Source organism: Streptomyces fructofermentans (assembly GCF_014651055.1).
Taxonomy (GTDB): Bacteria; Actinomycetota; Actinomycetes; order Streptomycetales; family Streptomycetaceae; genus Streptomyces; species Streptomyces fructofermentans.
This window is the reverse complement of sequence record NZ_BMWD01000042.1, coordinates 1-53559: the sequence shown is the minus strand read 5'-3', so window position 1 is coordinate 53559 and position 53559 is coordinate 1. Positions and strand designations below refer to the sequence as shown.

Sequence of the window (53559 nt, the reverse complement as noted above, 5' to 3'; positions counted from 1 at the left end):
GCACCGGAAACGGTGCACATTCCTCCGTACGAGGTGGCGCACGATCACTTGTACGCCGACACCATGTGGCGTGTGTGCCTGGGGGGACGAGCCAGATGAGCCACTGTCGTTCGGGGTCTTCGATCACCGGACTGCAGGCGTCGGGCCGGTGGCCGGGAAGGTGCTGGATCTCGTCGAGCAGTTCGACGACGGCGCGGCCTTCGGGGCCGGAGGCGGTGACCACAGCGTCGAAGAACCGGCCGCCCAACGGTAATAGGAGTGAACAGCCGTGCTGGAGGTTCATGAGATTCCGCACGCGTTCGGCCAGTCTGCTCATGTCCGGCGCGACCTCGTCGGGCGCGATGCGCTCGCTGCGTTCGAGGAAGTCGACGACGCCGGCTTGGGCGGGGCCGTGGGGGGTGCCTGCCCGGTGGGGCAGCGGGGCGTGTGTCATGCGGAGCCGTCCCAGGTCGCGGGGAGTAGTGCCTGCACGGTCTTGCCGACGATCTGGCCGTCGTCGTCCTGCCTGGTGTCCCAGCACAGCTGGCCCCGGTAGTGGGCCACCCACCACAGTCCCTTCGGCTGCCCGTGCACCTCACCGCTCTGAGCGGCGGCCTCCTCGAATCCGGGGAACTCGGGGAGCGCGTCGTCCACCTGGATGATCAGCTCGTCGGTCTCGGGGAGGCCGAACACCCGCAGGTGCACGTAGCTCCCGGGGAGAGGCCTGCCGTGTAGTACGGCGTTGTCGACAAGTTTGTCGGCGACCCTCGACGCCTGGTCGATGTTGCCGTGCCAGCGCGCGAGGGTGAGCCACGGGCGCATCCGCAGCCGCGCGTTGGGGCCCGCGCTCGGAGTGAAGGCGAGCGGCCAGAACTGTTCGAACAGACGCGGTGAGTTTGTGTATGGCAGGAGCACGGCCGCACTTGCAGGTGTGGGCGCGGGCGCCACTCCTGCGAGGAGGGCCGGTCGCTGTGGCGGCGGTTCCACGGGGTCTCCCTGTTTCATTGGGTCGGTAATGCGAGGCTGCACCACGTCTGGTCACCGGTTTCGCTGGTTCCCCACTCACCGCCGTGGGCCTTCACCAAGGCCTGGACGAGGAGGAGACCGCGCCCCGACTCCGCGTTCGCTGCGGGTTCTCGGGGGGTTGCGGCGCCGATCTGGCCGTCAGTGACGGTGATGTGCAGGTAGCCCTCGCTGTCGGTGATGTGGAGGCCGATCTCGTCCGCGCCGCTGTGCAGCAGGGCGTTCGTCAGCATTTCGGAGACGAGCACCATCACTTCGTCGATCAGCGCGTCGAGACCGCGGTGCCTCAATCGGGCAGCGGCGATCCGTCTCATCACACCCACCTTGTGCGCATCCTCGGGGCGAGGGGGCTCGCCGCAGCGGTGGCGAGCGACCTTGAAGCTCTCGGCCATCACGTGGTCGGCCCGGCGGCCGGCCACGTGAGACGTCCTTACAGCTGTCGTCGTCATCACGTCCTCTGTGGGAGTGCCGGACCACCGACAGGCTGTCGGCGGGGGAAGTAGGCACGGCGCTGGGCTTCGCAAAGCTGGAGCGCTGACGCTTCTGTCACGCTGCGCCGTGGCTCAACTACTGTCTTGCATGGCAGAGTTGACATGCAACAGAGCATGCAATTTTCACGCGCAATGGCATATGCAGTAGGCGGAGCTCTTAGCTGTGCAAGGAGAACTGGGGGTGGCACACTCTCAACTCGGGCACGGCCAAGGGGCACTGGGGGAGGCGTGGACCGGACTCCGGGAGGATTTAACCGGGTTCCGGGGCGGGCGAACCCGACTCGATCGTGCGTGCTTCGGCACGACAGAAGGGATGACCAGTGGCCGCACCGAAGGGGCCGACCAGCAGGCGAGTGCACTTGGGCAAGGTCCTTCAGAGGATGCGGGAGGGCCACGGGATGAGACGCGAAGACGTCGCCTCCAGCCTTGGCTTTTCCTCCGAAAAGCTATGGCGCGTCGAGAGGGGCAGGACCAGCCTCCCGAACCCCACCGACCTGAAGAACCTCCTCGGCCACTATCGGGTGGACGACCCCGAGGTGGTGGATAGCCTGCTCGTCATTCACCGTGAATCTCTGCAAGAGGGTTGGTGGGTGCCGTACTCGGTGCACCTGCCGAAAGGCATGCGCGAGTACGTCGGCATGGAGACGGACGCGGAAAGCGTTTCGGCCTGGCAGCCGTCTCTCGTCTTCGGTCTCCTGCAGACGGACCGCTATGCCCGCGAACTGCTGCTGTCGGCCAAGGCCGTGGACGAGACGACCACGGAGTTCATCGACGCCAACGTCGAGATGCGCATGGCACGCAAGAACCTCCTCACCAAAGAGGAGCCGCGGGAACTGTGGGTCATCATGGGCGAGGACGCTGTGCGCAGCACAATCGGCAACCGAGAAGTGATGGCCGAACAGTACGAGGAGATCAAACGCCTCGCGTCGCTGGACAGCGTCACCATCCAGATACTGCCGTCGGCATCCACCGGATACCGCGCCAGCCAGAACTTTGCCCTGCTGGATATGGGCGAGCCGCTGGGGAAGATCGTCCAAGCTGACCAGCCCGGCGGCCAGGCCAGCATTACCGACAAGAAGTCGGACGTGGGCAAATACTCCCGCCGCTTCGAAGCGCTGCGGGCTGCGGCGCTCGCTCCCAACGAGACGCCGATGTTCATTGACGAAGTCCACAGGGACCTGAAACGAAAGTTGGCATCGTGAAGCAGACCCGCAAGTCCACGGACCTGGCGCCTGAAAGCGCCTGGTTCAAATCCTCGTACAGCAGTGGCGCGGAGGGGAACTGCGTCGAGGCCGCGGACATCGCGCCCGAGGTCGGCATCCGCGACTCGAAGAACAAGGCCGGCGCCCCCCTTGTCTTCCGTCGCTCGTCATGGACCGCCTTCGTAGCCAGCGTCAGCGCGGGCGCGCTCGACGCCAGCGCCTAACTGCATCCGGCGCAGCAGCAACGGAGACGGCGGCCCCTTTCAGGCGCAGTGAGAGGGGCCGCCTTTGCCCTCCGCCCGTCTTCGCGAACGACGTAGAGCCAGGTCCGCTGATGCCGGCTAGGGCATCACTCGGCACAGCGTGTCCAGAGCGCCTGCCCATGTGCTGTCCGAGGGTGCCGCGTAGTTGACCACCATGGCGTCCCGCTCGGGCAATCGCCACCCGGAGGCGGCTGTTTCGTAGGCGAATTGCGACAGGCCGCTGACCTCCAGCCCTTGCCGGGCGGCGGCCTGGACCACCGAGTTCTCGGTGCCGCGGGGGAGGTCGATCACCGTCTGCAGTCCCGCGGCCATGCCAGCCACCTGAATGCCGGGGGCGCTGTGGTGCAGGGCCTCCACCAGTTGGTCGCGGCGACGCCGGTAGTGCTGTCGCATCGCGCGCAGATGACGGTCGTACGCGCCCGAAGCGATGAATTCCGCCAGGGTCAGCTGCTCCAAGGCGCTCGTCATGTAGTCGCCGTGCCCTTTGGCTGTCACGATCTCCGGGATGAATTCCTCCGGTAGCACCATCCATCCGAGCCGTACCCCTGGAGCCAGGGACTTGCTCACGGAGCCGAAGTACGCCACCCGCTGCGGATCGAGGCCCTGGAGGGCGCCCACAGGCTGGCGGTCGTACCGGAATTCTCCGTCGTAGTCGTCCTCCAGGACGAGGCCGCCGGTGGAGCGTGCCCAGTCGACGGCGGCTATGCGCCGCTCCGGGCTGAGCGCGACACCCGTCGGGTACTGGTGCGCTGGCGTTATCAGCACCGCATCCACACCATGCAGTCGCGCCAGGTCGTCGGTGCGCGCGCCGTGTTCGTCGACGTAGAGCGGCGGGATCTGCAGGCCGGGGTTCGTCAGCAGGTCGCGGTACAAGTCGAGGCCGTAAGCCTCGACGGCTGTCGCCCGCACCTGCCGTGCCCTGAGCGCCTGGGCCATCAGCGCCAGGCCGTGATGGAATCCGGAACAGATGACGATCCGCTCGGGCTCGGCGTGCACCCCGCGGGCCCGCGCAAGGTAGTCAGCGAGTGCGGTGCGCAACTCCACGCGACCGCGGGCGTCGCCGTAGTCGAAAGCGTCGTTCGGTGCGGCGGCCAGAGTTTGGCGAGCCGCGGTGAGCCACTTCGTGCGGGGGAAGTGTGAGACGTTCGGCGAGCCCGTCAGCAGGCCATAGCGAGGGCGGCGCGTGCCTGGCCTCGCGCGGGAAGCGTCCGGCGCGGTCCTGTGCGGCTCAACCCGTGAGGCGACTCGGGTCGCGGAGCCCTGCGCGCCCGCCGTCGGTGACCACCTCGAAGCGATCGGCGCCGTCCTGAAGCTCGGACGCACCCTGACCGTCTGCCAGCTTGAGGTCTACGGCGTCCAGGCCGACGGCGCCCGGAAACTCGTCGCGAACGGTCAGCAGACTCTGATCCGCATGAACAGACCCGCCGCCTGAGCCCTCAGCGGTCGACGCTCTCCCTGCCGTCCTGACGGATGGGGCCGAGTACCTGGACGACCCCGGAAGCAACGGGGGCGGGAGGTCGCGCAACGGCCCTGACAACCCGACAGGCGCGGGCGGATGGACGAGAGCCCGGCACACCGCGGTTGATGACGGGACGCGGGGTCGCCACCCCGGTCGGAGGGTGATGGTGCCGCGGATGTGGCTGGCGGCAGCCCCGCTGACCAGACGGTGCCGCCCACGTCGGCGGTGATCTCGATGGTCCCGGACCGGCCCACGCGCGTGCCCTGAGAAACCCGGTAGGTGGCAGGCGCGCCGCCGGTGGAGGTGAACCACTGCCCGACCGAGGCGTTCATGCTGCCGCACACAGGGTCCTCGGCCACGCCGCAGCCCGGGGCGAAGGTGCACATCTCGAAGGCGTGCTCGGACCCGTCGGGGCGACGATCCAGGTGAGGAACTCCTCGTCGAGCGCGCCGTCGCGGACAAGCGCAGGGGCTGCGAAGGACAGGTGCCCATCCACGTGGCGCACGGTCACCAGGCCGGCAGTGCACTCCTGCACGATCCTCTCGGTGTGTTGCGGCGTGCCTCCGTTGTCCAGCCAGGCGCTTGAGGAGCCGGGGCGGCTGGACGGGGTGCCCGGCGAACGGCAGTTCGCCTCTGGGGGAGAAGATCCGGAGCCGGTAGTCCGCTTCCAGCGCGCCGGAGCGGTGGGCGGCGCGGCGATCGACCGCACGTCCGCCGCGGTGACGGGCGCGCGCATCCGGGCGGGAGGCGCGGGCCGGTGTCTTACGGGCCGGTGACGTGCCGGGCGCGGTCGTCCCCGGCACCGGCGGGGCGGCCTAGCGTGGGCGGCATGCGTGTACTGGTCACCGGCGGTGCCGGGTTCATCGGGTCCCATGTCGTGGAGGCGCTCACGGCGCTTGGGCACGAGGCGGTGGTGTTCGACCTGCTGGACGGCCACGACGTGCGGGACGCCGAGGCGGTCGCGGCCTCGCTGCCAGGGGTGGACGCCGTGTGCCACCAGGCGGCGATGGTCGGTCTGGGCGCCGGTTTCACGGACGCGGTCGAGTACGTGTCCCGCAACGACCTCGGTACCGCGGTGCTGCTCACCGCCATGGCCGACGCCGGGATCCGGCGACTGGTGCTCGCCGGTTCGATGGTCGTGTACGGGGAGGGGCGGTACGCGTGCGGGACGCACGGCGTGGTGCGGCCGGGCCCCCGGTCCGCCGCCGACCTGGACGCCGGCCGGTTCGAGCCGCGGTGCCCCCTGTGCGGTGCGGAGTTGGAGCCAGGGCTGGTCGGCGAGGACGCTCCCGCCGACCCGCGCAACGTGTACGCGACGACCAAGCTCGCCCAGGAGCACCTGGCCGCGGCGTGGGCCCGCGCGACGGGGGGTTCGGCGGTGTCGCTGCGCTACCACAACGTGTACGGCCCCGGGATGCCGCGCGACACCCCGTACGCGGGCGTCGCCGCCTTCTTCTGCTCGGCGCTGGCCCGGGGCGAGGCCCCGCGGGTCTTCGAGGACGGGGCGCAGCGTCGGGACTTCGTGCATGTACGGGATGTGGCGGCGGCCAACGCCGCGGCCCTGGGGGCCGAACCCCGGGAGGGGGCGCTGACCACGTACAACACCGGGAGCGGGGAGCCTCGTACGGTCGGCGCGATGGCACGGGCCCTGTCCGACGCGTACGGCGGACCCGAGCCCGTGGTGACCGGGGAGTACCGGCTCGGCGACGTCCGGCACATCACCGCCGACTCGTCGCGGCTGCGGACCGAACTGGGCTGGCGGGCCCGGGTCGGGTTCGCGGAGGGGATGAGGGAGTTCGCGCGCGCCCGGCCCGGCGGCGGGGCGTAGGGCGGGCCGCCGCTTCCGGACTCAGCCGGCCGCCACCGGCAGCGTGACCTCGAAGCGGCAGCCGCCGGGGACGTTGTGCACGGCGGCCCGGCCCTGGTGGGCCTCCACGATGCCGCGGACGATGGCGAGCCCCAGACCGGCCCCGGCCGGCGGGGTACGGGCGTGCGTGCCGCGCCAGCCCGTGTCGAAGACGCGCGGGAGATCCTCCTCCGGGATGCCCCCGCAGCCGTCGGTGACGGACAGGACGACACCGCCCGGGGAGCGTTCGGCGGCGACCGCCACCGTGCCGTCGGCGGGTGTGCGCCGGATCGCGTTGATGAGGAGGTTGCCGAGGACGCGGCTCATCTCCCTGCCGTCCACGTCGACGGGGACCGCCTCGACCCGGTCGCCGACGAGGCGTACGCCGTGTTCGCGGGCGAGCGGGTCCGCTCCCGCGAGGGCGTCGCCGACCAGGTCGTAGACGGACATCCGGGACGGCGAGAGGGCGAGGGCGCCCGCGTGGATGCGGGAGAGTTCGAAGAGGTCGCCGACCATGCCGTTGAGCCGTTCGACCTCGGTGCGCATCCGGCGGAGGTAGCGGTCGGGGTCGGCGGCGACACCGTCCTCCAGCGCCTCGGACATCGCGCGCAGCCCGGCGAGCGGGGTGCGCAGGTCGTGCGAGATCCACGCGACGAGTTCGCGGCGGGACGCCTCCAGCGCGCGTTCGCGGTCGCGGGACTCGGCGAGGCGGGCGCTGGTCGCCGCCAGTTCGCGGCTGAGCGCGTCCAGTTCGGCGGTCGCTGGTCCGTCCGGGGCCGCGAAGTCGCCGCCGTCGCCGAAGGAACGGGCGGCGAGGGTGAGCGCCCGGCTGCGGCCGACGACCCAGCGGCCCAGCAGCAGCGCGGTCGCCAGGGAGACCACCGCGGCCATCGCGACGACCATCGTGACGACCGTCAGGTCGTGCGGGGACAGGAACATCGCCCAGGCCACGGCCAGCGTCCCGGCGAGCATCGCGGTCACGGCGACCGCGGCGACCACGGCGAGCGACGCGGTCAGCGAGCGGCGTCGGATGAGCCAGAGCACGCCCGCGCCGAGCAGCCCGGCCGCGGCGGCACCGAGGAACGCGAAGAGGGCGATCAGAAGCATGGCGCCCACGGTCAGACCGCCTCTTCCGGACGTTCGCGGCCGGCCGCGTCGAAGCGGTAGCCGACGCCCCACACCGTCTGGACGAGCCGAGGCCTCGCCGGGTCGTCCTCCACCTTGCCGCGCAGTCGGCGCACATGGACCGTGACCGTCGACAGGTCGCCGAAGTCCCAGCCCCACACCTCACGCATCAGCTCCTCGCGGCTGTACGCGCGCCCGGGGTTGCGCAGGAAGAACACCAGGAGGTCGAACTCGCGGGCGGTCAGGGCGAGTTCCGTGCCGTCCTTGGTGACGCGACGGGCCACCGGGTCGACCTGGACGCCGGGTGCGTACAGGGGGTGCTCGGTGGCCGCGGGGCGGGTCCTGCGCAGCACCGACTCGACCCGCAGCACCAGTTCGCGCGGGCTGAAGGGCTTCGTGACGTAGTCGTCCGCGCCCACCTCCAGGCCGAGGATGCGGTCGTCCTCGTCGCCGCGCGCGGTGAGCATGATGACCGGCACCGGCCCCCGGCCCCGTATCCGGCGGCACACCTCCAGGCCGTCCATGCCCGGCAGCATCAGGTCCAGGACCACCAGGTCGGGCCGGTGCGCGGCGGCGCGGGCGAGTGCGGAGGGCCCGTCCTCGGCGCGGTCCACGGTGTATCCGGCGCGGGTGAGGTAGCCGGCGACGACCTCGGCGACGGTGGGGTCGTCGTCCACGACGAGGACGTGTGTCCCGCCGTCAGGGCCCCGCCTCAGTGGCCCGGCCCCACCTGGTGATGCGTACGGCTGCTGCATGGACCCACCTTCCCACCGGCCCGGGGCGGGGGGAGGGCGGGTGCTCCGACGTCCGCGTTTCGTAAGGAGACGTCGTCCCATTTGCACCTTTCGTGTCCGTAGGGTGATCCGGGTGACGACCTCTCCCACTCCGCCGCCCGAACGCCCTGCGGGACACCGGACGCGGCCTGAGACGCAACACACCGCGCCGTCCCGGGCAGCCCTTCCACCGGGCACTCCGCCGGGTCCGGTCGACGTGGTCCTGCCCTGTCTGGACGAGGCCGCGGCGCTGCCCTGGGTGCTGGCCCGCATCCCGCGCGGCTGGCGCGCGATCGTCGTGGACAACGGCTCCACGGACGGCTCCCCCGACCTCGCCCGCGAACTGGGCGCGACCGTCGTGCGCGAGGAGCGGCGCGGCTTCGGTGCCGCCTGCCACGCCGGACTGACCGCCGCCACCGCGGACATCGTCTGCTTCTGCGACTGCGACGCCTCGCTCGACCCGACGGACCTGCTGCCCTTCGTGCGCGAGGTGCACGAAGGCGAGGCCGACCTGGTGCTGGGCCGCCGCCGCCCGCGCGGCCGCGACGCCTGGCCGGCGCACGCACGGGCCGGGAACCTCGCGCTCGCGCGGATGCTGCGCCGCCGCACCGGACTGCGGCTGCACGACCTCGGACCGCTGCGCGCCGCCCGCCGCGAACCGCTGCTCGCCCTCGGCCTCAGCGACCGGCGCAGCGGCTATCCGCTCCAGATGGTCGTCCGGGCGGCCGACGCCGGCTGGCGCGTCACCGAGCACGACGTCCCCTATCTGCCGCGCGCGGGCGCCTCGAAGGTGACAGGCACCTGGCGCGGCACCTGGCAGGCAGTCCGGGACATGAGCCGGGTCCTTGCCGAACCACCGGCCCCCACCCCCGCCCCCACCCCTGGAGGAACCACTCCGTGACCACGCTGCTCGTCATCGCCAAGGAACCGCGCCCGGGGCGGGTGAAGACCCGCCTCACCCCGCCGTTCACGCCCCAGGAGGCGGCGGCCCTCGCGGAGGCCGCCCTGACGGACACCCTGCGTGCCGTGGCGGCGACCCCCGCCCGACGGCGCGTGCTGGTCCTCGACGGGACGCCCGGCCCCTGGCTGCCGCCCGGCTTCGACGTCGTACCGCAGGCAACCGGCGACCTGGACGAGCGCCTGGCCGACGCGTTCGCGAATTGCGACGGACCCGCCCTGCTCGTCGGCATGGACACCCCGCAAGTGACGCCCGCGCTGCTGTCGGTGGACTTCGAGGGCTGCGACGCGTACTTCGGGCCCGCCGAGGACGGGGGGTTCTGGGCGCTGGGACTCGCGACACCCGATCCCGGTCTGCTGAGGGGCGTGCCCATGTCCACGCCCCGTACGGGCGCCGTGCAGCGTGCCCGGCTGGTCGCGGCGGGGCTGCGGGTGCGCGAACTGCCGCCGCTGCGGGACGTCGACACCGCGCAGGACGCGGAGGCGGTGGCAGCGGCGGCGCCGGGCAGCCGCTTCGCCGCCGAGCTGCGGCGCCTGACTCCGGTCGGCCGACGATGAGCACGGCCCCCGAAGTGACGCCGGGCGGTGCCGCAGGCTCCGGGCGGCCCGCCCCCCGAATGGTCTCCGCCGTGCCGCGGACCCGGCCGGGCGACCGGCCCTGGTCGGCCGACCCCTACTCCCACGCCGTGCTCTCCGGGCGCGGGCCGCTCTTCCTGCGGCGCGCCGACGGCTGGCTGCTGCCGCTGGAGGTGGAGCGATGGTGCGCGGACGCCGACGCGGTCGACCGAGAGGTCCTCGCACGCTGCGAGGGCGCCGTGCTGGACGTGGGGTGCGGGCCCGGGCGCCTCGTCGCGGCGCTGGCGGCACGCGGCGGGACGGCCCTCGGCATCGACGTCAGCGAGGCGGCCGTCGCGCACACGACCCGCCTCGGCGGGCAGGCCCTGCAGAGGTCGGTCTTCGAACCGCTGCCGGGCGAGGGCCGCTGGGGCACCGCGCTGCTCGTCGACGGCAACATCGGCATCGGCGGCGACCCGGCGGCACTGCTGCGCAGGCTGTCCCGCCTGCTCGCGCCCGGTGGCCTGCTCATTGCGGAGACGGTCCCGGACGCGGACGTCGACGAACGTGTCAGTGTCCGCATCGTCCGTATCCCCGGCACCCCCGACGGCACCGAGGACCATGACGGCGGTCCCGGTGCCGCAGGACCCAGCTTCCCCTGGGCCCGGCTCGGCACCCCGGCCCTGCTGCGGCACGCGGCGCGCGCGGGCTGGCGGCCGCAGGGTCAGTGGACGGCCGGCGGCCGAGCCTTCGCGACCCTGCGCAACCGCAGGGCCAGCAGCAGCGCCGACCCCGCGAACAGCCCCGCCGTCAGCAGCAGCCAGCGGCCGAGGAACACATCGCCCGGCATGCCCGTCGCGGACTCGTAGCGCTCCGCGACCCGCCCGCTGATCAGCGGGAACCACACCAGCAACAGCAGCCCGGACAGGGCCGCCGGGACGCGGACGTACATCGTCCACTTCCGGCGGCCGCCCGCGTCGAGCACCCCCGTGACGGCCCTGTCCGCGAGGGCGTACAGCGGCAGCAGGACGAAGTCATGGACCACCGCGGCCCCCACGAACCACAGCGCGACACCGAACCAGTCGCCGGCGAGCAGCCGCACGCCCGCGTATCCGGTCAGCGCGAACGAGCAGGCGAACAGCAGGATCCGCAGCGCGCCGCCCGGCGCGGGCCGCCCCGCCGTCCACGGCCTCGACGTGTGCCGCCGCACCGCGCGCCGCCTCATGCCAGGTCTCCGAAGGTCATACGGGCCACCCACTTGGTATTCAGCACGCCGGGTGCCGCAGGCACGATGATCCGGGCCGGCCAGCCGTGATCGGGGAGCAAGGGCTCGCCGTTGACGTCCAGCGCGAGCAGGGAACGCGGGTCGCGCACCTGGTTGGCACGCAGCGCGGCCCTGCGGAACGCCCCGTGCCGCTGGAGGGACTCCACCATGACGTCGGGCACCTCGCCCTGCTCGTGGCCTGCCAGCGTCGCCAGGTCCCGCAACCGCACGCCGCGCCACCACTGGTCGGACGTCGACCAGCCCTCCACGCACGCGATGGGCAGATCGGCGTCGTGCTGCGGCAGCCGGAGCAGGTCGGCGCGGCTCAACCGGACCGTCCCGGCGCGCCCCCGGACGACCAGCCGCCAGACTTCCTCACTCGTCTCGGCCGCGCTGATACCGCGTGAGGCCGCCGTCTTGTTGATCTGGAATCCGCCGGGGCCGTCACCGGGCTCGGGGCCGCCGTGCGGGGCGAGCAGGGCGGTCCCGCGCACGGGCCCGTCGAAGCTCTGCCCCGCCGTCGTGGCGAACAGGAGCAGCGAGCCCCCGCCGACGAACGCCAGCGCCCCGCGCCGGGAGACGGTGGGTTCGGCAGGGTCGGGCGCCACCAGCTCCTCCAGGCCGTCGGACCCCGCCAAGTCCTGCTGGTCCCCGGGACCGTCGCCGTCCACCGAACCCTGCCGGCCCGCCGGGACGCGCCCGTCGGCCGCGGCCCGGTCGTCCCGACCCTCGGTCCGCCGGGACCCGCCCGAGCCCTCGGCCGCCCGGCGCTCGCGCACCACGCGCACCGCGGCCGGCACCCGCAGCGCCGCGTGGGTCAGGAACGCGGCGAAGAACACCCACGCGCCGTAGAAGTGCAGCGGGTAGAAGGAGCCGGGGAACAGGTAGTCGAGCTGCACGTTGAGCACGCCGGTCGTGAACTCGAACAGGGCACCGCCCACCAGCAGGAGGAGCGAGATCCGCTCCAGCGCATGCGCGACCGAGCGGACGGGCGGCAGCACGAACAGCTTCGGCACGACCGACCACAGCTTGGCGAGCAGGACGGGGATCAGAGTGATGCCGAGCGTGACGTGGACGCCCTGCGTGAGCCGGTACAGCCAGGGCGGATCGGTTGGCCACGGGAACAGGTAGAAGCCGAGGACGCCCTTGTCCGGGGTCTTGTCGTTCACCGGGGACACGTCGGGGTTGTAGGCGGCGTAGGACAGCAGTCCCGTCACGAACAACGTGGTGATCCCGGCGAGGAGCACGAGCCCCAGCACGGAGGTGAACCACGGGCCACGCAGCGGGCTGCGCCAGAAGGCGGGGGAGAAGGGAGACGAGGCGGGGAAACGGACCATGTGCCGACCGTAGGCAGCCGGGACCCGCCGAAGGGGGTTGTGAACCATGACGAAAGGCTGACGTCGGCCCGGGCGGAGGCCGCTGAGGACGGCCGCGGACCTAGCGTTCCGCTCGTGAACCGCGAACTCCGCCGCGACCTGGCCGCAGTACTGGCCGCCGCCCTCCTCGTCACGGCCGCCGTCCTGGTCGGCACCGCCATCGAGCGCGCCGACGGGTCCCTCCACGTCAACTGGCCCCCGCTGTACGCACGGTGGCTTCCCCACCTCGGCCCGGGAACCGTGCTCGCGCCGGTCGTCGGCGTCCTCGTCACCGCGTACGGCCCGCCCGTCGCCGCGCGCCTGCCGTGGCGCGCGCTGCTGCTCGCGGTCTGGGGGGCGGGCACGGCCTGGACGTTCTCGCTCGCCCTGGTCGACGGCTGGCAGCGCGGTGTGGCCCTGCGGCTCACCACTCGGTACGAATACCTCCAGGTCATCGACCGCTTCGACGACATCCCCGGCGCCCTGCGGGACTTCACCGAGCACATCCTGCTCGGCTCCCCGGACCACTGGCCCCCGCACGTCGCCGGACATCCGCCCGGAGCCACCCTCACCTTCGTCCTCCTCGACCGGATCGGGCTCGGCGGCGGCGCCTGGGCGGGGGTCTGGTGCGTCGTCGTGGGCGCGACGGCCCCGATGGCGGTCCTGGTCACCGTACGGGCCCTGTGCGCAGGCGCCGGACGGGCCGAGGGCACGCCGGGCGAGACGCTGGCCCGGCGCGCCGCGCCCTTCCTCGTCCTGGCTCCGGCAGCCGTGTGGATGGGCACCTCGGCGGACGGCTACTTCGCGGCCGTCGCCGCATGGACGCTCGCCCTGCTCGCCCTCGCGGTCACCGGGCGCCGGCCGCGGACGGCGGGCCTCTGCGCGGGGCTGCTGTTCGGCCTCACCTGCGGCCTCTCATACGGACTGACCCTGATCGCGGTGATCGCGGGCGCCGTGCTGCTGCTCGGCTCCCAGCGGCTGCGCCCACTGCCGTACGTCCTGGTCGGCGCCTCGGTCGTCCCGCTGGCCCTCGCCCTCGCCGGGTTCTACTGGTGGGAGGCCTACCCGCTGCTCGTCGAGCGCTACTACCAGGGGGCGGGCGGCATCCGGCCGTACGGCTACTGGGTGTGGGCGAACGCGGCGTGCACGGTACTGATGGTGGGCCCCGCGACGGTGGCGGGCCTGCGGCGGGCCGGCACGGCACTCGTACGGGCGGTTCCAGGCCCGCCGGGCGTGCCCGACGCGGCACCCCGCACCCGGCTCGCCGTCCTGCTGCTCGGCACGCTGCTGGCCCTCCTCGCCGCGGACCTGTCCGGCATGAGCAAGGCGGAGACGGAACGCATCTGGCTGCCGTTCGCGCTGTGGCTGCTCGCGGCGGGCGCGTTCCTGCCGCGCCCCCGTGCCTGGCTCGCCGCGCAGGCCGTGCTCGCCCTGCTCCTCAACCACCTCCTGCTCACCGGCTGGTGAGAGGCCCCGCCGGGGCACCTGACTTGCACGTGCGTATGGCCTCTCGCGTGCGCGGTACGAACCGAGGGGAGGGTTCCGAGGGCGGAGGCCGTACGACCCCGTTACTAGCTGCTCCCCGCACTTGCGGGGATGGTGCCTACCGCGGGTCACTCGCGCCGCGCCAACTACTGCTCCGCGCGCCCGCGGGGATGGCCCCCGAACCCAGTGGCGGGACCATATCTACGTTCTTCGTCGAGGAACCTCCTTCGTCCTGTGCTGTCGGGATGGAATGGGTTGGCCAGGCGGGGTGACCAGCACGTCCACCACCCCGATCCTCAAGACGCTGCGCCACCTGGCGAAATACACCGCGCAACCCGCCGTCACCGTGTTCATGGCCTACTTGCCGACCACGGTCGCCGCCGGCATCTCCGCCCCGGACGACGGCCGCCGTGCGCGGCTCACGGACACGCCACGGCCCGGCCACCGCGGCACGTTCGCTGCCGAACCGTGGACTACCTGTGGAGGCCTTGTTCTCGTCCACTGCTGCGACCATGTGGGTTCGCCGGATTGCTTGTAGCGAGGGCGTGGGTGCCGGTGCTTGCCGTGCCACGATGTTGGGATGCAGGTGCCGGATGCTCTCGTCGATCTTCAGCTGTCGGTCTATCAGGAGCGGAGTGCTCTGGGCGAATTCGTCAGGTCCAGCGGCCCTGGCAAGGACTGGAGTACTGGCGTTCTGGAGGAGGCCGCGAGGCGCCAGCGTTCCCTCGAAGAGTCGGAGCGCGTATTGGAGTGCGGCGTACGGGACCAGGCGCGCACGGAGGACCAGGTGCGAGAGTTGCGGCGCGTTCTGAGGCGACAGGCGTTGATCAGCCTCGCAACGCAGGATGCACGCCAGCCCCGTGGTAGGGCTAGGGCATGATCTGATCACGCGACGAGGGTTGGTCGCCCGCCCCAGCGGACGCCCTTCTCGCTGCGGACGCGAGCACGCTCCTTCCTCAGGGCGGCGAGCTCCCGGCATGTCCTCCAGTGCTGACACTCCGTCTGGATGGCGGCGGGTGTTGGCGCGTACCGTGATGCCAGGACCCCTCTGGAGGAACCCGTGAGTGCCCAGTCCGACTGCGCTCTCGTCCCGCCGGCTCCGCTCGCGCCGGGGGCGGCCGCGCAACTGCCGGCCCAGCTGCGGGTCAGCCCCCGCTCCGACACTTGGGTGCCGGCGTTCGAGCAGCACTGGGCCAGGGCCCTGGAAGACAACAGCGTCTCATCAGGTGTGTCCCGTGTTCCGCCACCCTGCGGCCGCACCTTCGACGGTGGGATCAGCGGTTCCGCGATCTCCCCCAGCCCGTCCGGAACAATCCAACTCCACGTACCCCGCCCCTTGACCAAGCCCAACGGCCCAGCCCCACACAGGACACGGTCTCAGTCGAGTGGCCAATTCGTCAGTTTCAGCGGATTAAGCATCAACCACACGTTCGTGACACATTCAGCACTGACGTCGAAGGTGGCCATCCCATATCGACGCTCCTCATTCCTCAGTATGTATCCGAGACCGTCAGCTGTGTCTCGTCGCTCAAAACGGAGAGCGGGTTGCTTACGCATCACTCCCATGAGCCACCGCGCTACATGATCCGAACCGCGGATAACCTGAGGTGCGGCATTGACGAATCCGCCGCCATCTACTCGCAGTTCGACATCTGGGGCCAATACGCGCAACAGGTCTTCAATATTCCCTCCAACCGTTGCGTCGCGGAATGTCCGAACAACTTCATCATGCTGTTGAGGGGAAACTTGTGCTCGTCTTTCTTCTCGAACATGCCGACGTGCGGACGTCGCCAATTGCCTTACGGCTCCCGGTGAACGGCCTACCACACTGGCAATCTCGCCAAACGGCACGCCGAATACATCATGCAGTACGAACGTCACTCGCTCAGCTGGGGTCATAGACTCGAGGACCGTCAACAAAGCCATGCTGACCGAATCATCGAGGGAAACGCGATCGAGCGGATCGGCGGCGATATGACTGGAGCTCGTTGGCTCCATCGCTGCGTCCGCAAAGAGGTCAGATGGGACTGGCTCCGGTAGCCATTGTCCGACGTACGTCTCCCGTCGTGCCCGCGCGGAGCCCAGCATGTCCAGTGAAATACGGCTCGCAACTCGCATCAACCACGCAGCGGGCGTGGCAATCGCTTCGCGTTCCTCGGCGTCAAGGCGGTACCATCTGACATACGTTTCTTGCACAACATCTTCAGCATCGGCAAGGGTGCCCGTCATGCGAAAGGCTAGCGATATCAAACGACGTCGCTCGCCCGCGACGGAATCGAGAATTCGCGATTCATTACGCTCGGCTCCCCCAAACCCTACGGATTCGGCAGAAAAATCTTCCGACATTGGGCACCCTTTCCAATCTGAGTGCGGTACGCCTCAACCATCATCTGACAGTCGAGCGTTCCATCGTCCTCTTATTTTGGTTTCAGGCGAGGGGGATTCCTGAAATGGGGTACCTCACAGTCCCTACCCGGTGAGCGCCACGTGGAACCATGGCATCGGTTGCCCCTTCCGCGTTCACGGTAACAACCTCGCGGTCGTCTCCGCGATCGGCCAGCGTGGCGCGGAAGAGGTCATCGTGGTAGAAGCGGTCGGGTCCAGCGATCTCGACCTCGCCTCCCGGCTTCAGTGTCGTGGCAGCCTCGGCGAGCAGCTCGATGACCTCGTCCAGCTCGACTGGCTGGATGAACGACCTGGGAGCGAAAACCTTTCCGTCCACAGTGTGCTGGTCAATGAGGATGGGAATGTAGCTCTGGAACTGAGTGGCTCGGATGATGGTTGCGGGAATCGAACCGGATCGGGCGGCCTTCTCTTGCGCTACCTTGCCGAGGTAGTACCCAATCTCAGACGCGTCTCCTTGTCCGACGCCGACGATGGAGAGCAGGACGTGATGACGCGCACCTGCCCGCTTGCCCTCCGCATTCAGATTGTTGATCGCTCCCTCGAAGAACGAAATGGCCCCCTCCGCATCAAAACGGGGGGTGTTCAGGACGTTCACGATGGTGTCGACTCCGACGAGGGCCTCGGCGAGCCCCTTGCCAGAGATCACGTCGATCCCGTCATCAAGTCCTCCCGAGACCACCTCGATGCCCCTGGTCTCCAGCTTGTCAGCAAGGGGGGAGCCGACACGGCCGCGCCCACCAGCGATGAAAACCTTCATTTTTCACTCCGTTCCGGGCCGCCGGTCGCTGCCCTCACCGATATGACGACGCAGGCCAGGAAAATGTCAGGCCCCGCGGCAGATCTTTTCTCAGGGGCCCCTCGGCCGCTGCGACCGGCGGGGCAACTGGGGGCGGACCTCACCGGCGAATGCGGGCCGTAGGAAGGGCTACGGCGCGCGCGTTGCAGGACAAGGCGTACGCCAGCCAACACGAAGCGAAGGTGTGCGGAGCCCGGTCTCGGCGTGATCGGCATCACCTGACTCCCGTTCGCGCCTCTCACGACGGGGGAATGGCTTCGTAGGTGACAACCGACTCCAGTTGTAGTTCTTTTCTGACTCCACCTAAGGTGTCTCGATTGGCCCGGTCATGGGCTTGCCGGAGGTGTGTTTCTCCCGTTCTATGCGGCGTCCGTGTCGCGGACTGTTTGGTCGGGTGAACATGGGGCTCGTGAAGGGGCAGCCAGCTTGATGCTGTGCGTCGGAGCCGGAGCGAGCCCGCGGCGCTATGTCAGCCGCTTGTTCAGCAGGCAGCCGGCACGCCAAGATCACCGCTGACTGCGAGCACTCGCAGAGCTGGAGCCGAAGCCAATTGGATGCGGGCGAGTTCGCTCCTTGAGCCGCCGATGCACCGAATGCATCACCTGACGTGCCCCTGTTCGCGGGCCCGGGTGATATCGGCGGCATGTCCGAGTCTTCACATGCCTTCCGAGGGAATCTTCTTATGGACTTCGATGTGCAAAACCATGCGCGCACTCGCGCCCTGCCTTCCGACGCATGTACGGAGCGGCCGGTTGTGGTGCGCTATGACCGGAACTGGCCGAGCCCGTTCGCCGACTACGCGATCCCGGATGACGAGGTCGTGCCGACCGCGAGCGAGGTCAGGGCCCTTATCAGCACGTTGCGCACGCTCGATCGGGTACCGCGTCTGGAGTACCTGCCCTCGTGCGCGCCGCAGGCCGAGCCGGTCCTGCTCGCGGCGCTCAGCCGGGTCCCCCGACGGCCGCTGGTGCGAGCGCGCGCCTCGCACCAGCAGCACGGTCAGATCCGCACCGCCGCCGCGTCCACCTCGCCCATCACCGTGGCGATGAACAGGGTGTTGGCGTAACCCAGCCCCGAGGCCGACAACGGGAACGGCTCGGCGGAGACGTCACCCAGCAGCAGGCGCAGCGACCGGGCGATCGACGCGAACGTCGGCTCGGTCAGGTCCAGTTCACTCGCCTGGGAATGCGCGCCGACTGTCGGATCCCGCAGCGGCTCGTTGATCTTCTCGCTGACCTTGACCACGTCCGGGTCCGCAGCACCTTCTTCAGCTGAGTGCCGATCCGTTCCACGAAGGCGTCCGCGTGCTCGTCATCGCCCAGCAGCCCGCGAAGGATCATCCGCACCCGATCCCCGCCTGCAGAGGCCAGCTCCCGCTCGGCACCGCGCAGCGCCGGCAGATAGACATGCGGCACACTGCCCCGCGCCGGAGGGGCACCCGTGACCGGAAGGCCCGCGCCCTGCGCCCAGACGGTGCCCCCACGCCGCCCGCCCGTTTGCGGCGGCGTCCAGGACGCCTGCCGCCGGGCGGTACGGCGGAGGGGGCCGTGCCGGCTCCGTCCGGCATGGCCCTGGACCGAATCCAGCCCTTCCCGTGCCTGGTGGAGGTCGATTCTGCTGTGGCCTGCCGTGGTCGGCTCTGTGGTCGGCTCCGTGGTTGGGCGCTCGGCGGGTGATGGTCGGGTGTGTGGTCGGGCCGTACAGCCGGCCAGACGGTCGGAGTGTCCGGTTGGCTGGGATGGCAGCGTGCCCCTGGGTATCCGCGCGGACTCCGGGGGGGGGCAGGCGTGCGCGTATCCCACAGCAGGAACGGAGGTACGCGTCCGGCTCAACGACGGCCGGTGCTCCCCGTTACTCCTTGCCGGCGGTGGGGTCAGTCGTGGCCGCTTCGCGCGGGCGTGTCTGGCGGGTGGTGGCGTCCCTGAACCAGGAACTGGTCCGCAGCGGGGTGGTGTCGGGCCAGGGGCGGTGTCCGGCGTGCGGGTTGACGGTGTCCGGTAAGACTGTTGCGACAGGCCTCACGGCGTGACGCCTGCCCATTGTCCGCTGACATCGAACCTGGACCGCTTGTCACCGAAGTTGAACCATTGGGACACCCAAGGATCGGCGCGGGTCGTACTGGATGTCCTCAAAGGGCCCGGATCGATCTGCTGGCCCCCAAGCTTCCGCGCTGTGGCCACGACCCGGACCATGCAGCTAACTTACGGGGATGGTCACCAGCAGCAGGGCCCAACCTGCCCAGGTCTCGACCCTCAACGGGATCGGTGCGCTGCTCATGAAAGGCGTAGCAGCCCTGGTGGTCCCTTGCGGGCCGACCGTACTCGCTGTCGCGGTGCTCCTTCCCGATCCTCACCGGATCGTTCTGCTCGTCGGCACGCTCACCACAGCTGTGAGCGTTCCTGGGGGTGTCGCGCTGTGGCGTCTGGCCGGTCGCAACCGCGCGGGAACCCGACGCCTCGAAGCCGTTGGCGTCCGAGCGACCGCGGAGGTCCTCACCTCTACCCTCACAGCGTCGGACGAAGGGCACACCTACGAGGTTGTGATGCGGGTCAGCGGTTTCGGCTTCGAGCCCTTCGAAGTGACTCAGAGCCGAACCGGCAGCGCCGGCCTGTCCGCAGGCGCACGTCTGCAAGCCCTGGTCAACCCCCATGACTGTTCCTACGCGATCCTCGACTGAACCACGACCACAAGATCAAGTCGCCACAGCAGCGGATGCCTCGTTCGTCGGTTGAGGATCTCACCCGCCGACGCGGGCCGTGCGGCGCCTGGCCGGCGGCGCCGGAACCGTCGACATCCTGGTCAACAACGCGCGTGTGATGACGTTCTCCCCAACCCCCGGCCAGGACCTCGCGAGTTACGACGCCGCCTTCGCCGTCAACGTGCGCGCACCGTTCCTGCTCACCGCGCTGTTCGCGGAGAGGATGGCCGCGGGCTGCGGCGGCAGCATCGTCAACATCAGCTCCACCGCGGCCGGCCTGGGCACGCCCGGCATGGCTGTCCACGGCGCCACCAAGTCTGCGCTCGAATCGTTGACCCGCACCTGGGCGGCGGAGTTCGCCGAGTCGCACGTGCGGGTCAACGCCGTGGCCCCAGGGACGATGCGCAGTTCCAAGGTGGTCGCTGCAATGGGCCCGGACATGGGCGGCATGGGTCTGACCACCGCGCTCAAGCGCACGTCGGACCCGGCCGAAGTGGCCCTGGCGGTCGCATTGGGTGGGGACTGCCTCGCGGATGGCCAGCCACCGCCACTACGTACGATCACGTGGAGCAGTGGCTCCGCTCGCGCTACTGCACGATCGTCTGGCACCGCACCCGCGCGTCGGGCACGCTCGTCGACCTGGTCGCCGCCGATCCGATGCCGTGCCCGGCCGGCGTCGCGCTCTGCCGGACGGGCCCGGGACGCGTCGCGCGCCCGGGCCCGTCCCGTATCGGTGCAGGTCAGCGGACCTGGACGGATGCGACCAGAGTGTTCAGGTCCGGCCAGAGCTTCTTGTTCGTCTCCGGCAGTACGACCCACAGCACCGAGGGGCGGGCCCGCCCGGTGTCGACCACGAGGACCGCATTCAGGTCCATCGTGGACGGCACCCCGCGTTTGTGGAAGTGGATCTCGCTGACCAGTAGCCAGGCGTCATGTCCGTCGACCTTCAGCGGCTTCGAGGCGACGTCGACCAGGATCGCCTGGTCGCGGGGGTACTCATAGCGCCGCCGCTCGTCCATCACCGCGCCCGCCACGCCCCGCAGCTCGCCGGTGCCGCCGGCCGCGGCCATGATGTCCTCATCGACCTGCGTGGACTTCACGAGTGCGCGCTGGCGCCCCTCCTGCTTGCGGGTGAAGCCATCGAAGACCGGATCCAGCGTCTTGCTCCGGTCCCACGTGCCGCCCAGCTCCGCGTACTCCAGGGAGGAGTCCGTGACGGTGCCGATGACCGGCGAGCCCTCGCCCGGGTAGTCCGGCACCTTGACGGTCCCGGTGAGCCGCCGCTCCTCGGGCAGCGGGGAGACGCCGGGGGTGAGAGTGGGCACGGGGATGCCCCGCTGCGGGGCGTCCGCGGTGCTGCCCGCGCAGGTGGCGGACGGGGAGTCCGGTGTGCTGTGCGCCTGCCGGACCACCTTGCCGCCGACCAGCACGGTGCACGTGAGAGTGCCCCCTTCCTGGTCCTCGCGGCTGCTGACGTCCAGATGGAAGTCGGCGCCCGCCGCCAGCTCGACGGTCTTGCGGTACGGCAGGATGACGATCTCGTGGGGCTCTTGGCCGCCGTTCGCCTCCCCGACGGTGAGGTTCACCGAGGGGTGGTCGCCCGTCGCGATGTAGGTGACCTCGACCCGCCGGGATTCCTTGTCCGGGGATGCCCCGTTGTCGCTCGGGTCGCCGACGGCCAGGGTCAGGCCCACCGCGCCGAGCGTGACCACCTCGAAGAGGATCACCAGGGCGCCGACCAGGTAGAACCCGCCCGGGATCCGGTCGAAGGTCTTCTTGCCGCGGCCGGAGTGGAACTCGCGTCTCGGCTGGGATGTCTGCGTCATGTCGTCCTCCCCCTCACGCCCGGCCGCTGTCGCCGGACCGGCGGTCGGCCGGCTCGTCGGCGAACTGCGTGGCCAGCATCCCCGCTTCCCGCGCCTCGTCCAGCATCCGGTGCAGGTCCTGGAGTCGGGACCGGTCGGCGAGCCCCTCGATCTCGGCGACGGCCAGCTCGTCCCGCACCGTGTTCACCACCAGCTCGTGCATGTCCTCGCCGAGTTGCTCCAGCTCTCGTACGGCCTCCCACTCGCGGTACGCCGCGTCCGCCGCGCGGGTGTTCTCGGCGTACCGCTCCAGCGCCTCCACCCGCTCCTCCAGCGCGCTCGACGACAGCCGCAGCGCCTGCCGCTGAGTCCGCAGCACCTCCTCCACCCGCGAGCCGGAGGCGTCCCCGGCAACAGTGCGCACCTTCCGCGCCAGCCGGGTCAGCTCGGCCAGGCGCTGGGCGATCTCGTACTGTTGGGCCGGCAGTGTCACGTCGTTGGCGATGTCGTCCAGCAGCCCGTCCCGGTCGACCTGCGACTGGAGTACCGCCGTCACGGCGGCCTGGGCGCGCTCCATCCGGCGCAGCGGCGAGTGGCCCAGCAGGTCGCGCAGGGAGTCGTTGCCGAAGTCCTCGGCCAGGTAGTAGCGGCCGTGGCGCAGCCGGGCCACCCGCTGCCGCTCGTCGGTCCCGCAGCCGACGACGACGATCAGCAGCCAGGCCAGCAGGTGCACGCCCACGACGGTCAGGATGAAGGCCTCGAACCCGAACTGGACCCCGACCCAGATCAGCGCCGCCTGCGCCGCGAGCCCGACGGCCAGGCCGGGCCACACGCCGATCAGCGCCCACAGGATCGTCACCGGCAGTAGCGCGCACACCGCGGAGACCCCCAGGGCCGTCCAGATGTCCGCCTTGGTACGGCCGCCCAGCCCCGGCTCCTCCGGCAGCGGCAGTGTGGCTGGGAAGAGTCCGTCGGCGGACTTCTCCAGCAGCGCGCGCTCCGCGTCCTCGAGGGCCGGATCCACCACCGGCCGCAGCGCAATGTCCTGCGCCATTCAGCAACACCCCCCACAGGTTGGGGAGATCGTGGCACACGCCGCAGGGGCTGCCCACGCCACCCCTGTTCCCGGCCGCCGACCGAGACGGCGCGAACCCGAAGACGAAATGTTCTCCACCCTTGGCCTGATGCCGCTGAGGCCGACGGGGTGCGACGCGCAGTCAGAGGCGCCTGTGTCCGGTAGCCGGCACCCTCAGTCCTGGGCCCGGTGACCCCTGTCCGGGCGCTGGCAATTGCCGCTTCACGATTGACTGGTGGAAGCCCATCCGGGCTGCCGCGGCGCGGCGTCGAGTTCGGCGTCCTGCGTACCTGAACGAGCGCGAGGCGCAGATTCTGTCCTGCATGCCGCAAGCACGGGCTGTGACCGAGTTCGTTGTTGAGGTCACGCCAGATCGCGTGGACATGCTGGCCCGCGGCGACCGCGTTGTCGGCCTCGACGAGCAGATCATGCGTGGAAATGCGGTAGTAGTGGGCGGTGTTTGCCTCGCGTCCGCCTGCCCAAGCGACGGTCGAAGCGCGGGCCGCAGAGGGCGTGAGACCGGCCGCGCACCATGGGCCGCGTGTTTCGGCGAGCTCATAGGGACCATCCCCGAGGTCGGATCACCGAATGAGGTTGGGTGCCGAGGCCATCGCTGCGAGTGCGGGGAGCAGAGGCGGTCCCGGCCTGCGACCTTGCCGTAGGTGGGACCATCCCCGCGCCCCGCGGGGATGGTCCGAGCTGGAACTCATCAGTCGGGCTGGGGGTTGGGGGCAGGAAGCCGGAGAAGAATGTCATGTGCGCGGGCAGGGTGTAGGCGCCGTCGCCCTCGGCGTCCCCATTGGCCGTCCCGGCAGGACCCCGGCGACGCGGGGTGTACGGACGTCCTGAAGTGTGCTGTGGGCGACGTCGTGGCGCAGGGAGTCGAGCGTCGCGAACACGATGGAGGTGCCGGACTTGAGGCCGATTGCGGCAGGATAGGCAGCCAGCAGACTTCCTGCGTCGCTGGGTTGAGACTTCGAACACCTTCCTTTACGGCACGAGAGCCTTGTGCGTTGGGGGCACCTCACTCGCGCCGCCTCCCTTTCCGGTCGATCCGACTCTGTTCACCGGTCGTTCATACCGATTTCCAGCAGCAGGAAGTTGTCCCCCACGCATTTCTGACACGACGGTCACATGCGGGAGTGCGGACAGTCGGAAGGGAATGCGATGCGTTCGAGAAGAGTCGGTTCCGGGATCGAGATCGCCGGGTTCGACGGCCCGGTCCATCCGTTGCTCCACCGCTCCCCGGCGGGTGGGACGGAACTGGTGACCGCCGCCGCCGGGCGACTGGTCCGGTGGGAGGCCGGGTCCGGCCGCCTGGTGAGCGAATTCGAGGTCCCCCGGAACGCGTCCACGGAGACGTTCGCGTCGAGGGCGCTCGTGCTCGCGGACGGACGGGTACGCATCGCGGCCGGGGACGAGGATGGGCTCTGCCTGTGGGACGGAGTGAGCGGACGCCTTCTGGCGGACGCGGTCGGGAAGGACCGGATCCACGATGTCGCCCTGGGACTCACGAGCGGTGGACGGCCCTTGCTGGCCGGGGCTGGGGCGAACGGGCTGCATCTGTGGGACCCGGTCACGGCCGCGCCCCTGACCCCGCTGCTGGAGCACGTGGGAGAGCCGGCCGCGGTGACCCTGGCGGCCTTGCGCGGCGGGCCCACACTGATCGTGACCGGGGACCATGAAGGAGTACGGCGCTGGCAGGGGGACTTCTGCGACTCGCCGTTCGGCGCGCAGATCGACGCGCCCCATATCGACATGCTGACCACGGCGTACACCGAGGACGGGCGGTCGCTGATCGTCGGTGTGGTGGAGGAAGGCGAGGCCGTCTGCCGCTGGGACGCCGAGACGGGGGAAGAGGTCGGCACGCCGATTCCGACCGACGGGGAGTTCGTGAGGATCGCGACGGCGACCGTGTCGGGCCGGTTGCGGCTGTTCACCGCGGACCACGATGTGGTGCGTCAGTGGGACCTGCTGTCGGGCGAACCCTTCGCAGAGACGTTCGTCGGATCCTTCGTCTCGACCGTGTCCCTGTCGGACGGAAGCGCGCTCCTCGCCGCGGGCACGAAGAAAGGCGGCAGGGTGACCACCCACCACCTGGTCTGACAACCCCCGACAGGGGCACTGAGCATTTTCCATCTTGATCAGGCGGCGACTTCGAGGGCGACGACGGCTCGGACGACGGCTGTGATCCGGGTGGTGCTGCAGCGGAGCTTTCGCAGGAGCCGCGAGGACTTGAGGATTGCGATGGCACGTCCTCCCGGGCCCGTGGTGCCCAGGCGGCGGTGCCGTCACCCTCGTGGCTCGCGGTGGCGGGCGGGCCGGAGCGGGGCGTGGTCGACTGGCCTGGTGCGCGGTGCGGCGCGGGTCGCAAAGGCGGGCCTGGAGGTGGTCATGGCGGAGGGTGGACCGTACACGCGGATCGCGGTGGTCACCGGCGCGGCGCGCGGCGTGGGAGCGGCGGTGGCACGCCGCCTGGCCCTGCGGGGCATGCGGGTGGCGCTGCTGGGCCGCGAGCTTGACTCGTTGCGCCAGGTAGCGGCCGGGTTGCCGACCGAGGCGCACTGCTTCGAGGTCGACGTGACCGACGAGGCGGCGCTCCAGGGCGCGGCCCGCAGCGTCGACGCACGGCTGGGTCCCGCTTCGGTGGTGATCGCCAACGCGGGGATCGCTGCCGCGGGCCCGTTCGCCACGTGCGAGGCATCGCTGTTCGACCGGGTGGTCGAGGTCAACCTGATCGGGAGCGCGAACACTGCCCGTGTCTTTCTGCCTCAACTCGCCCGTACCGGGGGGTACTTCCTTCAGGTGGCGTCCACTGCCGCGTTCGGTTCGGCGCCGATGATGAGCGCGTACTGCGCGTCGAAGGCGGGCGTGGAGTCATTTGCCCAGGCTCTGCGGACCGAGGTGCGTCCGGCGGGCGTGGGGGTGGGCATCGCGTACCTGCACTGGACCGGCACCGACATGATCGCGGCCCTCGACGACCATCCGGTGCTGCGGGCCCTGCGTTCCCATCAGCCCGCGCCCGCCCGCCGCGTGCACAGTCCCGAGCAGGTCGCCGGCTGGCTGGTGCGCGGCGTGGAGCGGCGCGCGGTCAGCGTCTACGCGCCACCGTGGCTGCGTCTGGTGCAACCGCTGCGTCCGGTGCTGCCGTTGGTGGTGTCGGCGGTGGCACGGCGGTCGTTGTCGGCGCTGCCGTCCGAGGAGTTGCAGCGGACCACCGGGGTGCTCGGGGCGGGCGGCGCCGCCGACCTGCGGGCGCGGGGCGCGGTACCGCCGGTGCCGCCGGTGACCCCGCCCCAGACTTGACCGGAGTACCCCGACGAGGTGCGTGAGCGAGCCGTCCGCAGACGAGCCCCGGCTGGCTGTCTACGACCTGGCCTTTGCGACGGCGGACGGGACGCGCCCGGGAGCATCCCTCCCTGTCCGTCGGACGATCCGCGCGCGGATCATGCGTGGTCCAACCCGCTCGCATGCGAAGCCAGGTTCACCGCCTGGCCGGAGCAGGCCACGGCGTGTTGTGGCAACGCCGGGCGAACCGACCCACGCGACCCGCGAGTGCTGTCGCGCGGACCGCGAACGCCGGTCCGGCAACCGATGATGGCCCGCTGCTCAATGAGGTTGCGGACACGTGGTTCGACAGGCCGATGGGCAAGCCCGGACCGCAAGGAGACGCGAGCGTTCATTGGTCCGGCTCTCGGAGGTATGCCGGATTGATCGCCAGGGGCAGCTGCCCCACGGTGGAGCCCCGCCCTTGCTGCATCTGGGGTATGGGAAGAGCCTTGGCGGCGGTACGCGCTCGCAGCTCACGGACAATCAGATCGAGGTCGAGGAACTGCGGGCCGTCGGCCACGCCGTGGCGAAGGATGTCGATCAACTCGCCCGCGAATGCCGTGTAGGGCTGCCCTGCCGGAGCCAGAGCCGCCTGACTCGAGGTCGTGGCGGCAATGAGAATGGTCCCCTCGATGTCCATGAGCGGGAGCGGTTCGACGCTGCCCATGACGGCTGCAGCTCGGCCGCTGTAACAGCAGTCGAGGATGACCACCTTGCGTCGAGCATTGCTTTCGAGGACCGCTCGGCGAATCCAGTTGTATTGGAGAGCTGTGTACGCGGCCTCGGAACGGGTGTCCGGGAGCGCCAGGGACAGATCACCACTGTGACGATCCACGAGTCCGTGTCCTGAGAAATACAGAAGCAGAGTGTCCTCTGCTTCATCGCTGGCCTCCTGGACGACGTCCAGGACGTTGGTCCCACTGCTTGGATCGATCAGGACTGTCGAGTGCTCTGGCCTGAACGCTCCAGTGGGCCCGGCGAGTGAGTCCGCCAAGGCGCCCAGGCTGGCCGGAACCGAAGGCAGCGGAACCAGATGAGCGTAGTTGCCGACCCCGAAGAAGACTGCACGGCTCTTGTCGGACTTGGGCATGAAATGCCGAGCCGACCCGCGTGGGGGTGTGGCGGGCTCCGATGCCCCGGGCCCGGACGGTGCCCCTTGAGTCTGCGTGGGCCGATCGCTTTCGGTTGCCAGAGGATCGAGCACCAATTCCTCATCGGCCAGTGCCCAGAGCTGGTCGAACCGGTCACACTCGTCTGACTCGTCCAGCCCTCGCGCACGGCCGGCGAGTACCTGCACGACGCACATCGTCAACTGCCAGTCAGGCACCCGGGGATGAGTGAACAGGTCGTGGACGCGCGTGTGACTCGGTGGTGGATGCAGAAGATCTTTCAGAGCCGCTGCGATATCCCGGGTGCTGGGGCGCCCCGCATGTCGAAGCAGGTTGTGCAGCGCATCGCTGAGATCTTTGCGCGCCCCCTGCGGCAACTCCGGGCGGGCCAGGTGTCGCCTGACGGCTCCCATAGCGGCCCCTTCGACGTTCGTGATCCGTAGGACCAGCATCCTGCAACCCGTTGTCAGCCGTTGTCAGCTGCTGTCAGACCATGTCTGACGTTGTGGAACGTCGTAGCGCGCCGGTGCCTTTCGTCAGGACAAACGCAATCGAACCCACGCTGGTTCCACGGGTCGCGAATCGAGCGCGACGGTTTGGAGGAGGCGCGGATGAACGTGTTGTGGGAAGGACTGCTGACGCAATTCCCGTCGGCGTTGATCACGGCCGCTGTAGCAGGCGTTGCGACCTGGGCAGCCCGCGTAGCTGCCCGACGCCGGAAGGCGCCTGAATCGGAAGAACGCTGATGCTCCGTGGCGCCGCCGGGGCACCCGAGTTCCTCACGCTCTGATCCGGGGCCGACCTCGTGGGCTTCCGACAATGAGAGGTGCGTGCGCGGCGCCGCTTCCCAGGGCAAGCATCAGCAGCACGAACGCCCCAGGCATGCGCTGACGAGCCTCCGGTGACTTGAGGACCATCCCCGCCCGCCGGGGAACAGCGAGGCAGCCTCGCAGATCTCGCCGAGAGGGGCGGGGAGCAGGACGCCCTGGCGGCGTCCTGTGGGACGTCGTTGGGACCATCCCCGCTGCGACCGGTCGGTACGGGACGGGTCCGTTCACCCGTTCGCCGGTCAGCGGTCTCCTCGCGGAGGTGGGCGGTGGACAGGTCGAGGATGGTGCGGATGGCAACTTGAGCCGCCGGCACACGCGGAAAGGCCCCGCTCTCACCGGAACCGGTGAGAGCGGGGCCTTCGAACGCCTTGCGAGTGATCTGTGCAGCCAAAGGCCCTGCACCCACGTCACCGTGTGATGTCAGGCATGCTTGAGCATGGTGTTGGAGCAGTTGGAAGAGGTGCCCTTCACGTAGCAGACCTGAAGGAGGACCATCTCCCCCTCCGGTAGATTGCCGGTCGTCCACGGGCTTGTGTAAGGGGCGTCGTGGCCGCGTGTGGTGGCCATGCGGTGGAGGGTCCCGCTGTAGAGATGCGCCTCGATACCGTAACCATCGGCCAGGCCGTCACTCGCCAAAAACGCATCCCCGGGCCAGTTCAGCTCCGGTATCGGGTCGGAGTTCCAGTACAGATAGCCGGCATGCTTGCCGTCTCTGAGAACCACGATCTGACCCGAGCCGTTCGGGGAATCGTAGGCGAACGTGATCGATGCGGCGCTGGCGGGACTGGCGCCGGCCACGAGCGTTCCAGCGGCCAGGGTGGTCGCGGCGAGCAGTGTGGTAGCCCTCTGGATGAACTTCACTCAGTTCCTCAACTTCCGCTTCTGTACAAGCACATGGCGAACTCATGTCCGCATGGGCGAAGCGTGATCATATCTGCGGTCGTCCGTCACGCACAGCTCATTAGTGGCACGGCTGGTGCGGCACGCCGCTCACCCCAGAGGTCTGACGAGCGTTCCGCCGGGCCCGGTCATGCGCGGCTCGTGTGGGGGCTGGCCGAGGAGAGCCCGGTGAATACGCCGGTTTCCGTGCCTTCTGATGGTGAGATGGCTGCCGTTGCGGGATCGAGCGGCCGCTGACACCCATGCCCCCTTCCGACCCTACGGGGTCGGAAGGGGCCCTTTCGTGCGTCCGGGGTCAGTGCACGCCCTCGATGGCCTTCACGATCAGCGCACGCGCATCGGCCCCGTACACAGCCATGCGGCGCAGCTGCTCGAACGCCACCAGATACTGCGCCACTTCAGTCGGCTGGGTGACCGTCACCTCGGCAGACACCAGCTCGACGGACACCAGCCTGTGGTCGTAGATGTGGAAGGTCTCCTCCGGCCAGTGCACCCGCCGCATGCCCGCCGGGATGACACCGAGGGACACGGCAGGCAAGGCCCCCGCGGCGAGCAAGTAGCCCAACTGGGCCGCCATGGCATCAGGGTTGGCCACCTGACAGTGCAACACCCCTTCCTCCACAACGATGACGAACCGTCGGCGGCCGGGCTCGTGCACGATGCGCGAGCGCTCCACCCGCGCGGCCGCGGCCGGCCCGCTGTCGTCGGTGGGCAGTTCGTGGATCGCGGCCGCCATCTTCAGCACCGCGAGCGCGTACCCCTCCGTCTGGAGGAGGCCGGGCACCAGGCTGGAGGAGTAGACGCGGAAGACGTCGGTGTCGCGCCAGACTCGCGCCCGGCTCTCCTGGATGTGCCGGAGCCCGGAGCGGACCTGGTCGCGCCACCGCCGGTACATGTTCTCGGCGTTGACGGACTGGACGACGAGGTCCTCCGCCTGGTCCTCGGCCTGGACGGCGGAGCACCAGCGGCGGATGTCCGTCGCGGAGGGCCCAGTGAGGGCGTTCTCGATGCGCGACGTCTTCGAGTAGTGCCAGCCGCACGCAGCAGCCAGCTGCACGAGCGTCAGCCCGGCCTCCTTGCGAAGGTCACGCAGCCGACCAGCGACGGCTTCACGAGCGGCCTGAGCCGATGAGGACGGGGATGCTGGCATGGGCTGGCGGCTGGCGCTTCCTGTTCAGTGGATCCGGTACTCGCTGTGGGGCGTGGCGCGCGCCCACACGGCGGCGAACGCCTCGGCGCACAACTTCGCTGCCCCGTGGTCCTCGGAGACCTCGTGGCCGACCATGGCTCCTTCGCCGGAGAAGTAGCCCCACCGGATGATCTGGTCGTCGAACAGCCAGAAGTCGTTACCGGGCAGGGCGATGTCGGAGGCGCGGCGGCGGGGCAGCCATCGCACGTCCTCGCCCGCCTGGACGTTGACGATGGTGGAGGCGTGCTCGTAGCGGATGTAGTCGCTCACGGGCTCGGACACGATCCGGGCGCGCCGTACGGTCACGCCTCGGGCGGCGGCCGACGCGACGAGGTCGACCCAGGGTGCCCAGTCCGGGGAGGCGGGGTCGGTGTCGAGTCGGCCGGTCTCCAGCCAGGTGCGGAAGTCCTCGGCCTCGGCGGCGACGCCGTACTGGTCCCGCATCTCCAGGTGCACGGCGGTGCGCTCGGCCCCGGCGAGCAGGTCAGCGATTGTTGGCCCGCTCGGCGACATCGCACGCCTCCCTGATCATCGGCACCATCCTGACGGGGAGGCGGACCAGGCCCTCGTCCGCCGGGATGCCGACGGCGTGGCCCGGTACCTCGAACGCCGCGACTTCCGCGTGGAGCTGCGGGTCCGGCTTCCATCCCTGGAAGACGATCTCTCCCTGCTCTTCGTCGACCCACACGGTCGGGGAATCCGCCGTTTTCGTGTCCGGGTCGATCCCGATGAACCGTAACGACATTCCGGCCTCCTGCCCTCAGGGTGTGCAGTTCTTTGCGCCACAGTCGAGCAGGTGGCTGAGCCGGTCAAGAGGGCGAACACGTCAAACCACCCGGTAGAGGCGGTGTCCTGCAAAGAAGTGCACATCTCTCGCTGCGCTGCACATCGCGCTCATACCGTCGGCCTCACGACAGACCCCGGCACTGGAGTCGACATGGCTGACGATCCGCACACCTCGCCCCCGCGCACAAAGCAGGATTGCGGCTGGTGTCACTTCCACAGGGTCCGTCCGGCACCGCGGTCCTCGTGGGTGCGCACGAACGGATCTCCGGCCCGTCCTGGCCGCTGTACGCCTGCGCCCCCTGCCGCGATCAGCGACGCCTCGCCCCCGCTGGCATGACCGACGCCCCGAAGCAGAGCTACAGGCAGACCTACCGGGCCATGCTCGCGCACTTCGCGGCCTGCGCCGCCTGCCGGGCCGAGGGCGCGACGCCCTGCTCGGCCGGCGCCGCCCTGAGCATCGCGCACCGCGACGTCAGGAGAGGAGCGGCACATGATCTTCGCAAGGTGTGACCAGCGCCTCGCCGATGCCGCTCCCTGAGACTCCCCCCCCGGCTCCCCACCCGTGGACAGGTCGAGCAGCCGGGGCGGGCCCGTCAAGCACGTGACCGACCTTGACCAGGTCGGCCCGATCCGCAGAGAGGAGGTGCCCATGCCCCGCAACCTTGGGACCGCCCACACGTGGCCGCCCGTCCCGAAGCCGGACGATGACCCGCCCACGCCGCCCGAGAACGACTAGGAGCACCATGGCCGCCGACCGTGCCCTTACCTCCCGCCAACTGGCCGCGAGTGAGCTGGAGATCGACCAGGTGCGAGGACGCAGGTACTGCCGGACGCATCCGCACCAGCAGATGATTCCGCTGCTGCCCGGTGTGGACATCTGCCCCGCCTGCCCCGAGGGCGACGACAGCCCGGCGGCCGACTGTTGATGTGCCCGGCCGCGCTCGCCCTGGAAGGTCGCGCGGCCGGACACCCAGCACCCCCAGCCCGATACGAGGGAGGGAACACAGATGAGGGTAGACAGCACGCCGCCGACTCCGGGCCCGGATCCGCCGGGCGGTCCTGACCCGCAGCAGCCGCGGAGCCGCCGGCAGAGCTGACCGGCCCCCGGCCGCACGATCATGGGAATCTGCTCCCCGCGCCCGCGCGGGTGGCCCTGAATGGCTGCCGGTCGGAGGAAGGCCAGGGGGATGGTCGGGTCCGTCCATCGCGCAGTGTTGCCATCACCCTGATTGGTGCTGCCAGCAAGACGCCTCCGGGCGCCGGCTTGAGGCGGGCTGATCCGCCGAGACGGACGGATGGGATATCGGCCGTTTCCGTTCGAACCGCGGGGTGCAGGTGGTGGTTGCTGGGGCATGGGGACGGCTTGCGGACGTGCCGCAGTAGTGCAGGTGGACGGCCGTTGGGTGCCGGCGACGGACGGTTTGCGCTGATGAGCTGGTCTGTTCCCGGAGAGTGCGGGCGTCTGAGGGTGTCGTGTGCGGGTGCTTGGCGGATTTAGGGTCGCGTCGCAGCACGGCTGGTGATCGTCCAGGGGTACCTGTCAGTGCCGACTGTTACACCAATTCCTCATGCACTGGCCGTAGTTGACGGCCGAGTACCTGTGAGGGGGAGAGTCCGATGGGAGCACGAGTTCCTGAGGGATATCACCGGGTTCGCGGCCACGTGCGGCGCAACCCGCGGGCGCGGGCGGGCAAGCTCGGCGGTTGGACAGTTGCCGGACTGGTCGCGGGCGTGTGGCTGTGGGGCCAGGTTTTCGGGTTCGACGGGGCAGCGGCGACGGTGGAGGAGGCGCCGCAGCCGTCGGTGTCGGTCTCGGCAGGCCGCTGATGGCCGCGCGTGGCGTGCGCTGGCGCCGCCCGCGCGGGCGCACCGAGCAACTGGCCGCGGTCCTGGTCGTGGCGGCCGCGGTGTGGATGGCGGCCAGAACGGCCGTGGTCGCCGTGCAGGCGGCGCTGGCGGGGTGGCCGTGGGTCGCCGCAGCGGCGACGGCGCTGGCCGGGTACGGGCTGTGGCGCGCCGGACGGACGGTCAGGCGCCGGCGCCGTCACACCGCGCTGATGGCACGATTGCGCCTGTCCCTGGTGGAGTTGGACGAGATGGACGACCGCCGCTTCGAGTACGCGCTGCGGGACCTGCTGGTCAGGGACGGGTGGGCGGCCCGCCAGGTGGGGCGGGCCGGGGACCAGGGGGCCGACGTGATCGCCGACTGCGCCCGGTACGGGCGGCTGGTCGTGCAGGCCAAGCACACGCGGGTGGGAGGCCGGGTCGGCTCGTCGGTGATGTACCAGCTCAACGGGACGGCCGGGCCCGTGCACCGGGCGGACGCGGCGGTGGTGGTCACCAACGGCGCGGTCACCCGCGACGCCAAAGCCTGGGCCGAACGCCACGGCATCGCCTGGGTGGACCGGGAGCGGCTGCAGCAGTGGGCCGACGACGGCGTCCCGTTGGGCGAGTTGCTGCGTCTGCCGTCGCAGCGCAGCCGTTCGCTCGGTCGGCGTGGTGTCGGGGCGGTGCACCCGCCGTAGGAGAGGACGTACCGGGCTGCTCAGGTGTCCGGTCAGCCGGTGTCCTCATGGAGGGGCTGCGAGTCGTCGGCCCAGTGGAGGGCTCAGACACGCAGGACAGCGAAGGCGTCGTCGGTCCATTCGGCGCCCGCAAGGTTGGCCTGGAGGTCTTCTTGTTCGAAGCGTTCGCGGGCGTGGCGGCGGCCGAACGCCTTGAGGTCGGTGTTGGTCCAGCGTCGTGAGGCTGTGGCGCAGGCGATACGAGGGCGTGGGGAGCCTCGGCGTGCTGCTGGCGCTGTTCGGAGATCAGTCGCTTCCGTGGGGGTTCTGTTCGACCGCTATTCCACGTCGATGCCGTGGGCACGGGCGAGTCCGTCAAGGCCCTCGGCCCAGCCCTGGCCCAGAGCGCGGAGTTTCCACACGGAACGGCCCTCGATGGCGTGCCGGTACAGCTCAGCGATGACCATGGCGCGGATGCTGGGGTCTGCCGGAGGCCTGAACGTCCAAGCGGTCCCGGTCACACATTCCATGTCCCAGACGGCGTAAGAGAGGGATCCGCAGGTCAGGCCGGTGTCGACGTCCATGTTGATGGCGATGGCGACGCGCCGTACCCGCTCGGGCAGGACGGACAGATGGATGGTCGCTCGTTCGACGGTGTGGGGCCCTTCCTGCTGCTTTTCCGCGAGGCGTGCTGCGCCGTCGGTGGTCGAGGGCTGGTTGTAGAAGACGAAGTCTTCGTCCGCGGTCACGCGGCCGTTGTCGCCGAGCAGGAAGAGGCTGAGGTCCGCATCCGCACCGGCAAAGCGGAAGGCGATGCCCAGCCCGTGCAGAGCATCATCGGGCAGGACCAGGTTCTGGCCGGGAACGAGCTCCGTGGCGGAGGCGGCAGGTGTCACCGGGGCGGAGGCAGGGGGAGGTTGCGGCGCGGCCCCGTGCTTCCATTCCGCGAAGGGTTTGATCCGGTAGGGATCGTCGACTGTGGTCCGGTCGTCGGGCGTAATGCCAGCGCCCAGGGTGCGGTCGAGACCGGCGAGGGAGGCAGCGGACTCGCGGTCGTCCGGCTCGTCCTGAGCGTGATCCAGTAGTTCCTGGAGGCCGGGTACGCGGGTGGCGTCCAATGGCTTGATGGTGCTGGAGAAGGTGCCGGACGCGGTGGTGGTGACGGAGCAGGCGACGTCCTGGCCGATATCCAGGAACCGCAGGGCGTCCTCGGGTTCGCGCCAGGAAGTGGACTCGATGGATTGCCGGCTCCAGCGGCCATAGGCGACGAATCCGAGACGCTGGGTGTCGGGCAGACGAGTGAGGACGGCGAGATCGATGCCGGTGATGTTCGGGGCGGTGGCGAAGCCCTCCATGAGGGTGGCGACGATGTTGGAGCCCATGGACGTCAGCCACCACAGGACCCGGTCGCGCTTGGTCAGATTCTTCAACGTCGGGCGCCCGCTGGGCGTGAGGCCGGCGGTCTGGGCCGGCATGGCGTCGAGGTCCTGCGCGCGCATCACGACCGACAGGACCGCACCGTCCATGCCGACGGCGCAGCCGGCTGCCGGATTGTCGGAAAAGGCGGTGTTCACCGCCTCACAGACGGTCTCCTCGTCGTTTGCCAGCAGCGCCCGCCACCACTGCCCGGCTTCCATGCGCATCCGTTCATGCACGGCGTGCAGCCGCGCAGTCTCCTCAGCCAGATACCGGGCCGCATCCTGTTCTGCGCAGTGCTTGGCGGCAGCCCGATCACCACGGGCCAACCATCCCACTCCCCGCAGGTGAAAGGCTTGGGCCTCGGCGAGCGCCCAGGGCATACCCAACTGCGGAAGGCCCGGAATCGCAGGCGGGTGTGCAGCAGGGAACGACTGCAGGTGAACGCTGGTCGTCCGCCTCCTCAGCTCCCGCAACTGGGCAATGGCGGCATCCCGCTCCGCGTCCTGCTGTGCCCGTTCCGCCTGGCGGCGTGCCCGCTCCAGCTGCGCGGCTGACGGCGTCACGGGCCGGGATCCTGTGGTGCGACGCGTGCTGGTCCGGCGCTGGCTGCCGCTGAGGGAACTGGAGGCATAGAAGGGGCCGAGTCCCGACGACACCCTGGTGCCGCCGCTGCCCACGCTGATCCTCGCCGCACGGGGACCGACCGAGGTCCGCACCCCGCGTGTCGAGACGCGCACACTCATCCCCGGAACTCCGACACGGAAACCGAACGCCATGATCCATTCCCCTCGCTGAGGGACACAGTCTGACACTGCCGCCCCTCCAACTCGCTTCTATGTCACAAAGAGCGCAAAGGGAGCCCGGTGTGCGGTGTGCGACTTACGGGCAGACCCTGTCGGGAGGGCGAATTCCTCGAAAAATAATCAAAGCTGGGCGCAAAAGGTCAGCCGCCGCCTTTCGGTAGCCAATGGAGATGGTGCGCAGGCGATGAAGGGCCTCGTGCGGGTGGACCGATGGACCGGCAATCCAGCTTCAGCGTAGGCGGCGCGGGTGGAAAGCCCTTCGGTGCCGTCCGGCCAGGAGTGCGGGTCGCTGCGGGGGCGAAGGCTGCTCGGAGCCGTTCGGTATGCCTTCTACATGCAGATGCGGATTCTGCGAGGGCCCGCCAGTACGCAAAGCAGGGGCCTCCAGCGCGGTCCTGACGCCGGGGGGAGCAGTCGGTCAGCTATCCGTAGGCGCGCAGCGTCGCCTCAGGCTCGCGCAGGGTGCCTCCAGGGGCAGGCGCAGACAGACTTCCAGGCGGCGCGGGCCCGGACGTAGCCGCGGCTCGCTGTTCACCACCACAGGGCCCGGGGACCTCCGCCGTACGTGGGGCTGGCCGTACCCCCGCGGGTGCGGGGAGCAGGACCTCGACGCCCGGCTCGCCCGCGCGAGCCGGGGACCATCCCCGCGTGTGCGGGGAGCAGGACCCCGACAAGTACCGTGCGCCGTTGGGGAAGGGACCATCCCCGCGGGTGCGGGGAGCAGCGTCATGCGGCAGGGAGGCGGGGCCTGATGGCGGGACCATCCCCGCGGGTGCGGGGAGCAGCCGCAGGCCCTGGCGTTCGAGGAGGACGCCAAGGGACCATCCCCGCGGGTGCGGGGAGCAGCTCCGCAACGACGAGCTGGTCACCGACCCCATGGGACCATCCCCGCGGGTGCGGGGAGCAGCACGTGCAGACGAACATCGAGTGGCATCTGCCGGGACCATCCCCGCGGGTGCGGGGAGCAGCCGGAGAGCACGGGCACGTACGAGGGAATCGCGGGACCATCCCCGCGGGTGCGGGGAGCAGACCACACGTACTACGGTCAGCGCACGCATTGTGGGACCATCCCCGCGGGTGCGGGGAGCAGGCTGCGTGACCTGCGGGTTACCCGGCCCGAGGCGGGTTTTCACACACTTTCGTCGATTCTGGCAATTCAGTCATAGGTGGCATGGGGTTCCATGGTGCTCTGCAAGGAATCGATCACATTACCTGCGGAGGGACGAGGTGGCGTGTCAACTGGCTGTTCTTTATCCGCCTGTCCTCGACTCAGGCCGTGTTCTCCCGATGCGGCACCGAGCGCGGCCTTCTCTTGGGCCAGCCACTTCAGATACTGCTCGAGTGATGGCGAGCGGAGGGCTGCTGTAGCCCAGCAGCCCTCCCTTGTCGTCCTCTCCAGGCGAGCGCTATCCGGGCTTGCGGAATGCGGCCGCGGCCCTCTCCAGGCGCCGCTTGAGCGGAGTGGTCCGCCAGTGCCGCGACCACTGGTGCGCCCGTCCGAGTCCGTAGCCCAAGACGAACTGGGCCATGGGTCCCAGGAATTCCACGTACTTCATCGCGTGCCTCCGCATGGGCCGTTGCCTCCCGGCGCCCAGGCGGACACCGGTTCCTTCTCCAGGCTCAGGCTTGGCGGAACGGTTGGATGGCAGCTCTACTGGCGGGTTTTCGGCAGTGTTCTGACCTGCAGGAATCGGAGGTTTGGCACGAGACTGGCAGGCCCGGTATAGGGGTTGGGGTCTGCCGTTCCGAATTTCGGTGCCCGGGTTGCCCGGCTGCGCTAGCCTCCCGGCAGAGCTCGGGGAAGGGGAGTCGCTTGCCGTCTGCCGATTCCGACGTGGAACGCATGAAGGAACTCGAGATTCTGGTCGGCCGGCAGGCGACCCGGTCCGTCATCGAAGGCTGCCCCTACCTGCTCGACTGGTTGCCGGCACCTCGCATACCCGTGCCCGACACTCCAGGCGAACGTGCCCGCGCCTTCCAGCTTTTGCTGCGCGAGATCGTCGACCAGGCACAAGACGCTTTCAATGCGAACCCGCAGGATCCCGTTGCGCGCAGCACTCTCGCCGTGGGCGCCCTGTTTGGTCTGGTCACCTGGGGGCCGAAGGAGACGCCCGACCAGTACGCCCCCAGCGCACGGAGCCTGGAGAGCCGACAGGCGCTGGCAGGGGACTGGATGGACCCTCCGGTCGCGGGGAACACCGTCAGGCGCCGGAAGTACAAGACGCGCCTGCTCGCAGAGTTCCGGCACACGCTGTACGACCACGCTGCCCCCGCGCCGAGCACGTCCTCAGCCCAGGCGTCCTCGGCGTCACGTGACAGGGCTGTTGGGGAATCCGCAGACCAGCCTCAGCGCGACGCCGCTGCCGTGAACGGGACCCACCTGAGGATGCCGCGCACCGCCCGCACAAGAGCCGTGCTCGCCGCCGTGATTGCAGTGGCCGTCGGTGTAGCGGCTGTGGTGGCCTGGCAGTTTCGTCCGCCCGCGGACAGCGACGACGATCCCGTGTCGGTGGACGATGTTGCCCGCGTCGAGCAGGCGGGAAGCTTCGTGCTTCCCCAGCGGCTCGATCTGGGACCAGGCCGACTGGACGAGATAAACCACGACAAGTTCTGGCAGGGCGGGGCCGGCCACAAGGCAACGTTTTCGTCCTGGTTCGCCGAGCACAAAGCTGTGTGGGCGGAGGATTCGGCGATCAACGTGACGCTGAGCGGAGCGTCGGACAAGACCGTACGCATCACCGGCATCGACCTTGAGAAGCACGACTGCCGCAGTCCGGCCGGCGGCGGGACGCTCTTCTACGCCCCCGTCGGCGGCTCAGGCGAGGACGAGAACATCGGCCTGCTGTTCGACATGGATGCACCGCAGCCCACCGCCCAGGACGAAGACGGGCAGGACTACTTCGCCCGGCGCACCATCACCTTGAAACCCGGGGAAGCGGAGACCCTCAGCCTGTTCGTCCGCACGCGCCGCCAGAACTGCGCCTACAGCTACCGGTTGCGCGTCGTCGTGCCCGGCGACAGCAAGCCCGTGTGGGTCACCATTCAGCAGGACTTCCGGCTGACCGCGCTCGCCACCGGAGCAGACCCCACGCACCCGTACTCCCCCTACCGGGCCCTGTACGTGGGAGGCGCCGCATCCCCCGCCCAGGGTGCTTTCGTCCGGGCCGACCCCGTGGTCTACAACAACGACCCCGCCACACTCATGGAACCGTGACCAGCTGCGGCAGCGCCGCCGGGACATACTCGGCGCCGCTTCTACTCGTGCGGCGCGGTGCAGCGGGAGTCCTCCGCTCCCGCGGCGCAGAAGTATCCGTGGTCCTTGCCGTCGACGCGTACGTGGACGGCGCTGTAGGGCTTGCGCTTCACCTCGATCACGGCGCCTTTGCGGTAGGCGGGGTCGTCGGGGGCGTTCGTGGTGCTGAGCCGGCCGCGCAGCGTCCCGTTGCCGACCGTCTTCAGAGTGCCGGTTGCCCGGCCTCCCCAGACCGTCGCTGTGTCGCAGGGGGCCGGTTCGGTGTCGCAGTCCCGAAAGAGACGCCAGCGATAGGTGAAGCCGCCTGTCTTGCCGATGGTGAGGGAGCCGTGCCCCCAGGACCAGGTGCGGGCGAATGGGGCGATGCCGCTGCTGCTTTGGGCGGGTGGCCGCGTGCCGTAGCGGCCCAGCCACAAGCGGGCCCCACCTTTCGCGTCCTGGCCGTCGCCCAGCAGGATGAAGCGGCCGTGGACTTCCGCCGCCCCGTACAGGTCGAAGACCGAGTCGAACCCGTTGCTCCTCGTGGCCTGCTTGGTCCACCGCCTGCCGTCCGGTGAGGCCCAGAGCGCGCCGACCGGTCCTCGGCGGAGATCGAGCGAACGGCCCGCAGCGAAGAATCCGCCGGAGACCGCGCTGACCGCGTTGATGCTCTGCTGGTCGCGCGGCGCCACACCCGAATCGGGGATCTCGCCCACGTCGAGAGGGCGGCCGCGAGCCCAAGCGCTCTCACCGCTCCGGCGGCTCCACAGCGTGGACGCGAACACACCGGGATTGGCGCCGCTGCTCTCGGTGCGGGTCACCAGAACGCTGCCCCGCGCTCCGGACACACCGGCCATCGTGCTCTGCCGCCTGAAGGCAGCCGGCCCGGCCCGCCACTTCCCGCCGTCTGCCGAGGCCACGACGAGCCGCTTGATGTACCCGGACCCGTTGGTGCAGTTGGCCGTCACCACGAACCCCTCCGCGTCGGCCACAGCAGCCACCTGCGGCTCGTACTCGGGGGAGGCGGGGCAGGGAATCTGCCGGGGCTGCCCGAACGGACCCCCATCGCGCGCGGTCCACAGGCGCAGCGACTCACCGCGGTAGCCGGACGAACCGTCCTCGCCCTCGGAGAAGGGACCGCCATCGTGCGCAACGACGACCGCGCCCCGCGGGCCGGCAGAGACAGCGAGCACCTCATCCGAGGCGACACCGCCCGGAAGGACCTCCGCGTCCTTCCAACGCCGCGCATCCCGTGTCCGCCAGACCGCCGGGACAAGGGCGCCTCCGTTGCTCACCTGACCCGCGAGCACCAGCTGCTTGCCGTGCGCGGCCGCGTAGCCGGGGAATCCCTCCCCGGGGTCCGCGCGGTACCAGGACACGCCGCCCTTCGAGCCGTACAACCGCACGCCGGCCTGCTCCGACGTCCCGGAGACAATGAACTCGTCCGTGGTGGCCAGGACCTGGCGCGGCTCGAAGCCGAGGAAGCCGCCGGGAAGGCGGGCCTGCGGGACACTGCGCCACCGGACGGCGCCGGGCGGCCGGTCGTCGTCGTGCCCCGCCCCGGAACCCGGCTGGCAGGCCGATCCAGTGACGAGCACGCCCGCCACCACGGCCATCGCCGGCAGCCTCACACGCCATCGCGGGACCGCCTGCGGACGACGCCCCATCAGTCCTCGTCCGGGCATGATGATGAATCCGCAGGCATCAGCCAGTACATGGTCTGATCCCGGACCGTGACGCACGTCTGCTCCGCTGCCGTACTGGCGGTGACCCGGAACGGCTTTCCGCGATCATCGATCACCAGGGTGCCGCCGCGCCCGCCGCTGCGCCACGACAGGAGGATGCGGAACTCGGTTTCGTAGCGGGTCGATTGGGGCTTCACGAGGAAGTACTCGGCATCGCCCCGCTTCACGGCGTACGGCCACCCCCTGAACGGTGCCGCCCCGGCTTCCGCGTCCGGTACCGCCTTCAACGCAGCGGCGCTCTGGTCGAGATCGAGGGTGAACACCCGCCTGGGGGCATCCGAGCCACACGGATTGCCGACATGGAGACCGCGAACCGGTCTATGCCGGGAGACGATCTGCGCCCGCGCCCCGGTCAGCAGCAGCTCTTCGTCGCTGCTGCCCTGCAGCACGATGCTGATACTGCTCCCGGAGGCCTTCACCCCGCCGCGGGGAAACGACTCCAGCGGCGCCATCCCGCGCGGCGTGATCTCCATCCCCGGCACGACAGCCGACTCGCGGCAGCCCCAGACAGTCGTGTCCGAGTCCGCCCGCGGACGGCCCGGCGCGGACTTGCCGTCCCCGGCCGAGGACTTGCCGTCGTCGAGCCAGGTCGGGAGCAGAATCCCGCCGGCTGCAACCAGCGCCGTCAAGAAGACTGCGCCCACGACGACTTCGACCCTGCGAAAGCCGTTGCGGACGATGTAGAAGATGCTGCCCGCCTGGATGACAGACCCGCCGATATCCGAATTGTCAATCTTGTTCTGCGTGCCGTCCCGGCTGTCCGCCTGATGCACCATCATGTGCCCCCGTTCCCGACCGATGCAACCAGAGCACCCCCTACGATGTCCACTCAAGGTGACCGAGTAACTTCAGGGGGTGTTCGTATGGATCCGGTATCCGTGGGACTGCTGGTCGCAGTCGCAGGAGGCGCAGGCGGAGAGATCGGCCGCCAGGCATGGTCGGGACTCACCACGCTGGTGCGCCGCCCCGTCCCCGCACTGCCCGATGGCTCACCCGCCTCCACCGGCGAGGGCGAGATGACCGCCTTGGGCGCGGACCCGTCGAACGCCGACCGCGCGCACGCACTCAGCACGGCACTCGCCGTCCGGGCCGCCCTGGACGCGGACTTCCGGACGCACCTGCAGCAGTGGGCCGCTGCAGCGGAGAAGGCGACAGAAGGCGGCAGCGTGCACAACGTCATCAACAACAGCACGATTCACGGCTCGGCCTGGCAAGGACGCGACTTCACCCGCTCCGAGTCCTCGGACACGAAGGGTTGAGCACGGTTCGCCGATGAGCCGCCCAGCAGCCCGCCGCCCTGTTCTGGCCGCCGCCATCGCCGCCGCGGTCCTCCTGGCGGGCGGCGGCGCATGGTGGCTGAACGCACGCGGGGACAACAGCACCTCTGCAGCAAAGCCGCACGCAGACCCACTGCACCTCGAGGTCCTCGACTGGCGAAACACGACGGTCCCCGGCAGCCTGTGCCGGCACCGAGGCCCCATCAAGCTCCGGGACGGCACAGCGACGGGCGTGACGTCGACATTCGACGGACCGGAGCCGAACATGCCCCAGGACGTCAGCGCGTTCACGAGTGAAGTCGTCTACGGGGATCTCACAGGAGACGGCCAATGGGAGGCAGCCCTACCGGTGATCTGCGCCAACCACAACTCGACCGCGGCAGGCCAACGGGCCTTCGGCGTCATGGTGTTCGACGGATCCACCGGACGCCTGCGCCACCTGGGCACCATCGAAGGACAGCAGCCACGACTCGGTGAACCACCCAACTTCCTCCGCATCGAGAAGATCAGCCGCAACCGCATCACGGCCACAGAGACGTTCTACAGCCCCGAGGACGCCAACTGCTGCCCCTCAGGAGCAGCCGACAACACCTGGAGCTACCGCGATGGGAAGTTCGTCCCGGTCAGCAGCAAAGTCCGCCCCACCCCATAGACGACGCCGCGATCCACTGCTGTCGCCATGGAATCGAGCGAGACCGGAACGACACTCCTGCGGCACTGCAGGCTCCCAGCAGATACTGAGACGTCTGGCACGCCGACTCTTGCGTCGATGCCAGGGGCCGCGAGCTCAACCCGAAGCTCCCGGTCCGCCGACCACTGGTCACGAACTCCCGCCCGTACTTCCGCCGTTGCCCTCGACGTCGACAGAATTGATGCCCGAAATGCCGGATTGTGTGAAAGTGCTCCAAAATCCAGTGAGGCGGCCCTAAAGCCCCAGGTCGGGCAGTCTGCTCCCCGCACCCGCGGGGATGGCCCCTCACGGACGGCCGCGTAGACGGCGACGATGGTCTGCTCCCCGCACCCGCGGGGATGGCCCCTGACGGGCCCTCTGCGGTCGTGTCAGCGGGATCTGCTCCCCGCACCCGCGGGGATGGCCCCTCGGCCGCGACTGCCTTCCAGGCCGACGGGCCCTGCTCCCCGCACCCGCGGGGATGGCCCCGAAATCGCCAAGATCCTCGGGCGCGGCGGCCGCTGCTCCCCGCACCCGCGGGGATGGCCCCTGCACCGTATTCAGAGCCGGGGGCGCCTGGCTCCTGCTCCCCGCACCCGCGGGGATGGCCCCGGCCAGTCGCTCGGTGCGATCGGTGCGGTGACCTGCTCCCCGCACCCGCGGGGATGGCCCCTTCGACCTGGGATTCGGGGTGTGATGTGCCACCTGCTCCCCGCACCCGCGGGGATGGCCCCCCGGTGGGCCTGGACGACAGCTACGGTCTGTGCTGCTCCCCGCACCCGCGGGGATGGCCCCTCCTTGGTCTTCTTCAGCGCCTGCTGGAGACCCTGCTCCCCGCACCCGCGGGGATGGCCCCAGCGCGCAGGTCAGGACCGACCTGGGTGACGGCTGCTCCCCGCACCCGCGGGGATGGCCCCTCTGCCTGAATCCCGGGTCCATGGGGTTCCGTCTGCTCCCCGCACCCGCGGGGATGGCCCCACCACACACGCGAGTGGGGTTGCCCGGTGGCCCTGCTCCCCGCACCCGCGGGGATGGCCCCCCTGTCCGCCATCCGTCCAAACAGCAGTGCCTGCTCCCCGCACCCGCGGGGATGGCCCCCGGGCGACCTGCCCCAGCTCGCCCGTCCCCCACTGCTCCCCGCACCCGCGGGGATGGCCCCCGGGCCCGCCGACCTGGCCTGAAGCGGCGAACCTGCTCCCCGCACCCGCGGGGATGGCCCCCGGTCCGGGAGGTCCGGCCACATGGCGTTCGTCTGCTCCCCGCACCCGCGGGGATGGCCCGGCGACGCCCGGCAGGGCGGCCTTCTCGCTGCACTGCTCCCCGCACCCGCGGGGATGGCCCCTGGGCCGAGCTGAGGGATCTCGTCGACGCCCTCTGCTCCCCGCACCCGCGGGGATGGCCAGCGTGGGCGGCGCGGGTGGAAAGCCCTTTGGTGCCGTCCGGCCAGGAGTGCGGGTCGCTACGGGGACGAAGGCTGCTCGGAGCCGTTCGGTATGCCTTCTACATGCAGATGCGGATTTTGTGAGGGCCTACCAGTACGCAAGGCAGGGGCCTCCAGTGCGGTCCTGACGCCGGGGGGAGCAGTCGGTCAGCTATCCGTAGGCGCGCAGCGTCGCCTCCGGCTCGCGCAGGGTGCCTCCCAGGAGCAGGCGCAGACAGACTTCCAGGCCGCGCGGGCCCTGACGTAGCGGCGGCTCGCCGTTCACCACCACAGGGCCCGGGAACCTCCGCCGTGCGTCGGGCCGGCCGTACCCCCGCGGGTGCGGGGAGCAGCCAGAGCGCCATCAGGCGGCGACCAGCGTCGCGGGTCCATCCCCCCGGGTGCGGGGAGCAGGAGTCGTCCACGTTGATGCACAGCAGAGCCCAGGGAAACCATCCCTGCGAGGATGGTCCCATCCAGCTAGCGAGTCCGTCCCGGTCAATCCGCTGCTTCCCGCGCCCGCGGGGATGGTCCCAGGCACGGCTCGATCCGGGCATCCCCGTGACCGTCGGTGATCTTTGTCGCCGTGTCCGCTTGGTGCACTCGAAGAGCACGCTGGGGCATCGAAGAGGCAGATCATTCTGGGCGCCGGCTCCACGTCCGTGTCCGCCCTCGTCAATGCGTCAGTCGAGGGACAGGCCCTCGCCTGCACCGATCCGCACTTCCTTGGTCACGCGCCCGGAGCCGTCGATGGTGAGGACGAATTTGGCGAACTGGCCGTCATCCAGTTCAACCTCGTAGTGCGCGGCCCTGAGGAACGGGACCTTCTTTCCGCCCACGTCGATGTGGGCGAGGTACACGCTGACGGCCATCGTCGTCTCGGCCTTGAAATTGAGCCGGCCGGTCCGCTTGAAGTCCCATCGGGCGAAGGCCTCCACCGTGTTGACCTGAAGGAGATTGAACGCCTCGTGCGGACCGTAAGCGAGGCCGAGCAGTGTCTCGTCGCCGAGGACGGGGCCGAGCGCATGGCAGCGGGCCAGATTGCGCAGTGCGGGGTTCTTCTGGGTGGGGTCCAACGTGCCCGGGGGAGACAGTATGCCGTCGAGTGCTGTGCTCGGCAGCCGTGTGACCTCAGGCCCGGTCCGCACGAGGAGCCGGACTCTGGTGTCCCACTCGCCGCCCGCCACCTCTGCGGCCGACACGTCGTAGTCGAGGATCCGGTCGCTGGTGCTGATGCGCTGCTTTGTGGTGCGGGCCGTGGGGAGCACGGCACGCGAGCGTATCTGCGCCGCTTGCGCCGCCTGCTCGGCACGGCCGACGGCGTCCAGGACGAGATCCGGTCCCAGTTCCAGCGCCTGGGAACCGAGTTCGGACGAGGCGCGCACCGTCGGCGGATGGGGTGGACGCACAGGGCTGAGCCGGTGCTGGGCGTCCCACCACCGGGGCTGCCCGACGAGACCGGCCTGCGCGGGGTCAGGGAACCGGGCGGGCAGCGGCGCCCCCCGACGGAGCGGCAGGAACGCCTCGCCGACGATCTCCGGTGGAGCGGCACGTGTATGGAAGAAGATCCACACTCCGCCCTGAACCCGCGCGGTCGACACGAGCATGCCGCCCCCGGCCCGGATACCGCGCAGGCCTCGCATCCGGTCGCGGAGTATGCGCTGCAACCGCTTTGTGCCTGGCGCGGAACGGGCGATCTGCCGCCGCAGATCATCTCGCAGGCCATCCATATCGGTGGCGGAGAGTTGCGTCAGCGACCGGCCGGCGAGCCGTTCCTCGGCGAGGGCGACGAGTCGCGGCGCCGTGCCTGACGGCAGGTGTGCGGATGCGTCCTCCAGGGCGATACGCAGTGCGCGGAAGTCGAGATGGGGGCGGAAAGCGGCCAGGGCGTGGGCCTGTTCGGCAAGGTCGACCACGGCGGGGGGCGGCGAGACGATCCGGCCCAGCACGGGTGGCTCGGGATCCGGGGCGGTCTTGAGCGGATGCGGTGCCGACTGGGTGGCGGAGCGCAGCGCCTTCTGCTTGGCTGCCGCACCGAGCGGCCCCAGCGGGGGCATGTCGAACGCGTTCACGGAGACGCCCGCCCTTCCACCTCCGACAGGCCCACGGTGCGCAGTCTCTTGTCCAGCAGGGCCGCGTTGGCGTCGATGGTGTACGCGGCGAGGTCCGCCACCCGCTCGCCGGTGTTCAGCGCCGTTTGTATCCGCCCTGCGGCAAGGAGACGGCCTGCCGGGACGATCGCGCTGGTCAGCGCCTTGCCGAGCACCGGCAGGGCCACGTCGCTGACCAGGCCCAGCAGATCCACGACGAACCCTGTCGCGTTCGGCTCGGCGAAGCCGAACCGGTCGGCCAGCGGGCCCAGCGCGCTGCGCCGACTGCTGGCATCGAGGTAGTCGACGGAACTGCGCAGCGCACGGACCGCCGAGGTCACCCCGGTGGCGAGGAGAGCGAACTGGCCCACCACAGGCACCATGGCGAGGATGCCGAAACCGAGGGAAGCCCAGCCCAGGACTGCTTCCATGCGGGTCTCCTCGGCCCGTTCCAGCGCGGCCTGCTCCGCCGCATAGCTCAGCGCGCTGGTCGCTGCGGCGTATCCGATGTCGCCGGGGCGCAGGTCCAGACGCTCCAGTGCAGCATGGACGAGGTGGGGGTAGCGCCACAGTGGATGCTGGACGCCGAAGATGCGCTCCGGGCGGCCGAGCCGCGGCGGGGCGAGCTGTTCGGCGATGCGGACCGCAGCGGCGGCTTTGGACCGGACTCCGTCCAGGAAGTCCGGCTGCTCGTCGATGAGTTCCCGCCACGCCTCACCGAGATTTTCCTTGATCAGGTCGTCCAGTGGGGTGCCGTCCCGCTCCGCGGCCCAGGACGCCACGTCCGAGCGCTGTCGTCGGCCCAGCGCGTCGATGACCTGATGTCCCCGCACCGCCAGGACGGGCCAGTCGCGGATCGCCGCACGGTATGCCGTCACGTACGGCTCGAGGACTGCGTTGAACTGCTCGCGCGCCGCCGGCGCGTTGTTGGGGATCGTGAAGTTCTCCCACCGGCGCACCGCGCGCCGTTTGACGTCAAGGTCAAGGACTGCGGCACGCAGTTGCGCATACGTCTCCTGGGCCCCCGCATCGGCGGCCACGACGGGGTAGGCGTAGTCGGTGCCTTCGACGAGCCCGTAGCGGGACAGACGCAGTGCGGCACGCGCAGCGTCCAACTGCTCCCTGAGGACTGCGAAGGCGACGCCATCGAGGGTGCGCAGCGCGCTCAGGGCGCGCAGCCGTGCCGCCGCGACCTGCGCCTGGCACAGCCCGGCCGCCTGCTGGGTGCGTTGTGCCTGCGGAGTGTCGGGCCCCCGCCGCGGGTCGGTGCCGGCGAGCTCGTCCAGGAGTTCCTCCAGAAGGTGCGCACCGCCGATCCGGTAGAGGAAGTCCACGAGTTCCGCCACGGCCTCCTCGGGGACGCCGAAGTCGACTTCCACGGTCTGCCCGGGGGCCAGCCTGAGCATCACCGGCACCGCCGCGGGCTCCCCCGGGGGTGCCTTTGCCGGTGCGGATTCCCCGGCTGCGGGTTCGAGGACGTACAGCACGCCTCATTCCTCGCCGTCGACGTGATCACCGTGACCGTCCGGGTGGTCGCACAACGGGCGGACGGGTTCGTTGGGCGGCAGGCCAAGGACACCGCGCGGGTTGTGCGGCAGCCGCGCGGATGCGTCGAGCCAGCGGAACGGCGTGGGCAGCCGCACCTCCCAGGACTCGCCGGGAATGCCGTCGGGCGGGGGCAGCAACTGATCGCGGATCTCCTGCGTGACGGAGACGTAGGCGGGCTTGTCGGGGGTGGGCGGGGTGCCGCTGGCCCACGGCTGGCGGAAGGCGAGCCAGTGTTCCACCTGGCACTGCATGCTCGGCCGAGCGGGCAGCACTACGCGGACCGACCCGGCCCGCAGGAACTGGCCCAGTTCCGGGTCGGCGGTCTCCAGGAGTCGCAGATCGTCCCATTGGTCGGTCCTGGCCCAGTAGTACGGGTAGCAGACGTAGACCATGTTCTGCCATTCGAAGGCCTGCTCCAGGAACTGGATGTCCGCTGCAACCTCGAGTGCGGTCGGCAGGTGGGTGTTCTCGGGATGGTCTACCAGCACCGCCGGGCGCCCGGGAAAGGGCGACTGGTCGGTCAGCCAGGCCAGCACCAGCCGCCGGAGCTCCTCCCGGACCATCTGCTGGTTGCGCGCCGGCGACCGCTCGCGCACGGACGAGGCTCCGCGCATCGCCAGACGAGCCTGCTCCTCGCGGTACTCCCGCTGGGCCTCCTGGTGGGCTGCGAGGAGCAGGTCGTACACGCCCTGACGCCACGACTGGTACGCAGCGTCCGTGAGCGCGCACTGCACGAGGACCGCGGCGCTGACGCTCTCGGCGCCCGCAGCCACGATCCGTACCGGCAGCTTGTCGCGCACCGGATACGTCAACTGGCCTTTCTGAGAAGGGAGTTGCCAGGCTGCGGTGGCGTTCTTGCGCTGGGTGCGGTCCGGTTGGATGGTGTTGCCGTGGTCGCCCGGGTGCCAGTGCCATTCGGCGAGGTCGGCGACCGTGGCGGTCACCGACAGCGAGCGGAAGCGCTCGATCGTCTCCGTGCCGGTGGAATCGGTGTACTCGCGGACGAACTTGCCGAGCAGCGGATCGGCCCGCACAGAGATCGACACGTGCACCGCCTCGTACCCGGGCGGCAGGGCGATCTCCTCCTTCGCGGTCGCCGGAGCCAGGTTCCACACCGCCTCGTCCTTCGGCAGCGTGCTCGTGCTGCCGTGGACCGTCACGCTCACCGCGACGCTCTCGTCCGGGGGCGGGGAGATACCCAGCACCTTGTACCGGGCCGCCAGCGTCGACCAGGACGCACGGTCGATCTGAGTGGGCTCCAGGGCGAACACTCCAGGGTCGTCCAAGGCCGCGGTACCGGAGGGTGCCAGCAGACGCCGCAGCGCGTTGCCCGGCTCGGGCAGCTGGAACTCCAGCTGCAGCCGACTGGGATACCGGACGACCTGGTAGCGGTCGATGCGGTCGACCCAGCGGTAGACGCCCCGCACATGCTCCGGCGACGGATTGTCGAAGCTGTGGGTGTCCGTGACCTCGGTGCGGGTGAGCATCCGCTCCGTTCGCTCGGTCCGCCGACGGTTCTCGATCGCGGCCGTGGCCCGGTGGACCGCCTCGCGCGCGACCCGGGTGGCGCGGCGCATGGCATCGGAGACCGAGAAGTCCACGGAGGCGCCGACGGTCGAGTCGACCTTGGCCGCACCGTACTGGCCGCTGCTGCTGACCTGGCCCTCCGCGTGCACAGCCAGATCCACCTGGCGCTGGGTCTCCTCGGAGAGCTCCACCTGGTCCTTCGACTCGTCCGACCGCTCCTCGGTGGTGACGCGCTCCTCGCCGAGCACATCGGTCAGCTCCCGCTCCTCGATGCTCAGCCGCTTGTGCTCCAGCTTCTCCCTGGCCAGGACGTTGGTGATGTCCGCGACCTCCCCGGCCTCATAGCATCGCCACTCGCTGCGCACGACGTACAGATCGCTCACTGTCGCCGCCCGCACCAAGTGGACCCGCTTGTCCGGCAGAACCTCGGGGAACGGCGGCGAGGGCAGCAACGGCGCGCGGTGCTGGAGCAGTTCACCGATGCTGCCCGCCGACTCGAAGGGCCGGCACCGGTCGAACCTCAACGTGACCAGTCCGGCGACCAGCAGCAGCCGACCGGCGCGCTGCGCCGTCTGCCAGCTCTCGGGCACGAGCAGCGCTGCGCACAGCACGTCCACCAGCGCGGCGCAGGTCGTGGTGCGCTCCGGGCCCGGGTCGAAGGTCGCCAGGTCGACCTCGTCCTGATCCACCAGTCGGCCCAACTGCCGCTGGAGGAAGCGGTCGAACGCCTCGGGGGAGGGGGTGTTGTCTGCCGCGGACAGCCACTCGTCCAGCCGGAGCAGCAGCCGCAGGAACCAGCTGTCCGGGGGAGTCGTGGTGGCCTGGAGATCGAGGGATGCCTGCAATGCATCCGGCAGTGTGGCCAGATGGCGCCGGGCAGCCGCCTGGGCCGCCTCGGCGACCTGCAGCCCCGATGCCGCTGCTTCGCCGCCTTCGACAGCGGTGCCCGACGGCTCCGTCCCTGACGCCTCGGTGAACCCGTCGTCCTGAACCTCGCTTTCCTGCGACGGTTCCGGTGGCCGCGGCGCCAAGAGGGCCCGCAGCGCTTCGACGAAGGGCCCGCCCGCCTCGAGTTTCAGGAAATGGTCCTCCTGGAGTGCCGCGCGAGCGGGCGCCCGATTCATCTGAAAGGTGGCCAGGTCCGCCATCCCGTTCCCCCTCCGGTGGCTCCGTGGGCAAGGACGGTAGCGGCTGCGGCACAAGACGCGCATGAGTATATGAGCGTACATAGGCCGTCGTCTGAATGTTCGGCACAGGCGACGGGTCGTTGGGCAAGGCGTCGCGGTCCTCACGGAGCCTTTTGCCGCGTAGGCGGCTGCCCTTTACCCGCCCATCGGGGACAGCAGGGCGGGACCACCCCGCGGGTGCAGGGAGCAGGGGCGGTAGCCATGACGCGGCGGAAGCGGCCGGGACTATCCCCGCGGGGCGGGGAGCAGCGGAGATGGAGCCGCGAGTCCGTGTCAGTGAGGGGACCATCCCCGCGGGTGCGGGGAGCAGCGAGGTCTTCGATCCGGGTTGGGTCCACGGTCAGGGCCATCCCCGCGGGTGCGGGGAGCAGGTTCAGCCACGCCGTGCTGTGTGCGATCGAGCGGGACCATCCCCGCGGGTGCGGGGAGCAGAGTTTCAGGAGGAATTCGGCGAAGGCACCGACGGGACCATCCCCGCGGGTGCGGGGAGCAGACGTCGCTCACCCTCGCCGAGGCGGCCGCCAAGGGACCATCCCCGCGGGTGCGGGGAGCAGATCCCAGATCTGGTCAACGCGATCATCGACTGGGGACCATCCCCGCGGGTGCGGGGAGCAGGCGATGACGGTGTACGCGCTCAGGTAGGCCTTGGGACCATCCCCGCGGGTGCGGGGAGCAGGTGGCGCTGCTGACCGTCGACGAGTTCGAGCGGGGACCATCCCCGCGGGTGCGGGGAGCAGACCGGTTCGACCACCGCACAAAATCGACCATTGGGACCATCCCCGCGGGTGCGGGGAGCAGCAGCGCCGCGCACTCGGTCTGGCACCTGCGCCGGGACCATCCCCGCGGGTGCGGGGAGCAGGCGAGGGCCTGCCGTGAGCCGAGCTGCGCCCCGGGACCATCCCCGCGGGTGCGGGGAGCAGCTCGGCAAGGGCGGCCGGGAGAGGCCGGCGCCGGGACTATCCCCGCACGGGTGCGGGGAGCAGTTCATCTTCGAAAGGCGCTGCTGGAGCCGGGCGGGACCATCCCCGCGGGTGCGGGGAGCAGGTCTCCTACACCTCGGCCACCACCTGGAAGCTCGGACCATCCCCGCGGGTGCGGGGAGCAGACTGCGCGACCTGCGGGTCTACCTCGCCCGGGGCGCGTTTTCACACACTTTTGCTGATTCCGGCAAATCGGGCATAGTTGGTATGTGTTGCGCGAGTGCTCGGCGGTCAATCGGCCACCCTACTGCGGGTGTGATCGCGTCGGTGTGTGAAGTGCTGGGATTGGTCGCAGGGTTGGTATGTGTCCTCCGATGGGGGAGCGCATGGCTCTGTCTGGTGCCGGTGTTCTGGGCGCAGGAGCGTGCCATACCTGCAGGCGGCGGTGGCGGTCGTTACGGGGTGCGGGTGTAGGCGACCGTTTGCCCTCCGAGGGAGCGGTGCAGGGTGCCGTCGTCTTTGAGGGTGAGAGTTGAGGCAGTTCCCGGGGAGCAGGAGGCCGCCGGGGTGCCGGAGGTGAGGGTGCTCGGACCGAGTTCCAGTCGGGTGCCGCTGCTGGGGGCGGCGGTCAGGGCAGCCGAGAACACGCAGTGGTATGTGTTCTCGCCGGTGGGGCCGTCGGCGACGAGAATTAGAACGTCGTCACCGATGCTGCCCTGCTTGATGACGAGTGATCTGGTGTTTTCGCCTTCGGTGTTGGCGAGGGTGGCTGTCCAACTTCCGAGGTAGGCCTCCGGCACGTCACCGCTCACGACGGGCATGCTGCCGACAGAGCGCGAGGGCTGGACGATGGGGCGTAGTTGGTAGCCGAATGCGGTGAATGCTATGGCGATGGTGGCGGCAATTGCAGCCAGCGCAAGGGCGTGCTGCGGTCGGCGCCGAATCTGATGTACGCGTGTGCCGCTTCCTCCGATCACCACGAGTGAGGCGGGACCGATAGCGACAGCAGCCTGGGTCGGCAGGCCCGGACCGGACGGGCCGTTGGGGTGCGGCGGACGATGGGCAGTGGCCGTGCCCTTCTCTGGCTGCGCACTCGGTGCCATTCCGGTGGAAGGGCGCGTGCGGTCGATGGGGCGGTCCACTATCCAGGCCCTGGCAGCTGTAGCGGAGTTGCTGGCCGGGCGGGCTGCTGCGGGTTGTCCGGCAGGCTGGTAGGAGCGGATCCCGATGACGGCAGCTGCGGCCCGGCGGGCGAGACTAAGTTCTACGGCCGCCGTCAGTGCCGGGGCCCGGGTACGCGTACGGCTGGTGCCGAGAGTGGCTGCTGCGGCCCGGCGCAGCAGGCTGGGCCGGCTCACCCGGCGCCGTCCTCGTCCGTGGCCGGCCGGTGCGCCGCGCCTGGAGGTGAGGAAGGCCGTGAAACCGGCGGGCTGTCCGTCCCAGGCGACGATGGTGAATCGCTCGCGGTGCGTTGTGTGGGCGTGGTCTCCCGGGTGCCGCGCAGGACCGGTCCGTTGACTGCGGCATCTGCGGGCTGCGTGGGGTTCACGGCGGTCGAAGCGGTGCCCTCCCCCAGGACGACGTCCGCCAAGCGCGAGTTCTTGAGCTGGACGAGGACCAACGGAGCCGAGGCGCCGGCAGCGAACACCGCGAAGCCGCCACTAATCTGCCCTGACATCCCCAGCAGTCCGGCGACCAGAGCTCCCAGCAGAGAGTGCACCACGGCGGCGATGGACTCGCCCCCGATATCGTAGAACGCGCGGAACGCGGGCGGCCCTTCAGCAGCGGAGTCGGGATCGAGCCGGTACTGCTGACGCCCGTTCAGCCATTCGGTCATGCAGTCGTAGGCGTGCACGATTCCGCGTACCGCTCCCCCCGCGGCGCCAAGCAGCAGCAGTGTCGCAGCGTTCACGGTGCTCTCAGCCTATGTAGAAAGATTCAAGTGATTCCGTGCAAATCCTACGGACCCGATCACAGCGCTGCGGCGCGTTTACCGAAGACTCCGTCCCTAACCCTGAACCGTTCCGGGTTCGATAGAGATCTCAGATGTTGGCTGTGACCTGGAGATTCGTGGTTGCTCGGTAGAAGTTGGCTTCGTATTCGGCGGGTGGGATGTGCCCGATCTCACCGTGAAGTCGACGGTGGTTGTACCAGTCGACCCACTCGGCAGTGGCGAGCTCGACGTGCGACAGCGTCTTCCACGGCCGCTGCGGCTTGATGACCTCGGTCTTGAACAGGCCGATCGTCGACTCCATGAGCGCGTTGTCGTAAGCGTCGCCAACCGACCCGATCGAGGCCGCGATCCGGGCCGAGTCCAGGTGTTCGGCGAGGCGAAATGATGTGTATTGCGACCCGGCATCGGAGTGGTGCACCAACTCGCCGGGGACGGGCGGACGGCCGTCTCGGTCGCGCTGCCACAGGCCCATGTCCAGGGCATCCAGGACGAGTTGGGACTGTTTCGACAGCGACGCGGACCAGCCGACGATGCGGCGGGAGAAGGTGTCCACGATGAAGGC

General features: G+C 70.0%; 44 protein-coding genes, 7 pseudogenes and 3 CRISPR repeat arrays. Of the genes and pseudogenes, 20 read left to right on the top strand and 31 right to left on the bottom strand.

The window, feature by feature from the left end:
• The 3 genes and pseudogenes from IE265_RS35370 to IE265_RS35360 form a co-directional block, all read right to left on the bottom strand.
• Nucleotides 1-433 (bottom strand): annotated as a pseudogene (locus tag IE265_RS35370) (hypothetical protein); the annotation flags it as partial.
• Nucleotides 430-894, bottom strand: a complete 465-nt coding sequence (locus IE265_RS35365; RefSeq protein WP_190039871.1) for a hypothetical protein — start codon at nucleotides 892-894, stop codon at nucleotides 430-432. The gene IE265_RS35365 and the pseudogene IE265_RS35370, both read right to left, overlap by 4 nt.
• Nucleotides 895-980: 86 nt before the next feature.
• On the bottom strand, nucleotides 981-1421 hold the full coding sequence (locus IE265_RS35360) for an ATP-binding protein (RefSeq protein WP_229916917.1): 441 nt from the start codon (nucleotides 1419-1421) through the stop codon (nucleotides 981-983).
• A gap of 392 nt (nucleotides 1422-1813) precedes the next feature.
• On the opposite strand from IE265_RS35360, the gene IE265_RS35355 reads away from it, so the two are divergent.
• Nucleotides 1814-2695 (top strand): helix-turn-helix domain-containing protein, encoded by an 882-nt coding sequence (locus IE265_RS35355; protein WP_190039870.1) that lies wholly within the window; start codon nucleotides 1814-1816, stop codon nucleotides 2693-2695.
• Nucleotides 2692-2919 (top strand): DUF397 domain-containing protein, encoded by a 228-nt coding sequence (locus tag IE265_RS35350; RefSeq protein WP_229916915.1) that lies wholly within the window; start codon nucleotides 2692-2694, stop codon nucleotides 2917-2919. Before IE265_RS35355 ends, IE265_RS35350 begins: the two co-directional genes overlap by 4 nt.
• A 117-nt stretch (nucleotides 2920-3036) precedes the next feature.
• Here the strand turns inward: IE265_RS35350 and IE265_RS35345 are convergent.
• Nucleotides 3037-4254: pseudogene (locus IE265_RS35345) on the bottom strand (aminotransferase-like domain-containing protein); the annotation flags it as partial.
• On the opposite strand from IE265_RS35345, the pseudogene IE265_RS35340 reads away from it, so the two are divergent.
• A pseudogene (locus IE265_RS35340) lies at nucleotides 4223-4390 on the top strand (hotdog fold domain-containing protein); the annotation flags it as partial. The pseudogenes IE265_RS35345 and IE265_RS35340 overlap by 32 nt on opposite strands.
• Here IE265_RS35340 and IE265_RS39175 read toward each other — a convergent pair.
• A complete protein-coding gene (locus IE265_RS39175) occupies nucleotides 4351-4803 on the bottom strand; it encodes a PhzF family phenazine biosynthesis protein (RefSeq protein ID WP_308434847.1) in 453 nt (150 codons plus the stop codon). The pseudogene IE265_RS35340 and the gene IE265_RS39175 overlap by 40 nt on opposite strands.
• A 443-nt stretch (nucleotides 4804-5246) precedes the next feature.
• Here IE265_RS39175 and IE265_RS35330 point away from each other — a divergent pair, with 443 nt between their 5' ends.
• Complete coding sequence (locus IE265_RS35330) at nucleotides 5247-6245, top strand: NAD-dependent epimerase/dehydratase family protein (RefSeq protein ID WP_190039868.1); 999 nt, start codon at nucleotides 5247-5249, stop codon at nucleotides 6243-6245.
• A gap of 21 nt (nucleotides 6246-6266) precedes the next feature.
• On the opposite strand, the gene IE265_RS35325 is transcribed toward IE265_RS35330, so the two are convergent.
• Together IE265_RS35325 and IE265_RS35320 are read right to left on the bottom strand one after the other, a co-directional pair.
• Nucleotides 6267-7370 carry a sensor histidine kinase gene (locus tag IE265_RS35325; protein ID WP_373303099.1) on the bottom strand — a complete coding sequence of 368 codons (1104 nt, stop codon included), beginning with the start codon at nucleotides 7368-7370 and terminating at the stop codon, nucleotides 6267-6269.
• Between the two features lie 11 nt (nucleotides 7371-7381).
• On the bottom strand, nucleotides 7382-8143 hold the full coding sequence (locus IE265_RS35320) for a response regulator transcription factor (protein WP_190039866.1): 762 nt from the start codon (nucleotides 8141-8143) through the stop codon (nucleotides 7382-7384).
• 235 nt (nucleotides 8144-8378) lie between these two features.
• Between IE265_RS35320 and IE265_RS35315 the strand changes: the two genes are divergently transcribed.
• From IE265_RS35315 to IE265_RS39170, 3 genes are read left to right on the top strand one after another with little or no spacing between them, the layout of a single operon-like run.
• Nucleotides 8379-9062, top strand: coding sequence for a glycosyltransferase family 2 protein (locus IE265_RS35315; RefSeq protein WP_190039865.1), 684 nt, complete (start codon nucleotides 8379-8381; stop codon nucleotides 9060-9062).
• Complete coding sequence (locus IE265_RS35310) at nucleotides 9059-9676, top strand: TIGR04282 family arsenosugar biosynthesis glycosyltransferase (RefSeq protein WP_190039864.1); 618 nt, start codon at nucleotides 9059-9061, stop codon at nucleotides 9674-9676. The genes IE265_RS35315 and IE265_RS35310 overlap by 4 nt, the downstream gene beginning before the upstream one ends.
• Before the next feature lie 59 nt (nucleotides 9677-9735).
• A complete protein-coding gene (locus IE265_RS39170) occupies nucleotides 9736-10542 on the top strand; it encodes a methyltransferase domain-containing protein (protein ID WP_308434848.1) in 807 nt (268 codons plus the stop codon).
• Nucleotides 10543-10894: 352 nt separating this feature from the next.
• Here IE265_RS39170 and IE265_RS35300 read toward each other — a convergent pair whose 3' ends face one another.
• Nucleotides 10895-12274, bottom strand: coding sequence for a molybdopterin-dependent oxidoreductase (locus IE265_RS35300; RefSeq protein ID WP_190039862.1), 1380 nt, complete (start codon nucleotides 12272-12274; stop codon nucleotides 10895-10897).
• Nucleotides 12275-12388: 114 nt separating this feature from the next.
• Between IE265_RS35300 and IE265_RS35295 the strand changes: the two genes are divergently transcribed.
• The gene (locus IE265_RS35295; RefSeq protein ID WP_190039861.1) at nucleotides 12389-13759 is read left to right on the top strand and encodes a hypothetical protein; all 1371 of its coding nucleotides are present in this window, start codon (nucleotides 12389-12391) and stop codon (nucleotides 13757-13759) included.
• A 286-nt stretch (nucleotides 13760-14045) separates the two neighbouring features.
• Nucleotides 14046-14315, top strand: coding sequence for a hypothetical protein (locus IE265_RS35290; RefSeq protein ID WP_190039860.1), 270 nt, complete (start codon nucleotides 14046-14048; stop codon nucleotides 14313-14315).
• A 590-nt stretch (nucleotides 14316-14905) separates the two neighbouring features.
• Here the strand turns inward: IE265_RS35290 and IE265_RS35285 are convergent.
• From IE265_RS35285 to IE265_RS35275, 3 genes and pseudogenes are all read right to left on the bottom strand, one after another.
• Nucleotides 14906-15121, bottom strand: a pseudogene (locus IE265_RS35285) (IS5/IS1182 family transposase); the annotation flags it as partial.
• A gap of 33 nt (nucleotides 15122-15154) precedes the next feature.
• The gene (gene sigJ / locus IE265_RS35280; protein WP_190039859.1) at nucleotides 15155-16123 is read right to left on the bottom strand and encodes an RNA polymerase sigma factor SigJ; all 969 of its coding nucleotides are present in this window, start codon (nucleotides 16121-16123) and stop codon (nucleotides 15155-15157) included.
• An 82-nt stretch (nucleotides 16124-16205) separates the two neighbouring features.
• On the bottom strand, nucleotides 16206-16940 hold the full coding sequence (locus IE265_RS35275; protein WP_190039858.1) for an SDR family oxidoreductase: 735 nt from the start codon (nucleotides 16938-16940) through the stop codon (nucleotides 16206-16208).
• A gap of 721 nt (nucleotides 16941-17661) precedes the next feature.
• On the opposite strand from IE265_RS35275, the gene IE265_RS35270 reads away from it, so the two are divergent.
• Nucleotides 17662-18045, top strand: a complete 384-nt coding sequence (locus IE265_RS35270) for a hypothetical protein (protein WP_190039857.1) — start codon at nucleotides 17662-17664, stop codon at nucleotides 18043-18045.
• Here IE265_RS35270 and IE265_RS35265 read toward each other — a convergent pair.
• Complete coding sequence (locus IE265_RS35265) at nucleotides 17979-18224, bottom strand: hypothetical protein (RefSeq protein ID WP_190039856.1); 246 nt, start codon at nucleotides 18222-18224, stop codon at nucleotides 17979-17981. The two genes, IE265_RS35270 and IE265_RS35265, sit on opposite strands and share 67 nt — an antisense overlap.
• 964 nt (nucleotides 18225-19188) lie before the next feature.
• Here IE265_RS35265 and IE265_RS35260 point away from each other — a divergent pair.
• The gene (locus tag IE265_RS35260) at nucleotides 19189-19656 is read left to right on the top strand and encodes a hypothetical protein (protein WP_190039855.1); all 468 of its coding nucleotides are present in this window, start codon (nucleotides 19189-19191) and stop codon (nucleotides 19654-19656) included.
• 79 nt (nucleotides 19657-19735) lie between these two features.
• Nucleotides 19736-20128, top strand: a pseudogene (locus tag IE265_RS35255) (SDR family NAD(P)-dependent oxidoreductase); the annotation flags it as partial.
• 289 nt (nucleotides 20129-20417) lie between these two features.
• Here IE265_RS35255 and IE265_RS35250 read toward each other — a convergent pair.
• From IE265_RS35250 to IE265_RS39410, 3 genes and pseudogenes are all read right to left on the bottom strand, one after another.
• Complete coding sequence (locus IE265_RS35250; protein ID WP_190039854.1) at nucleotides 20418-21503, bottom strand: hypothetical protein; 1086 nt, start codon at nucleotides 21501-21503, stop codon at nucleotides 20418-20420.
• A gap of 13 nt (nucleotides 21504-21516) precedes the next feature.
• The gene (locus IE265_RS35245) at nucleotides 21517-22536 is read right to left on the bottom strand and encodes a hypothetical protein (RefSeq protein WP_190039853.1); all 1020 of its coding nucleotides are present in this window, start codon (nucleotides 22534-22536) and stop codon (nucleotides 21517-21519) included.
• Between the two features lie 377 nt (nucleotides 22537-22913).
• Nucleotides 22914-23036: pseudogene (locus tag IE265_RS39410) on the bottom strand (DUF3500 domain-containing protein); the annotation flags it as partial.
• A 688-nt stretch (nucleotides 23037-23724) separates the two neighbouring features.
• On the opposite strand from IE265_RS39410, the gene IE265_RS35235 reads away from it, so the two are divergent.
• The gene (locus tag IE265_RS35235; RefSeq protein ID WP_190039852.1) at nucleotides 23725-24663 is read left to right on the top strand and encodes a WD40 repeat domain-containing protein; all 939 of its coding nucleotides are present in this window, start codon (nucleotides 23725-23727) and stop codon (nucleotides 24661-24663) included.
• Between the two features lie 38 nt (nucleotides 24664-24701).
• Here IE265_RS35235 and IE265_RS35230 read toward each other — a convergent pair.
• Nucleotides 24702-24812, bottom strand: a pseudogene (locus IE265_RS35230) (IS5/IS1182 family transposase); the annotation flags it as partial.
• 139 nt (nucleotides 24813-24951) lie between these two features.
• Between IE265_RS35230 and IE265_RS35225 the strand changes: the two are divergent.
• Nucleotides 24952-25863 (top strand): short-chain dehydrogenase/reductase, encoded by a 912-nt coding sequence (locus IE265_RS35225; protein WP_190039851.1) that lies wholly within the window; start codon nucleotides 24952-24954, stop codon nucleotides 25861-25863.
• Nucleotides 25864-26236: 373 nt separating this feature from the next.
• Here the strand turns inward: IE265_RS35225 and IE265_RS35220 are convergent, their stop codons facing one another.
• From IE265_RS35220 to IE265_RS35200, 5 genes are all read right to left on the bottom strand, one after another.
• Nucleotides 26237-27409 carry a caspase family protein gene (locus IE265_RS35220; protein WP_190039850.1) on the bottom strand — a complete coding sequence of 391 codons (1173 nt, stop codon included), beginning with the start codon at nucleotides 27407-27409 and terminating at the stop codon, nucleotides 26237-26239.
• 837 nt (nucleotides 27410-28246) lie between these two features.
• Complete coding sequence (locus IE265_RS35215) at nucleotides 28247-28687, bottom strand: hypothetical protein (protein WP_190039849.1); 441 nt, start codon at nucleotides 28685-28687, stop codon at nucleotides 28247-28249.
• A 334-nt stretch (nucleotides 28688-29021) separates the two neighbouring features.
• Nucleotides 29022-29876, bottom strand: coding sequence for a helix-turn-helix domain-containing protein (locus IE265_RS35210; protein ID WP_190039848.1), 855 nt, complete (start codon nucleotides 29874-29876; stop codon nucleotides 29022-29024).
• Between the two features lie 24 nt (nucleotides 29877-29900).
• Nucleotides 29901-30428, bottom strand: a complete 528-nt coding sequence (locus tag IE265_RS35205; RefSeq protein WP_190039847.1) for a DUF6879 family protein — start codon at nucleotides 30426-30428, stop codon at nucleotides 29901-29903.
• The gene (locus tag IE265_RS35200) at nucleotides 30400-30660 is read right to left on the bottom strand and encodes a hypothetical protein (protein ID WP_190039846.1); all 261 of its coding nucleotides are present in this window, start codon (nucleotides 30658-30660) and stop codon (nucleotides 30400-30402) included. Before IE265_RS35200 ends, IE265_RS35205 begins: the two co-directional genes overlap by 29 nt.
• A 245-nt stretch (nucleotides 30661-30905) precedes the next feature.
• Between IE265_RS35200 and IE265_RS35195 the strand changes: the two genes are divergently transcribed.
• From IE265_RS35195 to IE265_RS35185, 3 genes are all read left to right on the top strand, one after another.
• The gene (locus tag IE265_RS35195) at nucleotides 30906-31211 is read left to right on the top strand and encodes a hypothetical protein (protein ID WP_190039845.1); all 306 of its coding nucleotides are present in this window, start codon (nucleotides 30906-30908) and stop codon (nucleotides 31209-31211) included.
• A gap of 233 nt (nucleotides 31212-31444) precedes the next feature.
• Nucleotides 31445-31627: a hypothetical protein gene (locus IE265_RS35190; protein ID WP_190039844.1), complete on the top strand. Its 183-nt coding sequence runs from the start codon at nucleotides 31445-31447 to the stop codon at nucleotides 31625-31627.
• 900 nt (nucleotides 31628-32527) lie between these two features.
• Nucleotides 32528-33226 (top strand): restriction endonuclease, encoded by a 699-nt coding sequence (locus IE265_RS35185; RefSeq protein WP_190039843.1) that lies wholly within the window; start codon nucleotides 32528-32530, stop codon nucleotides 33224-33226.
• A 317-nt stretch (nucleotides 33227-33543) separates the two neighbouring features.
• Here IE265_RS35185 and IE265_RS35180 read toward each other — a convergent pair whose 3' ends face one another.
• The gene (locus tag IE265_RS35180) at nucleotides 33544-35187 is read right to left on the bottom strand and encodes a TerD family protein (RefSeq protein WP_229916912.1); all 1644 of its coding nucleotides are present in this window, start codon (nucleotides 35185-35187) and stop codon (nucleotides 33544-33546) included.
• Between the two features lie 813 nt (nucleotides 35188-36000).
• Nucleotides 36001-36517: a CRISPR direct-repeat array (repeat unit 29 nt; unit sequence GGGACCATCCCCGCGGGTGCGGGGAGCAG).
• A 316-nt stretch (nucleotides 36518-36833) separates the two neighbouring features.
• Nucleotides 36834-36983, bottom strand: coding sequence for a hypothetical protein (locus tag IE265_RS35175; RefSeq protein ID WP_190039841.1), 150 nt, complete (start codon nucleotides 36981-36983; stop codon nucleotides 36834-36836).
• 278 nt (nucleotides 36984-37261) lie between these two features.
• Here IE265_RS35175 and IE265_RS35170 point away from each other — a divergent pair, with 278 nt between their 5' ends.
• The gene (locus IE265_RS35170; RefSeq protein WP_444545248.1) at nucleotides 37262-38641 is read left to right on the top strand and encodes a hypothetical protein; all 1380 of its coding nucleotides are present in this window, start codon (nucleotides 37262-37264) and stop codon (nucleotides 38639-38641) included.
• Nucleotides 38642-38682: 41 nt separating this feature from the next.
• Here the strand turns inward: IE265_RS35170 and IE265_RS35165 are convergent, their stop codons facing one another.
• Entirely contained in the window at nucleotides 38683-40344 is a 1662-nt protein-coding gene (locus tag IE265_RS35165; protein ID WP_190039840.1) for a hypothetical protein, read from the bottom strand.
• Complete coding sequence (locus IE265_RS35160; protein WP_190039839.1) at nucleotides 40326-41183, bottom strand: hypothetical protein; 858 nt, start codon at nucleotides 41181-41183, stop codon at nucleotides 40326-40328. The genes IE265_RS35165 and IE265_RS35160 overlap by 19 nt, the downstream gene beginning before the upstream one ends.
• Before the next feature lie 84 nt (nucleotides 41184-41267).
• Between IE265_RS35160 and IE265_RS35155 the strand changes: the two genes are divergently transcribed.
• Nucleotides 41268-41663 (top strand): hypothetical protein, encoded by a 396-nt coding sequence (locus IE265_RS35155; RefSeq protein ID WP_190039838.1) that lies wholly within the window; start codon nucleotides 41268-41270, stop codon nucleotides 41661-41663.
• A gap of 13 nt (nucleotides 41664-41676) precedes the next feature.
• Nucleotides 41677-42333 (top strand): hypothetical protein, encoded by a 657-nt coding sequence (locus tag IE265_RS35150; protein ID WP_190039837.1) that lies wholly within the window; start codon nucleotides 41677-41679, stop codon nucleotides 42331-42333.
• A gap of 295 nt (nucleotides 42334-42628) precedes the next feature.
• Nucleotides 42629-43754: a CRISPR direct-repeat array (repeat unit 29 nt; unit sequence CTGCTCCCCGCACCCGCGGGGATGGCCCC).
• A gap of 700 nt (nucleotides 43755-44454) precedes the next feature.
• On the opposite strand, the gene IE265_RS35145 is transcribed toward IE265_RS35150, so the two are convergent.
• The 6 genes from IE265_RS35145 to IE265_RS35120 form a co-directional block, all read right to left on the bottom strand.
• Complete coding sequence (locus IE265_RS35145) at nucleotides 44455-45843, bottom strand: hypothetical protein (RefSeq protein ID WP_190039836.1); 1389 nt, start codon at nucleotides 45841-45843, stop codon at nucleotides 44455-44457.
• Complete coding sequence (locus IE265_RS35140) at nucleotides 45840-47348, bottom strand: RNA-dependent RNA polymerase family protein (protein WP_190039835.1); 1509 nt, start codon at nucleotides 47346-47348, stop codon at nucleotides 45840-45842. Before IE265_RS35140 ends, IE265_RS35145 begins: the two co-directional genes overlap by 4 nt.
• A 3-nt stretch (nucleotides 47349-47351) precedes the next feature.
• The gene (locus IE265_RS35135; protein ID WP_190039834.1) at nucleotides 47352-49781 is read right to left on the bottom strand and encodes a hypothetical protein; all 2430 of its coding nucleotides are present in this window, start codon (nucleotides 49779-49781) and stop codon (nucleotides 47352-47354) included.
• Nucleotides 49782-50404: 623 nt separating this feature from the next.
• A CRISPR array of direct repeats spans nucleotides 50405-51043; the repeat unit is 29 nt; unit sequence GGGACCATCCCCGCGGGTGCGGGGAGCAG.
• Nucleotides 51044-51498: 455 nt separating this feature from the next.
• Entirely contained in the window at nucleotides 51499-51855 is a 357-nt protein-coding gene (locus IE265_RS35130) for a hypothetical protein (protein WP_190039833.1), read from the bottom strand.
• Between the two features lie 542 nt (nucleotides 51856-52397).
• A complete protein-coding gene (locus IE265_RS35125; RefSeq protein WP_190039832.1) occupies nucleotides 52398-52955 on the bottom strand; it encodes a hypothetical protein in 558 nt (185 codons plus the stop codon).
• 130 nt (nucleotides 52956-53085) lie between these two features.
• A partial coding sequence (locus IE265_RS35120) for an integrase core domain-containing protein (RefSeq protein ID WP_190039831.1) occupies nucleotides 53086-53559 on the bottom strand: 474 nt, incomplete at its 5' end.

Excerpts from the sequence above, each read along its gene's own strand:
- IE265_RS35160 (WP_190039839.1), bottom strand. The coding sequence starts at position 41,183 with ATGATGGTGCATCAGGCGGACAGCCGGGACGGCACGCAGAACAAGATT.
- IE265_RS35190 (WP_190039844.1), top strand. The coding sequence starts at position 31,445 with ATGGCCGCCGACCGTGCCCTTACCTCCCGCCAACTGGCCGCGAGTGAG.
- IE265_RS35220 (WP_190039850.1), bottom strand. The coding sequence starts at position 27,409 with ATGGGAGCCGTCAGGCGACACCTGGCCCGCCCGGAGTTGCCGCAGGGG.
- IE265_RS35205 (WP_190039847.1), bottom strand. The coding sequence starts at position 30,428 with ATGTCGCCGAGCGGGCCAACAATCGCTGACCTGCTCGCCGGGGCCGAG.
- IE265_RS35225 (WP_190039851.1), top strand. The coding sequence starts at position 24,952 with ATGGCGGAGGGTGGACCGTACACGCGGATCGCGGTGGTCACCGGCGCG.
- IE265_RS35235 (WP_190039852.1), top strand. The coding sequence starts at position 23,725 with ATGCGTTCGAGAAGAGTCGGTTCCGGGATCGAGATCGCCGGGTTCGAC.
- IE265_RS35200 (WP_190039846.1), bottom strand. The coding sequence starts at position 30,660 with ATGTCGTTACGGTTCATCGGGATCGACCCGGACACGAAAACGGCGGAT.
- IE265_RS35260 (WP_190039855.1), top strand. The coding sequence starts at position 19,189 with ATGGTCACCAGCAGCAGGGCCCAACCTGCCCAGGTCTCGACCCTCAAC.
- IE265_RS35165 (WP_190039840.1), bottom strand. The coding sequence starts at position 40,344 with ATGCCCGGACGAGGACTGATGGGGCGTCGTCCGCAGGCGGTCCCGCGA.
- IE265_RS35210 (WP_190039848.1), bottom strand. The coding sequence starts at position 29,876 with ATGCCAGCATCCCCGTCCTCATCGGCTCAGGCCGCTCGTGAAGCCGTC.
- IE265_RS35275 (WP_190039858.1), bottom strand. The coding sequence starts at position 16,940 with ATGAAGGTTTTCATCGCTGGTGGGCGCGGCCGTGTCGGCTCCCCCCTT.
- IE265_RS35320 (WP_190039866.1), bottom strand. The coding sequence starts at position 8,143 with ATGCAGCAGCCGTACGCATCACCAGGTGGGGCCGGGCCACTGAGGCGG.
- IE265_RS35185 (WP_190039843.1), top strand. The coding sequence starts at position 32,528 with ATGGCCGCGCGTGGCGTGCGCTGGCGCCGCCCGCGCGGGCGCACCGAG.
- IE265_RS35245 (WP_190039853.1), bottom strand. The coding sequence starts at position 22,536 with ATGGCGCAGGACATTGCGCTGCGGCCGGTGGTGGATCCGGCCCTCGAG.
- IE265_RS35270 (WP_190039857.1), top strand. The coding sequence starts at position 17,662 with ATGGACTTCGATGTGCAAAACCATGCGCGCACTCGCGCCCTGCCTTCC.
- IE265_RS35325 (WP_373303099.1), bottom strand. The coding sequence starts at position 7,370 with ATGCTTCTGATCGCCCTCTTCGCGTTCCTCGGTGCCGCCGCGGCCGGG.
- IE265_RS35300 (WP_190039862.1), bottom strand. The coding sequence starts at position 12,274 with ATGGTCCGTTTCCCCGCCTCGTCTCCCTTCTCCCCCGCCTTCTGGCGC.
- IE265_RS39175 (WP_308434847.1), bottom strand. The coding sequence starts at position 4,803 with ATGTGCACCTTCGCCCCGGGCTGCGGCGTGGCCGAGGACCCTGTGTGC.
- IE265_RS35330 (WP_190039868.1), top strand. The coding sequence starts at position 5,247 with ATGCGTGTACTGGTCACCGGCGGTGCCGGGTTCATCGGGTCCCATGTC.
- IE265_RS39170 (WP_308434848.1), top strand. The coding sequence starts at position 9,736 with ATGGTCTCCGCCGTGCCGCGGACCCGGCCGGGCGACCGGCCCTGGTCG.
- IE265_RS35175 (WP_190039841.1), bottom strand. The coding sequence starts at position 36,983 with ATGAAGTACGTGGAATTCCTGGGACCCATGGCCCAGTTCGTCTTGGGC.
- IE265_RS35155 (WP_190039838.1), top strand. The coding sequence starts at position 41,268 with ATGGATCCGGTATCCGTGGGACTGCTGGTCGCAGTCGCAGGAGGCGCA.
- IE265_RS35250 (WP_190039854.1), bottom strand. The coding sequence starts at position 21,503 with ATGACGCAGACATCCCAGCCGAGACGCGAGTTCCACTCCGGCCGCGGC.
- IE265_RS35150 (WP_190039837.1), top strand. The coding sequence starts at position 41,677 with ATGAGCCGCCCAGCAGCCCGCCGCCCTGTTCTGGCCGCCGCCATCGCC.
- sigJ (WP_190039859.1), bottom strand. The coding sequence starts at position 16,123 with ATGTCGGAAGATTTTTCTGCCGAATCCGTAGGGTTTGGGGGAGCCGAG.